This window comes from Streptomyces sp. NPDC050619, assembly GCF_040654815.1.
Taxonomy (GTDB): Bacteria; Actinomycetota; Actinomycetes; order Streptomycetales; family Streptomycetaceae; genus Streptomyces.
The window spans coordinates 168,793-224,401 of record NZ_JBFAIR010000016.1; the positions used below are offsets into that span (position 1 = coordinate 168,793).

At 70.3% G+C, this 55,609-nt stretch carries 54 protein-coding genes and 5 pseudogenes (2 of these 59 running past the window's edge); 26 read left to right on the forward strand and 33 right to left on the reverse strand.

Annotated features, from left to right (window positions below; translation table 11 throughout):
* The 4 genes from pgm to AB0I77_RS26140 form a co-directional block, all read left to right on the forward strand.
* Positions 1 to 1,027 carry the 3' portion of a phosphoglucomutase (alpha-D-glucose-1,6-bisphosphate-dependent) gene (gene pgm, locus AB0I77_RS26125; RefSeq protein ID WP_363285108.1) on the forward strand. Its footprint begins 614 nt before the window's first position, so only the last 1,027 of its 1,641 coding nucleotides appear in the window; its start codon lies off the left edge, out of view; the stop codon is at positions 1,025 to 1,027.
* A gap of 164 nt (positions 1,028 to 1,191) precedes the next feature.
* Positions 1,192 to 2,391 carry a serine hydrolase domain-containing protein gene (locus tag AB0I77_RS26130; RefSeq protein WP_363285109.1) on the forward strand — a complete coding sequence of 400 codons (1,200 nt, stop codon included), beginning with the start codon at positions 1,192 to 1,194 and terminating at the stop codon, positions 2,389 to 2,391.
* 141 nt (positions 2,392 to 2,532) lie between these two features.
* Positions 2,533 to 2,940, forward strand: a complete 408-nt coding sequence (locus tag AB0I77_RS26135; protein ID WP_363285110.1) for a YciI family protein — start codon at positions 2,533 to 2,535, stop codon at positions 2,938 to 2,940.
* A gap of 8 nt (positions 2,941 to 2,948) precedes the next feature.
* Positions 2,949 to 4,091 carry a DUF6596 domain-containing protein gene (locus AB0I77_RS26140; RefSeq protein ID WP_363285185.1) on the forward strand — a complete coding sequence of 381 codons (1,143 nt, stop codon included), beginning with the start codon at positions 2,949 to 2,951 and terminating at the stop codon, positions 4,089 to 4,091.
* Between the two features lie 19 nt (positions 4,092 to 4,110).
* Here the strand turns inward: AB0I77_RS26140 and AB0I77_RS26145 are convergent, their stop codons facing one another.
* From AB0I77_RS26145 to AB0I77_RS26175, 7 genes are all read right to left on the reverse strand, one after another.
* The gene (locus AB0I77_RS26145) at positions 4,111 to 5,343 is read right to left on the reverse strand and encodes a cytochrome P450 (RefSeq protein WP_363285111.1); all 1,233 of its coding nucleotides are present in this window, start codon (positions 5,341 to 5,343) and stop codon (positions 4,111 to 4,113) included.
* A 131-nt stretch (positions 5,344 to 5,474) separates the two neighbouring features.
* Positions 5,475 to 6,875 (reverse strand): condensation domain-containing protein, encoded by a 1,401-nt coding sequence (locus AB0I77_RS26150; RefSeq protein ID WP_363285112.1) that lies wholly within the window; start codon positions 6,873 to 6,875, stop codon positions 5,475 to 5,477.
* 143 nt (positions 6,876 to 7,018) lie between these two features.
* Positions 7,019 to 8,107 (reverse strand): adenosine deaminase, encoded by a 1,089-nt coding sequence (gene add / locus AB0I77_RS26155; protein ID WP_363285114.1) that lies wholly within the window; start codon positions 8,105 to 8,107, stop codon positions 7,019 to 7,021.
* A complete protein-coding gene (locus tag AB0I77_RS26160; protein WP_363285115.1) occupies positions 8,104 to 9,210 on the reverse strand; it encodes an ABC transporter substrate-binding protein in 1,107 nt (368 codons plus the stop codon). Before AB0I77_RS26160 ends, add begins: the two co-directional genes overlap by 4 nt.
* A 103-nt stretch (positions 9,211 to 9,313) precedes the next feature.
* The gene (locus tag AB0I77_RS26165; protein ID WP_363285116.1) at positions 9,314 to 10,213 is read right to left on the reverse strand and encodes an ABC transporter permease subunit; all 900 of its coding nucleotides are present in this window, start codon (positions 10,211 to 10,213) and stop codon (positions 9,314 to 9,316) included.
* Complete coding sequence (locus AB0I77_RS26170) at positions 10,210 to 10,956, reverse strand: ABC transporter permease subunit (protein ID WP_363285117.1); 747 nt, start codon at positions 10,954 to 10,956, stop codon at positions 10,210 to 10,212. Before AB0I77_RS26170 ends, AB0I77_RS26165 begins: the two co-directional genes overlap by 4 nt.
* On the reverse strand, positions 10,953 to 11,771 hold the full coding sequence (locus tag AB0I77_RS26175; RefSeq protein WP_363285118.1) for an ABC transporter ATP-binding protein: 819 nt from the start codon (positions 11,769 to 11,771) through the stop codon (positions 10,953 to 10,955). Before AB0I77_RS26175 ends, AB0I77_RS26170 begins: the two co-directional genes overlap by 4 nt.
* Before the next feature lie 121 nt (positions 11,772 to 11,892).
* Between AB0I77_RS26175 and AB0I77_RS26180 the strand changes: the two genes are divergently transcribed.
* Positions 11,893 to 12,501, forward strand: coding sequence for a TetR/AcrR family transcriptional regulator (locus AB0I77_RS26180; RefSeq protein ID WP_363285119.1), 609 nt, complete (start codon positions 11,893 to 11,895; stop codon positions 12,499 to 12,501).
* Positions 12,502 to 12,581: 80 nt separating this feature from the next.
* On the opposite strand, the gene AB0I77_RS26185 is transcribed toward AB0I77_RS26180, so the two are convergent.
* On the reverse strand, positions 12,582 to 13,442 hold the full coding sequence (locus AB0I77_RS26185) for a TauD/TfdA family dioxygenase (RefSeq protein WP_363285120.1): 861 nt from the start codon (positions 13,440 to 13,442) through the stop codon (positions 12,582 to 12,584).
* Positions 13,443 to 13,724: 282 nt separating this feature from the next.
* Here AB0I77_RS26185 and AB0I77_RS26190 point away from each other — a divergent pair, with 282 nt between their 5' ends.
* The 9 genes from AB0I77_RS26190 to AB0I77_RS26230 all read left to right on the forward strand — a co-directional run bounded on the left by AB0I77_RS26190 (position 13,725) and on the right by AB0I77_RS26230 (position 23,019).
* Complete coding sequence (locus AB0I77_RS26190; RefSeq protein ID WP_363285121.1) at positions 13,725 to 15,026, forward strand: extracellular solute-binding protein; 1,302 nt, start codon at positions 13,725 to 13,727, stop codon at positions 15,024 to 15,026.
* Between the two features lie 7 nt (positions 15,027 to 15,033).
* Positions 15,034 to 15,936, forward strand: coding sequence for a sugar ABC transporter permease (locus AB0I77_RS26195; protein WP_363285122.1), 903 nt, complete (start codon positions 15,034 to 15,036; stop codon positions 15,934 to 15,936).
* Positions 15,933 to 16,814 (forward strand): carbohydrate ABC transporter permease, encoded by an 882-nt coding sequence (locus tag AB0I77_RS26200; protein ID WP_363285124.1) that lies wholly within the window; start codon positions 15,933 to 15,935, stop codon positions 16,812 to 16,814. Before AB0I77_RS26195 ends, AB0I77_RS26200 begins: the two co-directional genes overlap by 4 nt.
* A gap of 5 nt (positions 16,815 to 16,819) precedes the next feature.
* Entirely contained in the window at positions 16,820 to 18,187 is a 1,368-nt protein-coding gene (locus AB0I77_RS26205; RefSeq protein ID WP_363285186.1) for a carboxylesterase family protein, read from the forward strand.
* Positions 18,181 to 19,326 carry an ROK family protein gene (locus AB0I77_RS26210; RefSeq protein WP_363285125.1) on the forward strand — a complete coding sequence of 382 codons (1,146 nt, stop codon included), beginning with the start codon at positions 18,181 to 18,183 and terminating at the stop codon, positions 19,324 to 19,326. Before AB0I77_RS26205 ends, AB0I77_RS26210 begins: the two co-directional genes overlap by 7 nt.
* A gap of 54 nt (positions 19,327 to 19,380) precedes the next feature.
* Complete coding sequence (locus AB0I77_RS26215; protein WP_363285126.1) at positions 19,381 to 20,907, forward strand: GMC oxidoreductase; 1,527 nt, start codon at positions 19,381 to 19,383, stop codon at positions 20,905 to 20,907.
* Between the two features lie 54 nt (positions 20,908 to 20,961).
* Entirely contained in the window at positions 20,962 to 21,573 is a 612-nt protein-coding gene (locus AB0I77_RS26220) for a nucleoside deaminase (RefSeq protein WP_363285127.1), read from the forward strand.
* Positions 21,570 to 22,496 (forward strand): sugar phosphate isomerase/epimerase, encoded by a 927-nt coding sequence (locus AB0I77_RS26225; protein WP_363285128.1) that lies wholly within the window; start codon positions 21,570 to 21,572, stop codon positions 22,494 to 22,496. The genes AB0I77_RS26220 and AB0I77_RS26225 overlap by 4 nt, the downstream gene beginning before the upstream one ends.
* A 70-nt stretch (positions 22,497 to 22,566) precedes the next feature.
* Positions 22,567 to 23,019, forward strand: coding sequence for a YbhB/YbcL family Raf kinase inhibitor-like protein (locus tag AB0I77_RS26230; RefSeq protein WP_363285129.1), 453 nt, complete (start codon positions 22,567 to 22,569; stop codon positions 23,017 to 23,019).
* Positions 23,020 to 23,028: 9 nt separating this feature from the next.
* Here AB0I77_RS26230 and AB0I77_RS26235 read toward each other — a convergent pair whose 3' ends face one another.
* Positions 23,029 to 23,649, reverse strand: a complete 621-nt coding sequence (locus tag AB0I77_RS26235) for a hemerythrin domain-containing protein (protein WP_363285130.1) — start codon at positions 23,647 to 23,649, stop codon at positions 23,029 to 23,031.
* A gap of 44 nt (positions 23,650 to 23,693) precedes the next feature.
* Entirely contained in the window at positions 23,694 to 25,676 is a 1,983-nt protein-coding gene (locus AB0I77_RS26240) for an aconitate hydratase (protein WP_363285131.1), read from the reverse strand.
* Positions 25,677 to 25,871: 195 nt separating this feature from the next.
* On the opposite strand from AB0I77_RS26240, the gene AB0I77_RS26245 reads away from it, so the two are divergent.
* Together AB0I77_RS26245 and AB0I77_RS26250 are read left to right on the forward strand one after the other, a co-directional pair.
* Positions 25,872 to 26,306, forward strand: a complete 435-nt coding sequence (locus AB0I77_RS26245) for a PPC domain-containing DNA-binding protein (RefSeq protein ID WP_363285132.1) — start codon at positions 25,872 to 25,874, stop codon at positions 26,304 to 26,306.
* Positions 26,307 to 26,669: 363 nt separating this feature from the next.
* Positions 26,670 to 27,629, forward strand: a complete 960-nt coding sequence (locus AB0I77_RS26250) for an RNA polymerase sigma-70 factor (protein WP_363285133.1) — start codon at positions 26,670 to 26,672, stop codon at positions 27,627 to 27,629.
* A gap of 62 nt (positions 27,630 to 27,691) precedes the next feature.
* Here the strand turns inward: AB0I77_RS26250 and AB0I77_RS26255 are convergent, their stop codons facing one another.
* The 8 genes and pseudogenes from AB0I77_RS26255 to AB0I77_RS26290 all read right to left on the reverse strand — a co-directional run bounded on the left by AB0I77_RS26255 (position 27,692) and on the right by AB0I77_RS26290 (position 36,022).
* Positions 27,692 to 28,438 (reverse strand): SDR family oxidoreductase, encoded by a 747-nt coding sequence (locus AB0I77_RS26255; protein WP_363285134.1) that lies wholly within the window; start codon positions 28,436 to 28,438, stop codon positions 27,692 to 27,694.
* A 204-nt stretch (positions 28,439 to 28,642) separates the two neighbouring features.
* The gene (locus tag AB0I77_RS26260) at positions 28,643 to 29,071 is read right to left on the reverse strand and encodes a DUF2267 domain-containing protein (RefSeq protein ID WP_363285136.1); all 429 of its coding nucleotides are present in this window, start codon (positions 29,069 to 29,071) and stop codon (positions 28,643 to 28,645) included.
* A 58-nt stretch (positions 29,072 to 29,129) separates the two neighbouring features.
* On the reverse strand, positions 29,130 to 29,333 hold the full coding sequence (locus AB0I77_RS26265) for a cold-shock protein (RefSeq protein ID WP_363285137.1): 204 nt from the start codon (positions 29,331 to 29,333) through the stop codon (positions 29,130 to 29,132).
* A 169-nt stretch (positions 29,334 to 29,502) separates the two neighbouring features.
* Positions 29,503 to 31,896, reverse strand: a complete 2,394-nt coding sequence (locus tag AB0I77_RS26270; RefSeq protein WP_363285138.1) for an excinuclease ABC subunit UvrA — start codon at positions 31,894 to 31,896, stop codon at positions 29,503 to 29,505.
* A gap of 155 nt (positions 31,897 to 32,051) precedes the next feature.
* Positions 32,052 to 32,132, reverse strand: a pseudogene (locus tag AB0I77_RS26275) (VOC family protein); the annotation flags it as partial.
* A 110-nt stretch (positions 32,133 to 32,242) separates the two neighbouring features.
* Positions 32,243 to 32,905, reverse strand: a complete 663-nt coding sequence (locus tag AB0I77_RS26280) for a phosphoribosyltransferase family protein (RefSeq protein WP_363285139.1) — start codon at positions 32,903 to 32,905, stop codon at positions 32,243 to 32,245.
* Positions 32,906 to 33,014: 109 nt separating this feature from the next.
* On the reverse strand, positions 33,015 to 34,343 hold the full coding sequence (locus AB0I77_RS26285; RefSeq protein WP_363285140.1) for a zinc-dependent alcohol dehydrogenase: 1,329 nt from the start codon (positions 34,341 to 34,343) through the stop codon (positions 33,015 to 33,017).
* A gap of 131 nt (positions 34,344 to 34,474) precedes the next feature.
* Positions 34,475 to 36,022, reverse strand: a complete 1,548-nt coding sequence (locus AB0I77_RS26290) for an amidohydrolase family protein (protein WP_363285141.1) — start codon at positions 36,020 to 36,022, stop codon at positions 34,475 to 34,477.
* A 654-nt stretch (positions 36,023 to 36,676) separates the two neighbouring features.
* Here AB0I77_RS26290 and AB0I77_RS26295 point away from each other — a divergent pair.
* The gene (locus tag AB0I77_RS26295; RefSeq protein WP_363285142.1) at positions 36,677 to 37,252 is read left to right on the forward strand and encodes a transposase; all 576 of its coding nucleotides are present in this window, start codon (positions 36,677 to 36,679) and stop codon (positions 37,250 to 37,252) included.
* Here AB0I77_RS26295 and AB0I77_RS26300 read toward each other — a convergent pair.
* Together AB0I77_RS26300 and AB0I77_RS26305 are read right to left on the reverse strand one after the other, a co-directional pair.
* Complete coding sequence (locus AB0I77_RS26300) at positions 37,215 to 37,946, reverse strand: ATP-binding cassette domain-containing protein (protein WP_363285143.1); 732 nt, start codon at positions 37,944 to 37,946, stop codon at positions 37,215 to 37,217. The two genes, AB0I77_RS26295 and AB0I77_RS26300, sit on opposite strands and share 38 nt — an antisense overlap.
* Entirely contained in the window at positions 37,943 to 38,851 is a 909-nt protein-coding gene (locus tag AB0I77_RS26305; protein WP_363285144.1) for an amino acid ABC transporter permease, read from the reverse strand. Before AB0I77_RS26305 ends, AB0I77_RS26300 begins: the two co-directional genes overlap by 4 nt.
* Before the next feature lie 198 nt (positions 38,852 to 39,049).
* Between AB0I77_RS26305 and AB0I77_RS26310 the strand changes: the two genes are divergently transcribed.
* Positions 39,050 to 39,850 carry a hypothetical protein gene (locus AB0I77_RS26310; RefSeq protein ID WP_363285145.1) on the forward strand — a complete coding sequence of 267 codons (801 nt, stop codon included), beginning with the start codon at positions 39,050 to 39,052 and terminating at the stop codon, positions 39,848 to 39,850.
* A gap of 97 nt (positions 39,851 to 39,947) precedes the next feature.
* Here AB0I77_RS26310 and AB0I77_RS26315 read toward each other — a convergent pair whose 3' ends face one another.
* The 3 genes and pseudogenes from AB0I77_RS26315 to AB0I77_RS26325 all read right to left on the reverse strand — a co-directional run bounded on the left by AB0I77_RS26315 (position 39,948) and on the right by AB0I77_RS26325 (position 41,780).
* A complete protein-coding gene (locus AB0I77_RS26315; RefSeq protein WP_363285146.1) occupies positions 39,948 to 40,601 on the reverse strand; it encodes a maleylpyruvate isomerase N-terminal domain-containing protein in 654 nt (217 codons plus the stop codon).
* A 233-nt stretch (positions 40,602 to 40,834) separates the two neighbouring features.
* Positions 40,835 to 41,290: pseudogene (locus tag AB0I77_RS26320) on the reverse strand (NADP-dependent oxidoreductase); the annotation flags it as partial.
* A gap of 79 nt (positions 41,291 to 41,369) precedes the next feature.
* Positions 41,370 to 41,780 (reverse strand): (4Fe-4S)-binding protein, encoded by a 411-nt coding sequence (locus AB0I77_RS26325; RefSeq protein WP_363285147.1) that lies wholly within the window; start codon positions 41,778 to 41,780, stop codon positions 41,370 to 41,372.
* A 248-nt stretch (positions 41,781 to 42,028) separates the two neighbouring features.
* Here AB0I77_RS26325 and AB0I77_RS26330 point away from each other — a divergent pair, with 248 nt between their 5' ends.
* On the forward strand, positions 42,029 to 43,768 hold the full coding sequence (locus tag AB0I77_RS26330) for a pyruvate dehydrogenase (protein WP_363285148.1): 1,740 nt from the start codon (positions 42,029 to 42,031) through the stop codon (positions 43,766 to 43,768).
* A gap of 224 nt (positions 43,769 to 43,992) precedes the next feature.
* Here AB0I77_RS26330 and AB0I77_RS26335 read toward each other — a convergent pair.
* Both AB0I77_RS26335 and AB0I77_RS26340 read right to left on the reverse strand, forming a co-directional pair.
* Positions 43,993 to 44,244 (reverse strand): annotated as a pseudogene (locus AB0I77_RS26335) (FCD domain-containing protein); the annotation flags it as partial.
* Positions 44,245 to 44,270: 26 nt separating this feature from the next.
* The gene (locus tag AB0I77_RS26340) at positions 44,271 to 44,426 is read right to left on the reverse strand and encodes a hypothetical protein (protein WP_363285149.1); all 156 of its coding nucleotides are present in this window, start codon (positions 44,424 to 44,426) and stop codon (positions 44,271 to 44,273) included.
* Positions 44,427 to 44,674: 248 nt separating this feature from the next.
* Here AB0I77_RS26340 and AB0I77_RS26345 point away from each other — a divergent pair, with 248 nt between their 5' ends.
* Together AB0I77_RS26345 and AB0I77_RS26350 are read left to right on the forward strand one after the other, a co-directional pair.
* Positions 44,675 to 45,016: a hypothetical protein gene (locus AB0I77_RS26345; protein ID WP_363285150.1), complete on the forward strand. Its 342-nt coding sequence runs from the start codon at positions 44,675 to 44,677 to the stop codon at positions 45,014 to 45,016.
* A 90-nt stretch (positions 45,017 to 45,106) separates the two neighbouring features.
* Positions 45,107 to 46,516, forward strand: a complete 1,410-nt coding sequence (locus AB0I77_RS26350; RefSeq protein WP_363285151.1) for a glycoside hydrolase family 43 protein — start codon at positions 45,107 to 45,109, stop codon at positions 46,514 to 46,516.
* Here the strand turns inward: AB0I77_RS26350 and AB0I77_RS26355 are convergent.
* Positions 46,510 to 46,710 (reverse strand): annotated as a pseudogene (locus AB0I77_RS26355) (NUDIX hydrolase); the annotation flags it as partial. The gene AB0I77_RS26350 and the pseudogene AB0I77_RS26355 sit on opposite strands and share 7 nt — an antisense overlap.
* A gap of 11 nt (positions 46,711 to 46,721) precedes the next feature.
* Here AB0I77_RS26355 and AB0I77_RS26360 point away from each other — a divergent pair.
* Positions 46,722 to 47,038, forward strand: a pseudogene (locus tag AB0I77_RS26360) (transposase family protein); the annotation flags it as partial.
* A gap of 66 nt (positions 47,039 to 47,104) precedes the next feature.
* Here the strand turns inward: AB0I77_RS26360 and AB0I77_RS26365 are convergent.
* The gene (locus tag AB0I77_RS26365) at positions 47,105 to 47,899 is read right to left on the reverse strand and encodes an SDR family oxidoreductase (protein ID WP_363285152.1); all 795 of its coding nucleotides are present in this window, start codon (positions 47,897 to 47,899) and stop codon (positions 47,105 to 47,107) included.
* Between the two features lie 348 nt (positions 47,900 to 48,247).
* Positions 48,248 to 48,475 (reverse strand): hypothetical protein, encoded by a 228-nt coding sequence (locus AB0I77_RS26370; protein WP_363285153.1) that lies wholly within the window; start codon positions 48,473 to 48,475, stop codon positions 48,248 to 48,250.
* 87 nt (positions 48,476 to 48,562) lie between these two features.
* Here AB0I77_RS26370 and AB0I77_RS26375 point away from each other — a divergent pair, with 87 nt between their 5' ends.
* Positions 48,563 to 48,862, forward strand: coding sequence for a hypothetical protein (locus AB0I77_RS26375; protein WP_363285154.1), 300 nt, complete (start codon positions 48,563 to 48,565; stop codon positions 48,860 to 48,862).
* A 256-nt stretch (positions 48,863 to 49,118) separates the two neighbouring features.
* Entirely contained in the window at positions 49,119 to 49,472 is a 354-nt protein-coding gene (locus AB0I77_RS26380) for a hypothetical protein (RefSeq protein WP_363285155.1), read from the forward strand.
* A 64-nt stretch (positions 49,473 to 49,536) separates the two neighbouring features.
* Here AB0I77_RS26380 and AB0I77_RS26385 read toward each other — a convergent pair whose 3' ends face one another.
* Positions 49,537 to 50,394: an alpha/beta hydrolase gene (locus AB0I77_RS26385; protein WP_363285156.1), complete on the reverse strand. Its 858-nt coding sequence runs from the start codon at positions 50,392 to 50,394 to the stop codon at positions 49,537 to 49,539.
* Between the two features lie 65 nt (positions 50,395 to 50,459).
* Between AB0I77_RS26385 and AB0I77_RS26390 the strand changes: the two genes are divergently transcribed.
* A complete protein-coding gene (locus tag AB0I77_RS26390; protein ID WP_363285157.1) occupies positions 50,460 to 50,882 on the forward strand; it encodes a hypothetical protein in 423 nt (140 codons plus the stop codon).
* Between the two features lie 17 nt (positions 50,883 to 50,899).
* Here AB0I77_RS26390 and AB0I77_RS26395 read toward each other — a convergent pair whose 3' ends face one another.
* Positions 50,900 to 51,376, reverse strand: a complete 477-nt coding sequence (locus AB0I77_RS26395; protein WP_363285158.1) for a MarR family transcriptional regulator — start codon at positions 51,374 to 51,376, stop codon at positions 50,900 to 50,902.
* A 62-nt stretch (positions 51,377 to 51,438) separates the two neighbouring features.
* On the opposite strand from AB0I77_RS26395, the gene pip reads away from it, so the two are divergent.
* A complete protein-coding gene (gene pip / locus AB0I77_RS26400; RefSeq protein ID WP_363285159.1) occupies positions 51,439 to 52,476 on the forward strand; it encodes a prolyl aminopeptidase in 1,038 nt (345 codons plus the stop codon).
* 112 nt (positions 52,477 to 52,588) lie between these two features.
* On the opposite strand, the gene AB0I77_RS26405 is transcribed toward pip, so the two are convergent.
* From AB0I77_RS26405 to AB0I77_RS26415, 3 genes are all read right to left on the reverse strand, one after another.
* Complete coding sequence (locus AB0I77_RS26405; RefSeq protein WP_363285160.1) at positions 52,589 to 53,467, reverse strand: class I SAM-dependent methyltransferase; 879 nt, start codon at positions 53,465 to 53,467, stop codon at positions 52,589 to 52,591.
* A gap of 142 nt (positions 53,468 to 53,609) precedes the next feature.
* Positions 53,610 to 54,203, reverse strand: a complete 594-nt coding sequence (locus AB0I77_RS26410) for an XRE family transcriptional regulator (protein ID WP_363285161.1) — start codon at positions 54,201 to 54,203, stop codon at positions 53,610 to 53,612.
* Positions 54,184 to 55,609 carry the 3' portion of a helix-turn-helix domain-containing protein gene (locus tag AB0I77_RS26415; RefSeq protein ID WP_363285162.1) on the reverse strand. Its footprint extends 290 nt past the window's final position, so the window shows 1,426 of its 1,716 coding nt (coding positions 291-1,716); the start codon falls outside the window, past its right edge; it ends in the stop codon at positions 54,184 to 54,186. Before AB0I77_RS26415 ends, AB0I77_RS26410 begins: the two co-directional genes overlap by 20 nt.

A 55,609-nucleotide genomic window follows, 5' to 3' on the forward strand; every position in this document is an offset into this window, starting at 1 on the left:
CGACTTCCTGGGCACCTACGTCGCCGATCTGCCGAGCGTGCTGGACCTGGACGCGATCCGCACGGCGGGCGTGCGCATCGGCGCCGATCCGCTGGGCGGGGCGTCCGTCGCGTACTGGGGCCGCATCGCCGAGCAGCACGGACTCGATCTCACGGTGGTCAACCCGCGCACCGACCCCACCTGGCGGTTCATGACCCTGGACTGGGACGGCAAGATCCGCATGGACTGCTCCTCGCCCTACGCCATGGCCTCGCTCATCGAGCAGCGTGACCGCTTCCAGATCGCCACGGGCAACGACGCCGACGCCGACCGGCACGGCATCGTCACGCCGGACGCGGGGCTGATGAACCCCAACCACTATCTGGCCACGGCCATTTCCTACCTCTACTCCCACCGCGAGGGATGGCCCGCCGACGCGGGGATCGGCAAGACCCTGGTGTCGTCCGGGATGATCGACCGGGTCGCCGCCGACCTGGGGCGCCGGCTGGTCGAGGTGCCCGTGGGCTTCAAGTGGTTCGTGGACGGGCTCGTCGGCGGATCGCTCGGCTTCGGCGGGGAGGAGTCGGCGGGCGCGTCGTTCCTGCGCCGGGACGGCTCGGTGTGGACCACCGACAAGGACGGCATCATCCTGGCGCTGCTCGCCTCCGAGATCACGGCGGTCACCGGGAAGACGCCGTCGGAGCACTACGCGACACTGACCGCCCGCTTCGGCGAGCCCGCGTACGCGCGCATCGACGCACCGGCCACGCGAGAGGAGAAGGCCCTGCTCGCCAAGCTCTCTCCGGCGCAGGTCAGCGCGGACACGCTGGCCGGCGAGGCGGTCACCGGGGTGCTCACCGAGGCTCCGGGCAATGGTGCGGCGATCGGCGGCATCAAGGTCACCACGGCCAACGCCTGGTTCGCGGCCCGTCCTTCGGGCACCGAGGACGTCTACAAGATCTACGCCGAGTCGTTCCTCGGGACCGACCATCTCGGCCAGGTGCAGGAGGAGGCCAAGTCCGTGGTCGGGTCGGCTCTGGGCGGGTGACGCAACGGCCCGAGCGGCGCTGCGGCGCACGGCCGCAGTCACCGGGCGCGGCTTCGCCACCCTGGTGAAGCCCTGCTGAGCCGTATGCAGCAGCAGGAGGGGCGGGCGGCGGCTGCCGCCGGTGAGGCTGGATCCGCCGTACCGCCCACCCCCCAGGAGCCCCGATGCCTCTGCGTTGTGCGCCGCACCGCCGCACCGTCCTCCGGCCGCCTCTGCGGACGTCGGCCGTCCTCGCCGTCTGCCTGGCGGCGCTGGCCCCGGCCGCCGTGAGCGCGGCGGCCGGGACCGTCCCGGCACCCTCGGACGACCGCGCTCTGCATGATCAGCTCGACCGTTTCGTCCACAGCCCAGGCGGTCCGCCCGGCGCCATCGCCGTGCTGCGCCGGGGCAAGGAGGAACGCGTGGTTCGAGCCGGCGTCGCCGACCTCCGTACGGGACGCCCGCCCCGCCCGGACGACCGTATGCGCATCGCCAGCACGGCCAAGGCCTTCAGCGGAGCGGTGGCCCTGTCGCTGGTCGACCGCCGTGCCCTGGACCTGGACGACACCCTGGCGAGCCGGCTGCCGCGGCTGCCCGCCGCCTGGGGTTCCGTGACGCTCCGGCAGCTGCTGAACCACACCAGCGGACTACCGGACTACACCGAGGACGCCGACTTCCTCGCCGAGCTCGCGGCCGACCCGCGCCACCGCTTCGATTCGCGCCGCCTGCTCGACTACGTGGCCGACCAACAGCTGCGCTTCCCGCCGGGCACGCGCTACCAGTACTCCAACTCGGACAACATCGCCGTGGCCCTGATGGCGGAAGCCGCCACCGGCACCCCGTACGAACAGTTGCTGCGCGAGCTGGTCTACCGGCCGCTCGGCCTGCGCGACACCAGCCTTCCCCAGGGTTACCGGATGCGGGAGCCCTACCTGCACGGGTACGACGTGACCCCGCCCGGGCCCCCGGAGGACGTCAGTGAGGTCCTCAGCGCCTCCGGGGTGTGGGCATCGGGCGGCATCGTCTCCACACCCGCCGACATGACCCGCTTCATCCGCGGCTACGCCCAGGGAGCGCTCTACGGACGGGCCGAGCTGCGGGAGCAGCGGCGGTGGATCGCCGGTGCCTCGCAACCGGCGGGCCCGGGAGGCAACATGGCGGGACTGGCGATCTTCCGCTATGCGACGCGGTGCGGCGTCGTGCTGGGGCACACCGGCAACTTCCCCGGCTACACCCAACTGGTGGCCGCCACCCCGGACGGCCGTCGCTCGCTGACGTTCTCCGTCACCACCCAGATCAACGAGTCCGTGGATCCCGCGCGGGTGCAACGGCTGCGAGCCCTCCAGGAGAACTTCGTGTGCGCGTTGCTGAGGGGCCGGCACTGAGGCCGCGCGACGGCTCGACCGGGCTCATCCACGAAGAGCCAAAAAAAATCTCGGACGGGGATGTCGAGAACCCGCAATCGGCTCCGTCCTCGCTATGAACGCGACCACAATGGATCGCACCAGTACCGAGGAGAACCCACGATGGCCAAGTACCTGCTGCTCAAGCACTACCGCGGCGCCCCGGCTCCGGCCAACGACGTGCCCATGGACAAGTGGACGCCTCAGGAGATCTCGGCCCACATGCAGTACATGCAGGACTTCGCGGACCGGCTCGAGAAGACCGGCGAGTTCGTCGACGGTCAGGCGCTCGCCCCCGAGGGGACGTGGGTCCGGTACGACGGCGAGGGGCGCCCGCCGGTCACCGACGGCCCGTTCGCCGAGACCAAGGACCTCATCGCCGGCTGGATGATCATCGACGTCGACAGCTACGAGCGTGCCGTCGAGCTGGCCGGGGAGCTGTCGGCCGCCCCCGGTGCCGGTGGGAAGCCGATCCACGAGTGGCTCGAGCTGCGCCCGTTCTACGGCGTGTCGCCCACCATCACGGAGTGACCTCATCGCTGAACGAGGCCCTCCTCCGGAGCCTCACGCCGAGCGTGCTCGCCGTCCTCGTCCGCCGCGGAGCCGACTTCGCGGCGGCCGAGGACGCCGTGCAGGACGCGCTCATCGAGGCGGTCCGCGTCTGGCCGGCCGACCCGCCGCGGGATGCGAAGGGCTGGCTGGTCACCGTGGCCTGGCGCAAGTTCCTCGACGCGACCCGCGCGGACACCGCCCGCCGCCGGCGTGAGGACCGCCTCGACGAGGAGCCGGCGCCCGGGCCCGCGCCCACGGTGGACGACACCCTCCAGCTCTACTTCCTGTGCGCCCACCCGTCGCTGACGCCGTCGTCCGCGGTCGCGCTCACGCTGCGCGCCGTGGGCGGGCTGACCACCCGGCAGATCGCCCAGGCCTACCTGGTGCCCGAGGCGACCATGGCGCAGCGGATCAGCCGGGCCAAGCGCACCGTCTCCGGCGTGCGGTTCGACCAGCCCGGCGACGTCGCCACCGTGCTGCGCGTCCTCTACCTGGTCTTCAACGAGGGCTACTCCGGCGACGTCGACCTCGCCGCCGAGGCCATCCGGCTCACCCGGCAGCTCGCGGCCGCGATCGACCACCCCGAGGTGGCGGGGCTGCTCGCCCTCATGCTGCTCCACCACGCCCGGCGCGCCGCCCGGACCGCGCCCGACGGCAGCCTGGTGCCGCTCGCCGAGCAGGACCGCGGCCGGTGGGACACGAAGTCGATCGCCGAGGGCGTCGTCATCCTTCAGGCGGCCCTCGCCCGCGACCGGCTGGGCGAGTTCCAGGCCCAGGCCGCCATCGCGGCACTGCACGCCGACGCGCCCACCGCCGAGGAGACCGACTGGGTGCAGATCGTCGAGTGGTACGACGAACTCGTGGGCCTGACCGACAGCCCGGTCGTCCGGCTCAACCGCGCGGTCGCCGTCGGTGAGGCCGACGGACCGCGCGCCGGCCTGGCGGCCCTCGCGGCGCTGGACGACTCACTGCCCCGCCACACCGCGGTCGCGGCCTACCTCCACGAGCGCGACGGCGACCTGGCGACGGCGGCACGACTGTACGCCGAGGCGGCCCAGAAGGCACCCAACCTCGCCGAGCGCGGCCACTTGACGCGCCAGGCCGCCCGGCTCAACGCCCGCTCGCGCTGACGGGTCGGAGGAGGGGGCGTTACCAGGTCACCGGCAGTTCGTAGACGCCGTAGACGATGCCGTCGTCCTTGAACGGGATGTTCTCCAGCTCGGTGGCCCGGCGCAGGGTGGGGATGCGGCGGAAGACGGTGCTGTAGACGACCTGGAGTTCCAGGCGGGCCAGCGGCTGGCCCAGGCACTGGTGGATGCCGAAGCCGAAGGCCAGGTGGCGGCGGGCGTCCCGGCGGACGTCGAGCCGTTCGGGCTGGGGGAAGACGTCGTCCTGCCAGTTGCCGGTGGCACCCGGGATGATGACGCCCTCGCCGGCCCGGATGAGCTGGCCCCCGACCTCCAGGTCCGCAAGGGCCAGGCGGCGCTGGCCGCTGTGGACGACGGTCAGATAGCGCAGCATCTCGTCCGCGGCGCCCGCGAGGACCTTCGGGTCGTCGGTGTCGCGGACGATGGCGAGCTGGTCAGGGTGTTCCAGGAACGCGAGGAGGCCCAGGGCGAGCATGTTGGCGCTGGTCTCGTGCCCGGCGCCGAGCAGCAGGATGCCCAGCATGGTGGCGTCCAGGCGGGTGAGGTCGCCGGCGTGCATCCGGGCGGCCAGCTCGGAGAGCATGTCGTCGGCCGGGTCGGCGAGCTTCACGTCGAGCTGGTTGTCCAGGTACTGGAAGAGGGCGCCGAAGGAGGACCGTACGTCTTCGGGGGTCACGTCCCGGCGGAGCCCCACCTTGCTGTTGCTCTGGAAGAAGTCGTGGTCCTCGTACGGAACCCCGAGCAGCTCGCAGATCACCAGCGACGGCAGCGGCAGCGTGAGCGCCTCCACCAGGTCGACCGGCTTCGGCCCGGCCAGCATGGCGTCGATCAGCTCGTCGGTCATCCGCTGGACGGCGGGGCGCATGGCCTCGATGCGTTTGATGGCGAACGGGGCGGTGACCATCCGCCGGATGCGCGCGTGGTCGGGATCGTCCATGTTGAGGAAGGACGGCGGGGTCTTGGAGGCGGTCTCCCGGAAGGCCTCGTTCAGGTACGGGAAGCCCTGCCGGGTGGTGTCGACGCTGAGGCGCTGGTCGCCGTACAGGGCCTTCTGATCGGCATAGCGGGTGACGAGCCAGTGCGTGCTGCCGTCCCAGAGCCGGACCTTGGAGACCGGCTTCTCGGCGTGGAGTTTCATCATCTCCGGCGGCGGGTCGAACGGGCACCCGGCCGCCCGGGGCATCGGGAAGTCGGGAACGGCCTCGTCCTGTGCGCCGGCAAGGGCGTTGGTCATGTCACTCCTCGGTGGGGGGAAGGGAGCCGTCGCCATGAAACCCGGTGAACCTGACAACTTCCCGCCAGTTGGCTGACAGACGCGAGCCGCTTACCGGACACCGGTGGTGCCAGGCCCTCATGAGTTTTGACCTACACGCGCACTGCCGCGTCCCGCGCCACAGAAACCATGAGTTCCCGCAGCCCCTCGGCGTACCGCCGCATGTTCTGGTAGGCGACCTCGGTGTCCGGATAGCGGCTGGCGAACTGGAGGCCGTCGTGGAACCTGGTGACCCACGCGCACACCTGGTCGCCGTACGAAACCCGCATCAGCGCGTGCGCTTTCATCTCCGGCCACAGATCCGATCCCGGGATGCCGCGCGTGTCGACGTACGAGACGATCGAATACAGGTCGGGAGACGTGGGCCGGAAGTCGGAGCCCAGCAGGCGCAGCACGCGGGCGAGGGGCATCCGTGACAGCGGCCGGTTCTTCCGAAGCTCGCTGCGGACCATCCGCAGCGCGCTGTCGAAATCCGGCGCCTGCGCCACGGGAATCTCGATCGGCGCGCCGCCCACGTACCAGCCCACCGAGTCCCGCCACTGGGATTTCATCCTGGTGTGGAAGGGCACGACGGTGCGGTACACCTGCTGCCCGCCGATCTCGTGGACGAGCAGCGCGGTGGCCGCGAGGGTGCCGACCAGGGTTCCGCCATGCGGGCGGCAGTACGCCTCGAACGCCGACGCGTCCGCGTCGTCGACGAGCATGTCGCGCATCAGCTTCTGGGTGGGCAGCGGCTTTTCGGGTGCGAGGCCGAGGTCGACGGGGAAGTTCGGCAGCTTCCCGCCGCATTGGGCGACGAACTCGCGCCAGCGGGCGACGATCGCGTGGGTGTCGTCGATCCGGTCGGCGTCCGTCCGCTCGATCGCGCAGAAGTCGACGTAGCTGGCGATCGGTGCCGTCTCGACGGCGCTGCTGGTGAGGGCGGCCTCGTAGAGTTCGTGGATCTCACCGGGGATCCGGTAGAGCGAGTACGCGTCTACGTTGCTGTGGTCGAACACCATGTAGACACTCGCGCCGCTGTCCCGGACGACCGCCGCGTAGATGAAGTTCGGCCAGCTGAGTGCGTCCGCCGCGACATCGAAACGGTCCTGCAGATACCGCGTCAGCGTCGCGGCGTCGGTGAAGTGGCCGACGTCCTCGCGGTGCAACGCGACGGCCTCGGCGTCCAGAGTGAAGCGCCGCATCTCGTCGCCGACCCAGCGGAAGCCGCTGCGCAAGGTCTCGTGCCGAAGGGTCCAGGTCCGCAGCGCCTCTTGGAGGGCCTCGATGTCGACCGGCCCGGGGAGGTCGAACGCCGCGCCGCTCCAGGTGGGTACGAACAAGCCGTCTTCGCGTACCGAACGTGCCGTTCGTACGTGAGACTCCTGGACATAGGCGGGCGGTCGGGAATCCTCCGGCAGACCAGCCGCCGCCGCGACGGTGGTCGGATGCAGCGTCCACTCCACGAGACGTCCGGATCGGATCTCGCAACGCTGGATATCGGTCGTACGCAAGGGGCTCTCCGTTCGCGGCATCGCTCGATGCCCACATCAATCCAACGAGGGATTGATCCGAAAGAGACGCCGTAGCTTCTGCCGCGAGCACGGCCTCGACACCTCGACGCCGGCCCGACCCATGGCCACGTACCCCTCTCCCCTCAGCCAGGTCCTTCCGTCAGCCAGGTCGCAACCCCAGCCACCCCCGCCCGAACCGTCTCCTCCGGAGCTCCCGACGCCTCCAGGGAACTGCGGGCCACCTGGGCCAAGGCGTCGTCGGACAGCCCCAGCACCGTACGGGCCGATGCGTACTCGTCGAGGAGGCCGGACCCGAAGAGCAGCGAGTCGTCGGCGGCGAGAGTGCAGCGGACACCGGCGTCGAGCAACCGCGGGAGAGGGTGGGCCGCGACGGAATCGACCACGCCCAGGCGGAAGTTGGACGTCGGGCAGACATCGAGCGTGACGCCCTCGGCGGCGAGACGCGTCACGAGAGCGGCGTCCTCGACCGCCCGTACGCCGTGCTGGACGCGCTGTGCGCCCAGCGCGTCCAGGGCGCCCCGCACACTCTCGGGACCGGCGAGTTCGCCGGCGTGCGGCGCCGCGATCAGCCCCGCCGCGCGGGCGAGCGCGAACGCCTCGGCGAACGGCTCGGGCGGATGCAGCGACTCGTCCGCGGCGAGCCCGAAGCCGACCACACCGCCCTGCGCCCGCGTGGCCGCGAGCCGCGCCAGGTCCACCGCCTCGCGCGGATCCTGGTGGCGCAGGGCGGTGACGAGGAGCCCGCAGCCGATGCCGGCCCGCTCCGCCGCGCCGAGCGCCTCGTCGAGCAGCAGATCGAGGACGTACGCCGAGCCGCGGCCGAAGAGCTGTCCGTACCGCACCGGGTTGACGGCCGGCTCCAGCCACACCGCTCCGTCCGCGGCGGCGTCCTCCACGACCTCGCGCACGACGCGTCGCAGGTCGTCCTCGCTCCGGATCAGCGACACCGCGTCGTCGTAGCGCAACCCGAACTCGCTGAAGCTGTCGTACGCCTCCATGTCCGGCACGGGCACGCCGGGCCGCCGCGCGAGACCGGCGAGGGTGGCGGGCCGCATGGAGCCCTCCAGGTGAAGGTGGAGATGCGCCTTCGGCAGCCGGAGGAGATCGCGCGGGGGTACGGGGTGCCCGGACGCGTCCGCCGCGCCGGCGGGGGCGCGGGCGGGCAGTGGCTCCGCCGCCCCCGCACCGGCAGTGATCGCCTCGGACGTCACACTGTCGCCTTCTTGCCGAACACCGCGTCCAGTACGGACTGGTCGACGATCTTCGCCGCGTCCGGCAGCTCCTTGACGCCGGCCGCCCGCAGCCCGTCGTACATGGCGCCGCCCAGCAGACTCGCGTCGATGCGCAGCAGACCCTTGCTCTTGGTCAACTCGCTCTGGGTGAAGGGGATCTGGAGCTCGTTCTCCCGGATCTGCTGTTTGAGGTCGAGGCCGAGGTCCATGCCGTAGTCGGTGACGGAGAGCTTGGCCGCCTCCTGAGGGTCCTTCGCGTTGTCCTGCCAGCCGCGAACGGTGGCCCGCATGAACCGTTCGAGGACGTCCGCCTTCCCGGTCAGCATGCTGCGCTTGCCGAACACGATCGAGGAGTACGAGGGCAGCCCGAGGTCGCTGTAGGTGACGACGTCGTAGTCCTTGCCCTTCTTCATCCCGTACTTGGTTTCCAGGGTGATCGGCTGGTTGGTGAGGAAGCAGGTGTATGCCTTGCCCTGCTTCTGTACGAGCGGGCTCACGTCGTACCCGACAGGCGTGAAGTCGTACGACTTCTTGAGCCCGGCGCTGGTGAGGATCGCGTCGATCAGGGGCTGGGTGCCCTGCTGGCCGAGGACCTTGGCGCCCAGCAGGTCCTTCGGCTCCTTCACCGGGTCGGACGCGAGGGAGAGCAGCCCGCCGGGGCTGGTCTGGAAGACGGCGCCGAGCAGGGAGAAGTCGTTGCCCTTGGGGATCGCCTGGAGCAGCGTCTGCATGTTGGCGTGCACCCCCAGGTCGGCGGAGCCCGCGGAGACGGACTGCGTGGGGTCGGGGGTGTTGGGGCCGCCCGCCTGGAACTGCACGGTGAGGTTCTCGTCGGCGTAGTAACCCTTGTGGTCGGCGAGCCAGAACCCCGCGAACTCGACGTTCTTGATCCAGCCGAGGGCGACCTTCACCGTCGTGGACTTGCTCTCGCCCGAACCGGACGAGGAAGCGGCGTCGGAGTCGCCGCCGCAGGCGCTGAGCAGGCCGCCGGCACCGAGGGCGAGCCCCGAGGCCCCCGCCGCACGCAGGAGGTTTCGACGGGAGAGCTGGGGCAGACGGGCGGGATCGGTGCGTGGTGCCACGGTGGTTCCTTCCACAGGTTCGCGACTTCGACGAGTGACACGGGGGACGAGTGACACGGGGAGGGGAGAGCGGGTACGGGCGTCGGCGGATGATGACGGTTGATCAGGTGAAGCGCGCCGTGCCGAGGCGTTCGGCGGCCCGGGCGCCGATGAAGCACAGGACGGACACCACGGTGGCGACCAGCGCCGTGCCCCAGGCCCGGGCCGGGTCCATGAAGGTCACGGACTGGGCGAAGAGCCGGCCGAGGCCGTGCGTGCCGAGCAGGTACTCGGCGAGCATCGCGGACAGGACCGCGGTGGACGCGGTGAGCCTGAGACCGACCAGGACGGCCGGTACGGCGTACGGCAGCAGGAGCAGCCGCAGCCGGGTGAGACGGGTGGCGGCGAGGACGGCGAAGACGTCCCGGGTGGCGGCGGGCGCGGCGCGCAGCCCCGAGCCGGCCATCACGAAGACCGGGAAGAAGGAGACGACGGTGGTGATGGTGAGCACCGCCGTGACACCGAACCCGACGACCCGGGCGATCACCGGGATCATCGCGACGACGGGGACCGAGCGCATGATCAGCGCCATGGGTGTCATCAGCCCCGACAGCAGGGGAGAGGCCCACACCAGGAGCGCCCCCGTGACCCCGAGGACCATGCCCAGCGCGAGGCCCACGGCGGCGTTGAGCAGCGTCCAGCCGAGGTCGGGCAGGTAGGCGCCCGGGTGGCCGAGGACGTCGCCGAAGACCGCGGCCGGGGTGGGCGCGACGATCTGGTTGAGCTGCTGCGTGCGCACCCACACGGCCCAGGCGACGACGAGGGCCAGCACCGTCCAGTAGCGGGACAGGAGCCGGGTCAAGGTGCGCAGGACGGCGCGCGCGGGCTGGTTCCCGCCGGCCTCGGCGCCAGGTGACGTCTTTTCACGTGTGTCGATCAGGTTTTTCCCCGTGCCGGTCGGGGGACGACGGCCCGCGCGTCCGCTCCCGTCGATCGCGCCCTCGCTCCTGCTCGTGCGGATCATGCGAACCTCCGGGCGGCCGCCAGACGCAGGCCGGCCAGGGCGGCGTACGCGGTGAGGGAGATGACGGCGGCGGACAGGGCAGCCGCCCACATCAGATCGGTCTGGAAGTTCTGCATCGCGCTGACCAGCAGGACACCCAGACCGCGCGGCGCGCCGAACCACTCGCCGACGACCGCGCCGAGCACCGCGGCCGGCGCGGCGAGCGCGAGCCCGTCGAGCAACAGCGGGACTGCGGCCGGGAGTTGAAGGCGCAGGAGGGTCACCCGCCGGGAAGACCCCAGCGCGTGGAAGACATCGCGGTGGGCGGCACTCGCCGCGCCCAGTCCGGAGGTGGCGGCCACGAACACCGCGAAGCCGGCGGCGAGCGCGGCGATGACCGCGGGCGTGCCTTCCCGGCCGACCGTGGTGATCAGCAGCGGGCCGAGCGCGATGAGCGGCACGGCGTGCACGACGGCCGCCAGCCGGTCGAGCCCCGGCTGCAACGGCGGCAGCAAGGCGCCGACCAGGGCGACGACGAGTGCCACGAGCGCGCCCGCGACGAAGCCGGTGCCCGCGGCGGTCGCGGTCGCGGCGAGTGCGCGGCCCAGCAGATCACGGGTGATCGGGTCGTCCAGCGCCGCGACCACCTCGGTCAGCGGCGGCCAGCTCTCACCGAGCAGGCCGAGCCGTCCGACCGCCTCCATGACCACGAGCAGCAGCAGCGTTCCGGCGACGGTGAGCACAGCGGAGCGGGCGCGGTTCACTCGGCCCCCTCGTCGAGCAGCGCGGTCAGCCGGTCGACGATGTCGTGGAACTCCGCGTCCCGCGTCAGCACCTTGTCGCGCGGACGCGGCAGGGTGATGTCCTCGACATGGCGTACGGTCCCGGGCCGGCCGGTGAGGACGACGACCCGGTCGGCGAGCAGCACGGCCTCGTCGACGTCGTGCGTCACCAGCAGCGTGGTGATGCGCTGGTCGGCCCAGATGCGGGCGAGCTCGAAGTTCATGCGACGCCGGGTCACCGCGTCCAGCGCCCCGAACGGCTCGTCGAGCAACAGGACTTCGGGCTTCAGCACCAGGGCCCGCGCGATGGCGACGCGCTGGCGCATACCGCCGGAGAGCTGCCGCGGCCGGGCATCGGCGAACCCGTCGAGACCGACGAGCCCCAGCAGTCCGTCGACCCGCTCGGCATCCACCGGCCGGCCCGCCACCCGGAAGGGCAGCGCGACATTGTCGTACGCACTCGCCCAGGGCAGCAGCGCGTGCTCCTGGAAGGCGATGCCCAGACGGTGGCCGCGGACCAGTTCGGCGGGGGCACCGCCGTTGACGCGCACCTCGCCGGACGTGGGGGTGTCCAGGCCCGCGATCATGCGCAGCACGGTGGACTTTCCGCAGCCCGACGGTCCCAGGAGTGCGACGAACTCGCCGTGGCCGACGGTGAGGTCCAGGGATTCGAGCGCGGTCACGGTACGTGACCGGCGGAGCCTGAACTCCTTGGTCACTCCCCGCAGCTCGAGCGCGGCGGGGGTGGACCGGGGCGGTGCTTCGGGAGGGGGCTCACTGACATCCGTGGTGGCCATGCAGACCCTCCTCGCTCATGAACCATTCGGTTCACCGACCGTAGGGCTGAGCCGTTTCCCCCGCGTTGCGGGAGCTGAGCAGCGCCGTTACGCCCTTGGCCCAGCGGATACAGTGCGGACCATGCCCCAGCCCCCGGAGGAGAACGAGCGCGAGCGGCTGCTGCGCCTGAGCGCCGACCACATCCTGGCGCACGGTATCGCCGGCCTGTCCCTGCGCGGCATCGGCCAGGCCGTCGGCAGCAACAACCGCATGCTGCTGTACTACTTCGGGTCGAAGGAGGAGCTGATCGCGGCGTCGCTCACCGAGGCGGGCAGCCGCTTTCCGCTCCTGGAACGGGCCTTCAGGCTGCTCGACGACCGCGACCAGCCCTTGCGCACCCGTCTGGAGACGGCCTGGGAGCTGATCTCCGCGGACGAGAACCTCCCCCTCCACCGCGTCTTCTTCGAAGCGCTGGGCCTGGCCGGCTATCAGCGCGGACGCTTCGACGCCTTCCTCGACTCCGTCGCCACGAACTGGCGAGGCCTCGTCGCGACCGCGCTGGGCGCCGAGGGCGTACCGGCGGACGCGGCGGACGACCTGGCGCGCGAGCTGGTCTCGCTCTGGCGCGGACTCCAGCTGGACCTGCTCAGCGCCGGGGACCGCGCGGCGACGCTGCGCGTGAACGCGGCGGCGGCCGTCTCCTTCGCGGCCAGGACCGAGGCCGCCGCGAGCAGCCGTTCACCCGGCTGACGGCGAGCGGGGCGTGTCCGCCGGCCCGTGGTCCGCCCGTATCCGCCGGCCCGTGGTCCCCCCGGGGCACGCGTCCGGTGTCACGCGCTCATACGGATCTTCGGCGTCTTGAGTACCTTCGGCATCTTCGGCACCACGATGTCGAGCGGGCCGTCCGGGATCGCGACCGCGTCCGTGGACCAGCCCCAGATCGAGCAGAGGCGGCGCGCGGGATCGCTGTGCCCGTCCCGGCCGTGCAGGACGCGGTAGTTGTCGAGGCAGATCATCTCGCCCGCCTCCACCCGGAACATCGGCCCGGTGTCGCGCGCCGTGACGACGGCCTCCTCCCACTTGCGCACGAAGGCCAGGTGCTCGTCCTCCAGAGGGCCCTCGACCGGAGCGAGATACGGGTGGTAGCGGCCCTGGAAGCGTCCGGACGGCACGGTCCGGGCGATCGGCGCGTACGTGTCCTGCGGGTAGTTGGGCTCGGAGTGGTCGATGTCGGTGGTGCGGCAGAACTCGGCCACGGCGGCCCACTCCGGGTCCGCGGCGAGCAGATCGAGCAGCCGGGAGGTGTCCACGAGGAAGGAGTCGCCGCCCCGGTCGGCCGGCCGCTCGCACCACAGGAAGAGGTGGTCGGGCGCGTAGTCGCCGAACGCGAAGCCGTCGTTGTGGGCGACCATGCGCTCCTCGGTCGGCGCGAAGCTGCGCTTGCGGCCACGGGAGTCGGCCGGCTGCTCGGCCACCTTCGCCGCCTCCTGCTCGCCGTGCGCCTTGGTGGCCTCGAACTGCGTACCTATGCGGACCGCCTTGTCGCCCATGACCTCACGGCCGTACGCGACGGCGGACCGCTCGTCGGCGAGTCCCGTCACGACGACCGCACCCTCGGCGGCGAGCACCTCGCGGGCCTCTTCGGCGCTGGACACCCGGCGTGGAATGAAGCTTGCGGAGCTGACGTCCATCGTTGACTCCTCGCGTTGAACCGATCGGTTCATACCAAGGTAGGGGAGCCGTGTTTCGACCGGGTGTCTCTTGCGGAACGGGCGCGGAATTCGCCGATCCGGCCGGGCGAACGGCGAGGTACGGCTGCCGCAAAGCAGGACGAATCGATTTCGCTACAAGTTCCGAAATTATTCGTGATGGGTCGGCCATGTGGCCGAAATGCATCCCTCATAACTTCGCCATCGGGTCCGCCGGACCGAAAACGCTACTTCCCCCGAAAACCCAGAACCCAGGAGCCCAAGGTGCCCAACCTCTCCAGACGCGGTGCCCTCAAGCTGACCGCCGGCGTGGCCGTCCTCGGCACCCTCGGCCTGACGGGCTGTGGGCGCGAGGGGGACACCGCCGCCGCGAAAGCCTCCGCCAAGCCCGTCGACGACTCCCCGGCCACCGGCACCCTGAACGTCTGGGCCGCCCAGGGCGACGCCGACGTGCTCGAAAAGGTCATCAAGCCCTTCAAGGCCGCGAACCCCGACGCCACCGTCAAGTTCACCCTGATCCCGAACGCCGAGTACTACACCAAGCTCCAGTCGGCGATCGCGGCGGGCAAGGGCCCCGATGTCGCCCAGTTCTTCCCCGAGTCGCAGGCGCAGTTCCTCGATCCGTCGATCCTCCAGGCCGTTCCGGACGGCCTCGTGAACCCGGACAGCTTCTTCAAGAGCCTGTGGGACGCGGGTGTGGCCGAGGACGTGGCCTACACGGTGCCCTGGTACGCCTACACCTACGCCCTCGTCTACCGCGCCGACCTCGCCAAGAAGGCGGGCGTCGAGGCGCCGGCCACCTGGGACGACATGGTGCCGTTCTTCAAGGCGCTCCAGCGCGCCGGCGCCAAGCACGCTCTCGGGGCCGACAACGGCTGGGACATCTTCAACGGCCAGGACATCGCGATGTACGCCTGGCAGGCCGGCGGCTCACTGCTCTCCTCCGGCGGGAAATGGACACTCGACACACCGGCGATGGTCGACGCGCTCAAGTACAACGCGTCGTTCTTCACCTCGGGCATCGCCGACACCGCCACCCCGACGTTCCTCGACGCCCAGCCGTACTTCGTCAGCGGCAAGACCGCCACGATGATCACCGGCCCATGGGTCGTCGGCCAGCTCGACACCGCCGCGAAGAAGGACGGCTGGACGGCGTCCCACGTCGCCACCGCACCGCTGCCGGCCGGGAAGTCGGGCAGTGTCTCCTTCTCCGCCGGCGGCAGCTGGGGCGTGCTCGCGGGCAGCGGCAGCACGGACGCGTCGTGGAAGCTCGTCCGGTACCTGTCGAAGCCGAGCACCCAGGTCGCGCAGTACCAGGCATACAGCTCACTTCCGGCGGTCATCTCCGCCTGGGACGCCCCCGCCATCAAGGACCAGCCGCTGCTCGACGCCTTCCTCACGCAGCTGAAGAACACCCGGACGTTCCCGCGGGTCAGCACCTGGCAGCAGGTCGCGACCCGGATGGGCAAGGAGATGGAGGCCGTGGCCAAGGGCACGGCGACCGCTGAGAAGGCCGCCGCGAACATCCAGTCGTACGCCGAGAGCCTCGGCACGGGTGCGAAGTGAGCCGCCCATGACCACCACGTCTGTTGTGGGCACCCGGCGGCGCGCCCGTCGCACGGCGGTCGCCTGGCTGTTCCTCGCCCCGTTCATGCTCGTGTTCCTGCTCTACACGGCGGTCCCCACCGTCGCCGCGCTCGGGTTCAGCCTCACCGACCTGCGGGGCCCGGATCTGCGGCATCCGCTCGCGGTCGACTTCACCGGCCTGGACAACTTCGTCCGGCTGCTGAAGGACGAGACCTTCCTGCGCGACATCCTGAACACCGCCCTGTTCGTGGCCGTCGGTGTGCCGCTGACCATGGGGATCGGCTTTTCGCTGGCCCTCGCACTGAACTCGGGCATCCGGCGCCTGCGCGGCACGTTCCGCACCCTCTTCTTCGCGCCGGTCGTCACGAACGTCGTCGCGGTCGCCTTCATCTGGCAGTACGCCTTCAACCCGAACGGCACCGTCAACAAGGTGCTCGGCGCCGTCGGCCTCGCCGGACCGAACTGGCTGGACGACCCGAACCTGGCCATGCCCGTGGTCATCCTGCTCGGAGTCTGGCGCAACTTCGGCATCGCGATGGTGCTGTTCCTCGCCGGCCTCCAGGCGATCCCGCAGGACGTGTACGAGGCCGCCTCCCTCGACGGGGCGGGACGGTGGCGGCAGTTGAGGCACATCACCCTGCCGCTGCTGCTGCCGACCACCCTGCTGGTGTCGGTGCTGCTGACCGTCTTCTACCTCCAGGTCTTCGAAGAGCCCTACCTGCTCACGGACGGCGGCCCGCTGGGCTCCACCGAATCCATGGCGCTGTACACCTACCACCAGTTCGGGGCCGGCGAGTTCGGCATGTCCTCGGCCGCGTCCTTCGTGACCCTCGTACTGGTGGCCCTGGTGAGTCTTGTCCAGTTCCGACTGCTGAGGCCCCGCGCATGACCGCACTCACCGCGTTGCGACACGCCGACACGGCCACCGACCGGGTCGCCCCGCGCCGCCGGTCCGTCGCCCGGCCGCTCCTGTACGGCGCACTGGTGCTGTGCGCGCTGCTCACGCTGCTGCCCTTCTTCTGGGTGATCAGCGGCTCGCTGCGCAGCCTGGACGAGATGCGCTCCGACCCCGGCGCCTGGCTGCCGCACCACGTCACCCTCGACAACTTCGTACGGCTGTTCAGGACCGCGGGTTTCGGCCGGTTCGCGATCAACAGCATCGTCGTCGCGGTCATCGTGGTCGCCGGCAACATCGTCGCGGCGTCGGCCGCAGGCTACGCGCTCGCGAAACTCGACTTCGCCGGCAAGCGGATCGCGTTCGGCGCGGTCATGGCGGCGATGATGGTGCCGTTCACAGCGGTGTTCGTCACGCAGTTCGTGATCACCGTCGACCTGGGGCTCGCGGACACCCTCACCGGGATCGCCCTGCCCGGCGTGGCGATGCCGATGTCCGTGTTCATCGTGCGGCAGTACGCCATGTCGATCCCCGACGAACTGCTGGAGGCGGCCCGGATCGACGGCGCGGGCGAGTTCCGGATCTTCTTCCGGATCTTCCTCCCGCTGGCCGGCCCCGCCGTCGCGACGATCACGATCATGTCGTTCCTCACCTCGTGGAACAACTTCATCTGGCCGCTCATCGTCGCCCAGAGCATGTCGACCTACACGCTGCCGGTGGGCCTCGCCGCCACCAGCCAGGCAGCCGCCCACGTCACGGACTACGGCCTCATGCTCGCCGGGGCGATCGTCGTGATGCTGCCGGTGCTGCTGCTCTTCCTGTTCCTCCAGCGCTACTTCGTGCAGGGCATCTCCGGAACGGGAATGCGGTGAGCGAGATGAACTCCCTCGACGCGCCAGGAGAGCCCGACGCCGTGCGCGCTCCGGCAGGCACGATCGTCGGCCGGCGCCACGCCCGGACACGGCGCTTCCTCGGCATCCCCTTCGCCGAACCACCCACCGGCGCACGGCGGTTCGCCGCGCCTGTCCCACGCGGCCGGTTCACGCAGCCGTACGACGCGTCCCGGCACGGCCCCACCGCGCAGCGCGTGCCGCTGTTCGCCACGACCACCGTGCCCGAGCCGTCGGTGCCGGGCGACGACGTGCTGAACCTCGGCATCGTCGCTCCGGCCGCGGACGAGGACCGCGCGCCGTGCCCGGTCCTCGTGTGGATCCACGGCGGCGGTTTCCTCGCGGGCAGCCCGGCCAGTCCCTGGTACGACGGGCGTGCCTTCGCCCGTGACGGGGTCGTCTGCGTCACCGTCGGCTACCGGCTCGGCGTCGACGGATTCGCCGTACTGGACGGCGTACCCACCAATCTCGGGCTGCGCGACCTGCTGCTCGCCCTCGACTGGGTGCGGGAGAACATCTCCGCTTTCGGCGGTGACCCGGACCGGGTCACGGTCGCCGGCCAGTCGGCCGGGGGAGCGGCGGTGCTCGCGCTGCTCTCGTCGCCCGCCGGATACGGCCGCTTCCAGCGGGCGGTCAGCCTGTCCGGCGGCTTCTTCGAAGCGGGCGCGGTAAGCGACTTTCTCGGGCGACTCGGGGACAGGCTCGGTGTTCCCGCGACGCGAGCCGGATTCGGTGGCCGCAGCGTGGCGGACGTCCAGCGGGCTGTCCTCGACCTGCGGGATGAAAGAGGCGACGACACGCTCGTGTTGGGCCCGTTCGTCGGAGACGACATCCTGCCGGTGCCGGTCGCCCAGGGACTCGCCGTGCGCGGGCACGACGTGCCTGTGCTGCTCGGCGCGACGGGGGACGAGTTCGACCGCGGTGCCATGGACGGCGCCGCCCGCGCGGCGGGATCACGCCTCACCGACACCCTGTTCCGCGCCGCCTGCCCGCGCACCGCGGAAGCCCGTCGCGCCGCCCGCGCCGGCACCTGGCTGTACTCCTTCGAATGGCCCTCGCCCGTGCTGGGCGGTGCCGCGCACTGTGTGGACATCCCGTACTTCTTCGATGTACTCGACGCACCAGGCGTCACCGAGGCGCTCGGACCGAACCCGCCGGCGGAACTGGCCACGCTGATGCACGCCGACCTGGTCAGGTTCGTCCGTGGCCGGGAGCCGGCCTGGGCGAGGGCGACCGGCGGGCTCGGCGATCCGGTGCGCGAGTACGGCCGACCCAGCGCGCCGCTCGTGGCCGACACCACGGGCGTGTTCGATCCCGTGGTACGACAGGTGTCCCGGGCGGCGAGGACATGCTGATGCCCGGGATGAACCAGAGCGGCGTCCGACGGGTCAACACCTCCGTCATCCTGCGCGCCCTGGCGGTGTCGGCCGAGCCGACGACGCTGACCGCGCTCGCCGAGCGGACCGGCCTCTCCCGCCGCACCATCGAGCTCATCCTGGACTCGCTCGTCGAGGCCGGCTGGGTGACCGAGCTGGACCGCATGCCGATCAGCGGGAGTGCCGGGCGCCCCGCCCGACGGTACGAGCTGAGAGCTGAACACGCCCTCCTAGCAGCCGTGTGCATCACCACCTCGGACGCCTCCGCGGTCGTCGCCGACGTCCGTGGTCGCATCCTCGGACGGGCACACGGGCCGCTGCGCGCCTACCAGGACCCGCAGGCCACCCTCGACGACGCGGCGGCGCTGGTCCTCCAGGCGCTGGACGACGCGGGCGGATCGGTGGACCGGCTGCGCGCCGGTGCGGTCGCGGGCGGCGGCGCGATCGACGACGACGGAGTGGTACGGCGCCTGGTCCACACCACCCGCTGGGAAGGCGTGCACCTGCCTGACGAACTCGCGCGGCGCATCCGGATGCCCTGGTTCGCGGACAACGACACCAACCTCGGTGCGCTCGCGGAGCGTTGGCGGGGGGTGGCCGGCGAACACGACAACGTCGTATGGGCGATACTCGGCAACCGCACCGGTCTGGGCATCCTCATACGGGGTGCCGTGCACCGGGGTCTCGACGGCGCCGCGGGCGAGATCGTCGAGGCGCGGTCGATACCGACCGGCTCGGTCGAGCACCACCCCGTGGCGTGGCTGTCCTCGCCGGAACCGGCCCAACGGACCGTGGCCCTCGCCCGTTTCGACGCGGCTCGCGCGGGCGACGCGACCGCGCTCGGCGAGGTCGACGAGTTCGTGGAGAACATCGCGTCGATCCTCACGATCCTGTCGTGGACGGTCGCACCCTCACTCATCGTGCTCGGCGGCGGTCTGGAGGACGCGGCCGATGTGCTGCTGCCCCGGGTACGCAAGGTGATGCGCGACGCCCGCACCCCCGCGATCGAGCTGCGCGCCACCGCCCTGGGCGGCGACGCCCCACTCATCGGCGCGGTCAAGCTGGCCCTCGACCGCATGGACACCGAGCTGTTCGGCCCGCTGGTCCCGAGCGCGTGACCGCACCCCCACGCTTTCCCCCCGCACCCGTGGCCCAACACATGGAGTCTCACCTTGACCGACACCCCCCGCACCGGCGTCCTCATCGTCGGCAGCGGCATCATGGGATCCGTCGTGGCCCGACTGCTGCGCGAGACGGATCCGGCGCTGGACATCACGATGGTGGACGGCGGCAGCGCGATCGGCGAGGCCCCCGGCCTGCACCTGCACGACCTCGGCGACCCGGTTCTCTGGTCGCGTTACAACGAACAGGTCGCCACCGGAATCCAGGGCATGTACACGGGCGCCGAGGTGGTGCGCGAGGCCGCGGACAGCCTCACCGACCTGACCCCCGGCATGTTCCACGCCCTCGCCTTCGGCGAGGACACCGAGGCGATGCCCCAGGCCGCGCTCGCCTGGAACGCAGGCGGCATGGGCGTGCACTGGACCGCCGCGACACCGTGGCCCGCCGGGGACGAGGTGTTCGACTTCGGCGACCCGGACCGCTGGGCGGCAGACCTCGACACCGCGCGCCGCGTGCTCGCCGTCACGCCGTCCGCGATCGGCCCGACCGAGGTCGGCCATGCGGTGCTCGACGTCCTGCGCCGGCGCTACGACGGCGTCGGGCCGGACGACCGGCGACCGCAGCCCATGCCCATGGCCGTCACCCCGACGGCTTCGGGCCCCATGCCGCGCACGGCGCCAGGGACGATCTTTCCCACCATCGCCACGGGCGGGGACCCGGCCTTCACCCTGGTGACCGGCACGCTCGCGACGTCCCTCGTCGTCTCGGACGGACGGGTCGCCGGCGCCCGGCTGCGCCGCATCGCCGACGGCGCCGAGTCGGAACTCCTCGCGGACGCCGTGGTGGTGTGCGCCGACGCGCTGCGCACCCCGCAGCTGCTGTTCGCCTCGGGCATCCGGCCCCACGCATTGGGCCGTCACCTCAACGAGCACGCGTTCATCACCGCCCGGGTACTGCTCGACCTCGACCGGTTCGGCATCGATCGCGACGCCCTGCCCCTGCCGCGCGCCGGTGAGTTCAGCACGGACTCGCTCTGGCTGCCGCAGAACGGGCCAGGCCAGCCGTTCCACGGCCAGATCATGAGCCGCACGTACGTCGACGAGGCAGGCAGGCCCCTCGCCCACTCCGTGGGCCTCTCGCTGTACGCCCCCGTCGAGTCGCGCCCCGAAAACCGGCTCGTGTTCTCGGAGTCGGACACGGACCTCGCCGGAATGCCGCGCATCGGCGTCGAGTTCGGCTACTCCGACGCCGACCGCGCGCTGATCGGGCGAGCACTCGACGACGTCCGCTCCATCGCCAAGGAGTTCGGCCCGTTCGATCCCGCGACCGAACGGGCGCTGCTCCCGCCCGGCTCGTCGCTGCACCTGACCGGCACCGTCCGGGCCGGCCTCGCCGACGACGGCACCAGCGTGTGCGACCCGGACGGCCGCGTGTGGGGCTACGACAACCTGTACCTCGCGGGCAACGGCGTGATCCCCACCGCGATGGCCGCCAACGTCACCCTGACCGGCGCGGTGACCGCCATACGGGCCGCCCGGGCCGTCACCGAACAGAACGCCGCACTCGCCGCACACTGAGCTACTGAGTTGCTGACCTGCTGCTCTATTGAGCTACTGAGAGGAAGCCCGACCGTGATCGACATCGCGAAGGAGTACCGCGTGGCACTGCCCGCGTGGATCGACGACGAACTGGCCGACGTGCCCGCCGTCGTCCCCGGCCGCGACGACCGGATGCGCCTCGTGCACCGCCTCGCCGACCGCAACTGGCGCGAGGGCAACGGCGGTCCGTTCGCGGCCCTCGTCGCCGAGCGGGACACCGGCCGGATCGTCTCGGTCGGCGTGAACGTCGTCCTCGCGTCCGGCGTCTCCAGCGCACACGCCGAGGTCGTCGCCCTCGGCCTCGCCCAGACGGCGACCGGCGGCTGGGACCTCGGCGCAGACGGGATGCCCGCACACGAGCTCGTCGTGAACTGGCGCCCGTGCGTCCAGTGTTACGGCGCGACGATGTGGTCCGGGGTACGCGGCCTCGTGGTCGCCGGAGAGGGCCCGGAACTGGAGGAGATCACCACGTTCGACGAGGGCCCGCTCGGCGCGGACTGGGCCGAACAGTTCGAGGCCCGCGGCATCGAGGTCGTAGGGGATGTGCTCCGGGACGAGGCGCTCGCCGTGTTCCGCGCCTACCGGAAGGCTGTCGACACCGCCGACGGCATCGTCGTCTACAACGCCCGGGCAGGTGCCGCATGACACCGCGGTTCGCCACGGACGTCGTCACCTTCTACCACCCGGGTTTCTGGGGCCTCGACTCCCCGGACGCCGTGCGCGACTGGGCCCTCGCCCACCCCGAGCGCTTCTGGGAGCGGGTGATGGACGCACTGGCCGAAGCCCAGGTCACCGGCATCGAGCTGACCTTCGCACCCGGCGACATCGACTCGGCCCTGCGTGCCTTCGGCGACGCATCGTCGTTCCGCCGCGCCCTCGCGGCCCGGGGCCTGTGCGTCGTGAGCGCCTTCATCGCCGACAGCGACAGCCCCGACTGGCGGCAGGCCGGGAACCTGTCCGCGATCGTCGCCGACGCCGAGCGCCGAGCGGCCTTCCTCGCCGAGGCGGGGGCGGACGTACTCGTCGCGGGACTGCCCATGCGTACGACGTTCGGGACGCGCCCGCCCTTCTTCGTCGACGCCGCCTACATGACCCGGATGGCCGACATCGCCCACGTGGTCGGCGAGGCCGTGGCACAGCACGGTGTGAAGCTCGCCTTCCACACGGAGTCCAACAGCACCCTGTGGTACGAGCGCGACATCGACCTGTTCATGGCGCTGACCGATCCGCGCTACGTGTGGTTGTGCCCCGACTCCTGCCACATCGCCCTCGGCGGAGGAGACCCCGTCGCCGTCGCGCGCCGCCACTCCCAGCGCATCGCACTGGCGCACTGGAAGGACGCGATCAAGCCGATCGATGTGGAACTCACCATCGACGAGACGGTCTTCGCCCAGCAGCAGCCCTACATGACCGAGCTGGGCACGGGCATCGTGGACTGGACGGGATGGGCCGACGCCATGTCCCGCACTCCCGGCGCCGGCACCGTGCTCGTCGAGCTGGACGAGGCTGCCGATCCGGTGGCCGCACTCCGGGCGGGGACGGCCGTCGCGAAGAAGGCTCAGGCGTGATCGACCGCGCGCCGGCGGGACGCCTCTTCGCGTCTGCATGTCAGGCCCGGTCCGGGGTACCCGGGGGCGCATGGCTGGCATCGACATGCGCAGCAGCGCATTCAACGATCATGCGTACATCGCGCGCCGGTACGCGTACGAGGGAGAGAACGTCTCGCCTCCGCTGACGTGGAGCGGCGCGCCGGACGACGCGGCCGAGCTGGTGCTGCTGTGCGAAGACCCCGACGCTCCGTCGGGCACCTTCGCGCACTGGGTCGTGGTCGGCATCGATCCCCGCAGCGAGGGAGTCGAAGCGGGGCAGTGCCCGCCCGGCGGCACGGAACTCGTCAACGGCTACGGCGAACGCGGCTGGGGCGGACCCCATCCTCCGCCGGGAGACGAGGCGCACCGCTACTTCTTCCGGCTGTACGCCCTCTCGGAGCCATGCGTCCTCCCCGACGCGCCCAGCGCCGACCAGGTGCACGAGGCGGTCGAGAAACGGGAACTGGCCGACGGCACCCTCGTGGGGATGTACCAGCGCTGACCGTGCCGCTCACATGTCCGGCAGGTCGGCGTCGCCGGTGAGGAACCGGTCGAGCCGCTCGGCCTGCTGGTACGCCGTCGTACGGGCGTCTTTCGTGCGGGTGTCCTTGGGGGCGAGCGCGGCCTGTGCCCGGTCGATCACGTCGGGGCGCTCAGAGCGCTCCACTTCGTCCCGCAGGGTGGTGGCCTCGGCCTCGACCTGACGGGCCGCGTCTCCGAGACCGGCCAGCACCTCGGGTGGAGCGGCCGCGCGCAGCCGTGGGAAGAGGACCGCTTCCGTGTGTTCGCCGTGGCGGCGGATCGTCGCGATCAGCCGCCGGACAAGGGGGTCGAATTCGCCGCTGTCGGTGGCGGTGAACTCCAGGTCCTTCATGGTCTCTTCGGCGCGGAGGAGATCGGTGACCTGCTGCTGAACGAGCCGGTCGGCGTCGTCGGGCACATAGCGGCGCAGGAAGTGATGCAGGTGGCGCTCCGACTCCGCCGTATGACACGCCAGTGTGACGGCCGCCTGTTTGAGGCTGCTGCGGCGCCGAGGGTCGCCGGCGGGCACGTTCAGGACCTCCGTGAGGGTCTGCTCCAGCTCACGGTGCTGTTCGGCCAGTGTGGCGACGATGTCCGCGCGGTCTGCCATGTCTGTGCTCCCCTCACATGCGTGCCTATGGATCGTGTGCGTGCCTATGGCGTGGTCCGGGCGAGGGCGGGGATCGTGCCGCCGGAGAGGACCGCGCGGCGTTGCCGGTCCGAGAGGCGGTGGTGCAGACGGTAGGTCTCCTCCCGGGTGGTGTTGCGGGCGGTGAGCTCCGACGGTGCGCCGGGCGCCAGCGCTTCGCGCAGTCCGTCGAGGCGCAGCCGGTCGCCCCGCTGGATACGGGCCTGGTCGTCGGGGTCGTCGAACTCCAGCGGGAGGACGCCGAAGTTGGCGAGGTTCTGCCAGTGGATACGGGCGTAGGACTGGGCGAGTACGGCGCGTAGCCCCAGGTGGCGCAGGGTGATCGCGGCATGTTCGCGGGAGGAGCCCTGGCCCCAGTTCTCCCCGGCGACGATCAGGTGTCCGCCGCGGTCCCGGAGTTCGGCGGCGCGACGGGGATAGTCGGGATCGAGACGGACCAGGGAGAACTCGGCGAGTTTGGGAATGTTCGAGCGGTACGGCAGGGCCCTGGCACCGGCCGGGGAGATCTCGTCCGTGGAGACGTGGTCGCCCGCCGTGAGCAGCACCGGCGCGTCGATCGTGTCGGGCAGCGGGTCGAAGTCGGGCAGCGCGGAGATGTTGGGCCCGCGCTCCGGGCGGATACGGGCGGCGTCGTCCGGAGCGGGCGGCGGCTCCAGCATCGCGGCGTTGACCGTCGCCCGCTCCGGCAGCTCCAGGGCCGGATACCTTACGTCGTGCTCGGCGGCCCAGGCGCGCGGGTCGGTGATGGCGCCGGTGAGTGCCGAGGCGGTTGCCGTCTCCGGTGAGCACAGCCACACCGCGTCGTCCTCGGTGCCGGAGCGGCCGGGGAAGTTGCGCGGGAACGTGCGCAGCGAGTTGCGCCCCGCGGCCGGGGCCTGGCCCATGCCGATGCAGCCCAGACAGCCGGACTGGTGCAGCCGGGCACCGGCGGTCAGCAGGTCGAACGTCGCGCCCATGCGCGTGAGGTCCTGGAGGATCTCCCGCGAGGTGGGGTTGACGTCGAAACTCACGCCCGCGGCGGTCTGCCGGCCGCGGACCATGGCGGCGGCGACGGCGAAGTCACGCAGGCCGGGGTTGGCCGAGGAACCGATCACGGCCTGCCCGATCGGTTCGCCCGCCACCTCGCGTACAGGGACGACGTTGCCCGGGGAGGTGGGTTCGGCGATCAGCGGCTCGAGGGCGGAGAGGTCGATCTCCTCCTCCAGGTCGTAGCGGGCACCGGGCTCGGCGGTGATCTCGCGGAAGTCGTCTTCGCGTCCCTCGGCGCGCAGGAAGTCGCGCACCGCGTCGTCGGCGGGGAACAGGCTGGTGGTGGCGCCGAGTTCGGCGCCCATGTTGGCGATGACGTGCCGGTCCATCGCGGTGAGGCCGGCCAGTCCGGGGCCGTGGTACTCGAGGATGCGGCCCACCCCGCCCTTGACTCCGTGGCGGCGCAGCAGTTCCAGGATGACGTCCTTGGCGCTGACCCAGTCGGGCAGCGTGCCGGTCAGCCGGACGCCCCAGATCCGCGGCATGGTCAGATACAGCGGCTGTCCGGCCATGGCCAGCGCGACCTCCAGGCCGCCGACGCCGATGGCCAGCATGCCGAGGGAGCCGGCGGCACACGTGTGCGAGTCCGAGCCGGCCAGGCTCTTGCCGGGGACGCCGAAGCGCTGCATGTGGGTGGGGTGCGAGACGCCGTTGCCCGGCTTGGAGTACCAGACGCCGTAGCGGCGGGCGGCCGAGCGCAGAAAGAGGTGATCCTCGGCGTTGCGCTCGTCCGCCTGAAGGATGTTGTGGTCGACGTACTGCACGCTCAGGTCGGTACGCACCCGGTCCAGGGCGAGCGCCTCCAGCTCCTGCATCACCAGGGTGCCGGTGGCGTCCTGGGTGAGGGTCTGATCGATCCCCAGACCGATCTCCCCGCCCGGGGCCATGCGCCCGTCGACCAGGTGCTCCTCGATCAGCCGGTGCGCCACCGTGCCGTCCGAACTCCGCGTGCCGGCCATCCTTTCACCGCCCTCCCGTGTCGATCACGATCGCCGGATTCCTCCGACGGTTCTCGCGTACCCCTCTGCAGGCTCGCTGCACGGAACGTCTGCCGGACGGGGGCGGCGACCGGAGGGGTGGGCGGGGCGGTGGGCGCGGCCCGCGCCCGGGTGGCACGGCGGTTGACGCGATCGGGCACGGGTACCCGGCCACGCATGAAGTGGCGGCAGGTACAGGACTCTCCGGCAGCGGTGTACGTGGTGGTCCTCGACCCGGGCGAGGAGGCCGCCGCCGAGATCACCGCCTTCGCCCGCGATCAGTCGCTGGGGGCCTCGCAGGTGACCGCTGTCGGTGCCTTCTCGCAGGCCACCGTGGGGTGGTTCGATCGCGAGGCCAAGGACTACCGGCGGATACCGGTCGATGAGCAGTGTGAGGTGCTGTCGTTGCTGGGGGACATCGTCATCGGGCAGGACGGGCCGACCCCGCATCTGCATGCCGTGCTGGGACTCGTGGACGGCACGACCCGCGGCGGCCACCTGCTGGAAGGGCGGGTCTGGCCGACGCTCGAAGTCATCGTGCGCGACAGCCCGGCGGCGTTGGAGAAGATCGACCGCCCCGATCTCGGTCTGGCGCTCATCAACCTGCCCTGACGCCGGCGGGTGCGCCGGCCGCGGCGACTCGAGGTCGCAGCGGAGCGCCACAACGCTGTGCGGGCAGCTCAAGACGCATCATCGCTGCCACGTACGTCTGCCACTCGATCCCCGGGTGGGTTGCGGGATACACGGTGCGTGGACCGCTATGAAAATCGGCCGTCCTGCACCGTGAGGTCTCCAAGGTCTCCGCCGCGTGTCACGATGCTGCGGTCCGTGCCCCGACCAGACCCGTCCACGGCGGCCGGCAGGTCGCCCGCAGCCTGCTGACACTCCTGGCCCGACGCCCACACCGCACTCGTGGAGCGCGCACGAAACACCTCTTTGCCCTGCACGGTGAACTGTCACAGAACGGAGATGGGCATGGTCCATGAAGCAATCGTGCGTCCCGAGGCGTCCCCCAAGGACAGCACCCTGGACCAGGCCGTTGCTGTCTTCATGGCGCTCCGGCCACGCCTCTTCGGCATCGCGTACCGGGTGCTCTCAAGCGCGGTCGAGGCCGAGGACGTGGTCCAGGAAGTATGGCTGCGCTGGCAGAAGACGGACCGTTCGGCAGTGGTCAGCCCCGTGGCGTTTCTGTCGAGTGCGACCACTCGGCTCGCCATCAACGTGGCCCAGTCCGCCCGGGTGCGGCGCGAGACCTACATCGGCCCGTGGCTGCCCGAGCCCGTCGACACGAGCTCCGACCCGGAGGTGGGCGCGCAGCGGGCGGAGGCCCTCGAAATGGCCTTACTCCTCGTGCTGGAGAGACTGAATCCCACCGAGCGGGCCGCCTACGTCCTGCGAGAGGCCTTCGACTACCCCTATGCCGAGATCGCTGAGATTCTTCGGCTCAGCCCCGTCAACGTGCGGAAGATCGTGAGCCGGGCCCGTAAGCACCTGGCGGCCGAGCAGGGGGAGACCGTGGACACGGCGGAGCACCGACGGCTCCTCGAGGCCTTCGTCTCAGCGGCGCAAACGGGAGACATCGCATCGCTGGAGGCTCTGCTCACCCCGGACGCCGTCAGTCTGTCCGACGGCAACGGTCTGCGTGGCGCTGCTCGTATCCCCGTTCTTGGCCGCTCACGTGTGGCGAACCTGTCGACTGCCGCCCCGCGGTTCTGGCCCGAGGCGGACGTCCGACCGGTCCACGCCAACGGACGGGCCGGCGTGATGATCTACCGGGACGGGCAACCCACGACCTTCATGACCGTAGCGGCCTCCCACGAAGGCATTCACAAGGTGATGTGGTTGTTCGACCCGTACAAGATCACCGCGTTCCTCGAGTCGCGGTCCCGCTCCGCATGGGCACCCGAGACCGAGACCGAGGGCGAAGTGCGGTAACCCGTGGACCGGCCGGAGACGGGGTGGCCCCCGCGGGCAGGGGCCACCCTCATCCCGAAGGCCTACTGCTGCTGCGCGAGCCAGTCGGCGAACCGGGTCTCGCCGATGCGCGCGTCCGGACCCGGCAGGAGTGTCGTCTCCCGCAACTCGGCACCCCAGTACGTGACGTTCGGGTCCGCGACCACCGCGCGGGGGTCGTTCTTGGCGGCGAGTCCCTGGCGGATGAACTCGTCGAGCTGGAACGCTTCGGGGCCCGCGACCTCCACCACACCGTTGACCGGGGCGCCGACCGCGGCGCGGCCGACCGCCGCGGCGACGTCGTCAGAGACGATGGGCTGGATCTTCGCGGCGGGCAGACGCACGGTGTCGCCGTCGGTGGCCCCGTCGGCGAGCCCCTTCGCGAACTCGAAGAACTGGGTGGCGTGGACGATGGAGTAGGGGATGTCGGCCGCCTTGATCAGCTCTTCCTGCGCCTGCTTCGCACGGAAGTAGCCGCTCCCCTGGAGCCGATCGGTGCCGACCACGGAGAGCGCGACATGGTGGGTCACACCGGCCTCAGCCTCCGCCTTCAGAAGGTTGGTGGTCGAAGTGCGGAAGAACTCCATGACGGCCTTGTCCTCGAACGAGGGGGAGTTCGAGACGTCGACCACGACGGAGGCACCCTTCAGAACGTCGGCCAGGCCCTCACCCGTCAGTGTGTCGACGCCGGTGCTGGGCGCGGCCGGTACTGCCTCGTGGCCGTACTCGTTGAGCTTGGCAACCACCTTCGAGCCGATGAGTCCGGTTCCGCCGATGACTACGACCTTCATGATGTGGATCCTCTCGGATTTTCACTCATGTGCAGCGAGCGCTGTGAGAAGAGCTGCTCGGCTGCACCGTCCAATTCCTTCTTCAACGGGAAGGACAGGACGGTGGCCGCATTTGTGACACGGAACCCGCATGGAGTCTGAAGTTCCCTCGACAAGGCGGGCAGATGTCGACTCGGCCCTGGACCGCTGGGGCCGGTGTCCGCGTTACGCCGTGGGCCCCTCGGCGCGTGCCACGGGCAGCAGCCCGCGGATGTCCGCGGGGAGGGCGTCGGCCAGTTTCCCCATCACTTCGGGGGAGACAGCGGCGTCCAGAACCTCCAGGACCGCGGCACAGTACTGGAGCGCGGCATCTTCCGTAGTGCCGGCTCGCCCCGCGACCCGGCCGGCGAAAACCGTCAGGTCGAACGGTTCACCCGTGCTGCTCGGCCGCCCGTCCCGGGCGGCCGAAGCGGTCGTCTCCCTGACGTACGCCGCCAGACCTTCCGGGAGCTGCGCGGCCATGTGCTCGGCCAGGCCGGCCGGCAGCCTTTCTGCCAGTGTCCGCAGTACCGACTGCGTCGCGCGCTCGGTGGACCCACGATCCGGGAGGTGCGCGAGTGCCTGCACCTTGCCGATCAATTCGTCGTGCCGCATGGCCGCGGTTCCTTTCCGTGCCCTGCTGGTCAGGCCGTTTTGCCGCCGGTTTTCGCCGTCAGGCCGGAGAGACGTTCTCGGCCTGAGGTCCCTTGGGTCCTTGCGTCACGTCGAACTGGACCTTCTGGCCCTCGTTGAGTTCGCGGTATCCGGTGCTGGCGATGGCCGAATAGTGGACGAACACGTCGGGGCCGCCGCCGTCCTGGGCGATGAAGCCGAAGCCCTTCTCCGCGTTGAACCACTTCACAGTGCCGGTAGCCATTTTGATCTCCTTCAGGGGCGCGGTGCGTGTCCGCCGCTGCGCCGTTTTGCTTTGATCGTCACCGGTTTCCCAGGGCTGTGGGAGGCAAACGCGACCATCCGATATGCCTGCACATTTCGGTAGGGGGACGACACCGAAGGCGTCGTCCCCTCGCCGAGACCGGCCTCGCTCAGCTGCCGACGTAAGCCGCCAGGTGCTCGCCGGTGAGAGTGGAGCGGGCGGCGACGAGGTCGGCGGGGGAGCCCTCGAAGACGATCTTTCCGCCGTCGTGGCCCGCTCCGGGGCCGAGGTCGATGATCCAGTCGGCGTGCGCCATGACCGCCTGGTGGTGCTCGACGACGATGACCGACTTGCCGGAGTCGACGAGCCGGTCGAGGAGGCCGAGCAGTTGCTCGACGTCGGCGAGGTGGAGGCCCGTGGTCGGCTCGTCGAGGATGTAGACGCCGCCCTTCTCGGCCATGTGGGTGGCCAGCTTGAGCCGCTGCCGCTCGCCGCCGGACAGCGTGGTGAGCGGCTGGCCGAGGCTGAGGTAGCCGAGCCCGACGTCGGCGAGCCGGTCGAGGATGGCGTGCGCGGCCGGGGTGCGCGCCTCGCCGGCGCCGAAGAACTCCTCGGCCTCGGTCACCGACATCGCGAGCACCTCGCTGATGTCGCGGCCACCGAGGTGGTAGTCCAGGACCGCCGGCTGGAACCGCTTCCCCTCGCAGTCCTCGCAGGGGGTGGCGACGCCCGCCATCATCGCCAGGTCGGTGTAGATGACACCGGCGCCGTTGCAGGTGGGACAGGCGCCCTCGGAGTTGGCGCTGAACAGCGCCGGCTTGACGCCGTTGACCTTCGCGAACGCCTTGCGGATCGGGTCGAGCAGTCCGGTGTACGTCGCCGGGTTGCTGCGCCTGGATCCCTTGATGGCGCCCTGGTCGACCGACACCACGCCAGCGTCGGCCGGAATCGACCCGTGCACGAGGGAGCTCTTGCCGGAGCCGGCCACGCCGGTGACCACACAGAGCACCCCGAGCGGGATGTCGACATCGACGCCTTGCAGGTTGTGCGTCGCCGCGCCGCGGATCTCCAGCGTGCCGGTGGGCTTGCGCACCGTCTCCTTGAGGGTGGCCCGGTCGTCGAAATGGCGGCCGGTGACGGTGCCGCCGGCCCGCAGCTCCTCGACGGTCCCCTCGAAGCAGACGGTGCCGCCCGCCGTACCGGCGCCGGGGCCGAGGTCGACGACGTGGTCGGCGATCACGATCGTCTCCGGCTTGTGCTCCACGACGAGCACCGTGTTGCCCTTGTCCCGCAGCCGCAGCAGCAGTTCGTTCATCCGCTGGATGTCATGGGGGTGCAGGCCGATGGTGGGCTCGTCGAAGACGTAGGTCGTGTCGGTGAGCGAGGAACCGAGGTGACGGATCATTTTCACGCGCTGCGCCTCACCGCCCGACAGCGTGCCCGACGGCCGTTCGAGCGAGAGGTAGCCGAGGCCGATCTCCACGAACGAGTCGAGAGTCTGCCGCAGCGCGGTGAGCAGCGGCGCCACCGACGGCTCGTCGAGGCCGCGGACCCATTCGGCCAGGTCACGGATCTCCATCGCGCACGCGTCGGCGATGGAGATCTTCTCGATCTTCGACGACCGTGCCCCCTCACTGAGCCGGGTGCCGTCGCACTCGGGGCAGGTGGTGAAGGTGACCGCCCGCTCCACGAACGCCCGGATGTGCGGCTGCATCGCCTCCTTGTCCTTGGACAGGAACGACTTCTGGATCTTGGGGATCAGCCCCTCGTAGGTGAGGTTGACGCCGCTGACCTTGACCTTGACCGGCTCCCCGTAGAGGAAGTCCCGCAGCTCCTTCTTGGTGTACTCGCGGATCGGCTTGTCCGGGTCGACGAAGCCGGACTGGGCATAGACCTGTACGGTCCACTGACTGTCCGACTTCCAGCCGGGGATGGTGAACGCGCCCTCGGCGAGCGACTTGGAGTCGTCATAGAGCTGGGTGAGGTCGATGTCGGAGACCGTGCCCCGGCCTTCGCAACGCGTGCACATGCCGCCGGTGCGGTGGAAGGTCGCCTTCTGCGCCTTGGTCTTGTTGCCGCGCTCGACGGTGATCGCGCCGCTCGCCCGGACCGAGGCGGTGTTGAAGGAGTACGCGCTGGGCGGGCCGATGTGCGGCTGCCCGAGCCGGCTGAAGAGGATGCGCAGCATCGCGTTGGCGTCGGTGGCGGTGCCCACCGTGGAGCGGGGGTCGGCACCCAGCCGCTGCTGGTCGACGATGATCGCGGTCGTCAGCCCTTCGAGTACGTCGACCTCGGGGCGGGCCAGCGTCGGCATGAAGCCCTGTACGAAGGCGCTGTAGGTCTCGTTGATCAGCCGCTGCGACTCCGCGGCGATCGTGTCGAACACCAGCGAGGTCTTGCCCGAGCCGGAGACACCGGTGAACACCGTCAGCCGGCGCTTCGGGATCTCGATGCTGACGTCCTTGAGGTTGTTCACGCGCGCGCCGTGCACGCGGATCAGATCGTGGCGGTCGGCAACGTGCGGTGCGGGCGACTGCGTGTCCGATCTCGGGGCCATGCTCATCGTGTCTCCATCCGTTACGCGGGGCCGCCCTCGCGGTCTCCGTCGGCAGCTCCTGGCTCGATCCAACCAAGCTTCGAGCGGTATGTCTGGTTCCCCTTCGTCGGCCGTCGGCGCGGCCGCGGCATGGGCGGGTACGCGGCCGTCGCCGAAGGGCTGCCAAGGGTGTCGCGGTAGCAGGCCAGGGAGGCGTCCGGGGCGTCGCGCGGGAGGAGGCTCGCGTGAAGGGTGACGTCCATGGCCGTCACGCTAGACGCGGCTCGGGGGCCGGCGCTTCTCGATTCCTGATCGATCCGGTCGCGTGCGAGATCGCGCCACGTAGCGCACCGTGCCCGGCCAAGGCGCCCGGTCAGCTCTTGGAGGGCGAGGCACTTCGCTCGTGCAGGACCTGGATGACCTCGTCGTCGCTGACCTGGTCGAAGTCGTCGTACCACTGGCCGACTGCGTGGAAGCCCGAAGGCTGGAGAAGGCAGACGACGTCATCGGCTTCCGAGCGCATCAGCGCGGCGGTCTCGGGAGCACAGACGGGGGCGGCGAGGATGAGCCGCGCGGGCCCCCGGCGGCGCAGGTGACGCAGGGCGGCGCGCGCGGTGGCGCCGGTGGCGAGCCCGTCGTCGACGAGAATCACGGCCCGGTCCGTGACCTGGGGCGCGGACCGGTCACCCCGGTACAGCAGTTCGCGACGGTGCAGTTCGGTCCGCTCGTGGGCCACGTCCGGGGCGAGTCGGTCCTCGCTCAGGCCGAGCATCTCCAGCGCACGCCGGTCGAACAGGGGCGGATCGTCACCCACGATCGCGCCGACGCCGGTCTCCGGGTGACGGGGGACGCCGATCTTCCGTGCGACCAGCACGTCCAGCGGGGTCCCGAGGGCGTGGGCAACCTCGGCAGCCACCGGGACGCCACCTCGGGGCAGCGCCAGTACGACGGGGTTGACGAGATCACCGTCGGCCGCCCACTCCATCAGCCGGACGGCGAGTTCCTGCCCGGCGTGCCGACGGTCGTGGAATCGCATGACCTGGTACCTGCCTTCCGCGTACGACCCGCGGCCATGAACGGCGACCGACCCGCGTCCAGGAACGGCGGCCCGCTCGGGATCTGGTGTCCGGCGGCCTCGGCGATGGTCATCGCTGCCGCACCCGGACGTTCGTCGCTTCTCCTGCCGACGGTCCCGGCGATCCGGCGGTGGTGGCCGTGCCGGTGCCCGCTCTCTCGCCGAGGCCAGGGGCGATGGCGCCCTCGTCCGCCACTCCGAGGACCACCTTGGTCCAGCCCGCTTCCCGCCGGTCGAAGCGGCGGTAGGCCTCGATCGCGTCCTGCGCGTCACCCCAGCGGGTGACCAGCGGCGTGGGGTCCAGACGCCCCGAGGCGACCAGAGAGGTGAGTTCGGGCAGGTAGCGGCGGTGGTTGCAGTTGCCGGACTTCAGGGTGAGGTTCTTCATGAACGCCTCACCGAACGGATAGTGCTGCACCTGCGGCGGGTAGACGCCGACGGTGCCGATCGTGCCGGCCTTCGCCGCCATCTGCACCGACCACCGGGCCGCCAACGACGGAGCATCGCCGGGCACCCAGGTGGCCCCGTCCGGGTTCTGCTCGGGTGCGGCCTCGTCCCGCTCGTGGTCGAACTGCTCCGCCTGCTCGCGCACGGCCTCGGCGGCCGGTCCGCCGGACGGCCGCTGCGCGTCCACGCCCACGGCCTCGATCACGCGGTCGACACCGATGCCGCCGGTCAGCTCCCGCACCGCCTCGACCGGATCCTCGGCGTTGAAGTCGACGGTCTCGGCATGCTGGCTGCGGGCCACGTCCAGCCGGTCGGCCACGCCGTCGACCACGATGATCCGTCCGGCGCCCTGGAGACGGGTGCAGGCGACGGCGGCCTGTCCGACGGGACCCGCTCCCACCACGGCCACGGTGTCGCCGTCGCCGATCTCGGCCAGCCGGGCGCCGAACCAGGCGGTGGGGTAGACGTCCGACAGCAGGATCGCCTGCGCGTCGTCCACGGTGTCCGGCAGCGGCACCAGCCCGACGTGCGCGAAGGGGATCCGGGCGTACTCGGCCTGGAGCCCGTCCAGGCCGCCCGCCGCTTCCGGCCCGCCGAAGAACGTGGTCCCCGCCCGCGGACCCTGGGGGTTGGCGTTGTCGCACTGTGCGTAGTAGCCCGCCCGGCAGTAGCTGCACATCCCGCAGGCCACCGTGGACGGCACCACCACGCGGTCACCGGGCCGGAAGTTGCGCACACCCGAGCCCGCGTCCTCCACCACGCCGACGGCCTCATGGCCGAGGATGCGGCCCTCCCGCAGGCCGGGCATGGTGCCGCGGACGAAGTGCAGGTCGGTGCCGCAGATGGCGGACGTAGTGACGCGCACGATGGCGTCGTGCGGATCCTTGATCGTCGGTTTCGGCACGTCCTCCAGACGTATGTCACCCAGTCCGTGCCACACGACAGCCTTCACGCGGACGCTCCCTCTCGCCGACTCGGGGCACCTGTCCCTGTCCGGGGTTTCCTGCCGAGCGGTGCCCAAACCGCGACCGTCCTTCAGCGGGCGGCAGGTGTTCCCTCTTGGGCCTCGCGGAACGGCGTACGTCAGAACGACGGGCGGTGGGTCCAGGTGCCGGCGAGCATCGTGGCGTGGACCGGCATGTTCCGCAGGGTGTGGGTGTCCGCGGTGAGCGGGTCGGCTTCCGTCACCACCAGGTCCGCCCGGTCGCCGACCCGGATCAGCCGTCGGCCCTGGGCCGAGCCGGAGAGGGCGGCGGCCACCGGGATGCGCTGTTCGGGGTGCCACGGCGGGCGCTCGTCGTCGGTGCGGGTGACGGCGGACGCGATGGTCAGCCAGGGGTCGAGGGGCGCTACGGGAGCGTCGGAGCCCAGGGCCAGGTCGGCACCGGCCGCGAGCAGGTCGGCGAAGGCGTAGGCCCGGTGGGTGCGGCCACTCCAGTGCCGGTCGGCCACGTCACGGTCGTCCACGGCATGGGTGGGCTGGATGCTGACGGTGACGCCCAGTTCGGCGAAGCGCGGGATGTCCTTGGCCGCGAGCAGTTGGCCGTGCTCGATACGGCCTGGGCAGCGCACCGTCTCGAAGGCGTCCAGCGCCATCTCGTTGGCGCGGTCCCCGATCGCGTGCACGGCGGGCACGATCCCGTGCGAGGAGGCACGGCGCAGCAGCGCGACCAGTTCCTGCGGGGTCACCTCCTCCAGCCCGTGGGAGCCCGGCGCCCCGGGATCCGAGCCCGGGTACGCCTCGTGACACAGCGCGGTACGGGTGTTGAGCGAGCCGTCGGTGAGCAGCTTGAACGGCCCGACCTCCAGCAGCCCGCCCGGGACGCCGAGGAGCTGGCCGGTGCGCAGCCCGCGGCCGATCGCCGCTTCCAGGTGCGGGAGCCAGATGCCCGCAGCCACCCGCAGCGGCACGTCGGCGGTGTTCATCCTGCGGGTCCAGTCCGCGATGTTGTCGGCGTACTCGAAGTCGACGATGCCGGTGATTCCCCGCGCGGCGGCGGCCACGCAGGCCTCCCGCACCCATCGGTCCGTCACCTCCGCCGGTACGGCGGTGAGTTCGACGATGGCCCGCATGCACTCCTGCTCGCGCAGCAGTCCCGTCGGATGCTCGCCGCGGCCCACCAGGGCGAGCGCGGCCGAGTTCAGCCAGGCCGCGTGCAGATCCATGCTGATCAGCAGCGCGGGGCGGTCCGGGACGACGGCGTCCAGCAGGTCCTTGTGCGGTGCGTCCGGCCACAGTCCGTCGCGGAAGCCGTAGCCGATCACCGGCTCGCCGGGCGGCAGGACGGTTGCCCGCCCGCCGGCCGCGTCGGCCGCGGCCCGTGCCGAGCCGGCGCCGGACAGATCGAGTCGGCGACGCACCCCCGCCCACTGGACCATGTGCACGTGGGAGTCCCACAGCCCCGGCAGCAGGGTCCGGCCGTCGAGGTCGAGGCGCTGCCCGTCGGCGCGTGGTGACGTGCCCGCCGGGAAGACGGCCGTGACGAGACCGTGCTCGATCCGGACGTCGCTCAGCGGTCCGCCCGCGCCGAGGTGGACCCGGCGCAGGGTGACCGGCGGCGCGGCGGCCGATCCGGCGCCGGACGCTGTGGTGGTCGTGACGGTCGTGGTGGTGGTCCTCGTGGTGGTCACGGCTTCCTCCGGATGTCGCGCGGGGCACGGGCGACTTCAGTGTGGACGGCCGTCGGCCTGCTCGACAGTCCGCCCACCATGACCAGCTCGCTTCGGAAGACATCGGGAGCCTTCGTGAGACACCGCCCTGGCCTCGATCCAAGACCCACCAGGTCCCCTGCGCAGCGCTGGCCGTCGAACGGCGCGAGTACGCTGCTCCCGTGGGGATCACCCTCGATCTCAGGAGCGCCCGGGCGGCCGATGTCCATGTCCGTTCCCACCATGGGGGGGCAGGTCACCTCGGGCGAGCCGGTCATGGTCGGGGGTGCCTTCGACCAGGTGCCGGACGCCCGGTTCCACGCAACTGTTCCGGTCCGTGGCCCGGCCGCTCGGCGCTGAGGGCGAGCTGTTCCGAGGGCTGCGAGTGCTGGCCCTGGACGGGATACTGCTGGCCGTGCCCGACTCCGCGGGCAACAACGACGCCTTCGGCAAGTCCGGATCCCAGCGCAGTCCCATGGGCTATCCGCAGGCCAGAGTGGTCGCGGTGGCCGAGTGTTCCTCTCACGCCGTCCTGGACGCCGCGATCGGCGGGTTCAAGGATTCCGAGCGCATCGTCTCCGACGCCCTGGACGCCCATGTCGGGACGGGCACGCTGTTACTGGCCGACCGGGGACTGTGGGGTCTGGCCCGCTGCCACCGGCTCCGGGACGGGGAACGCACCTGCTGTGGCGCATCGAGCGACGCAAAGCCCGCCGGGTCCAGGACGTCCTGCCCGACGGCAGCTACCTCGCCCGGATCGAGGCGAACAAGCACAGCAAGGCGGCCGGAACCGTCAAGGCGCCGCCGGCGCTGGTCCGGGTGATCGAGTACCGCGTTGACGGGCAGGCCGACATCGTCCGGCTCATCACCAGCCTGACCGACCACGAGAGGTACCCCGCCGAAGAACTCGCCGTCCTCTACGCCCGGCGCTGGGAGATCGAGCTCGTCTTCGATGAGATCAAGACCCACCAACGCGGGCGGCCGGTCCTCAGGTCGCAGACACCGGACGGCGTGCGGCAGGAGATCTACGCGCACTTGATCGTGCACCATGCCACCCGGGATCTGCTGGAGGAGGCCGCCCGCCTGCACCACAGCATCGCTGAGCGGACCTCGTTCACCCGGGCTCTGCACGTCGTCCGCCGCTCGGTGATCTCACCGAGCGGCTTTTCCCCCCTCAGCCCGCAAGCGGGACCGACGCCTGGGACTCTCTGAAATCGGTCGCAGTCTGCTGCCCCGCCGAAGATCCCGTGACTGCCCTCGCAAGATCCGTTCCTGCGTCACCGGCTACACCAGCAAAGCCTCTGACGAACCCTCCAGCAGCCGTCGCCCACCGGTCGCCGTGACCTTGAACAACCGGTGGCACGACCACTAGAGCAACGGCATTGGCCCTAAGGGCCTGGGGGACCCCCAGCTGCTGGCCGCCCGACAACTCCTCCGGGTAGCTGTCGAGTCGGTCGGCGAGCCCCACGCGGGCCATGAGCCGCTCGGCGCGGGCGTCCGCCTCCGCCTTCGACACCTTCTGTACCAGGCGAGGGGCGTGCACGATGTTCTCGCGGGCGGTCAGGTGCGGGAAGAGATTGAAGCTCTGGAACACCATGCCCATGACCGCCCGCTGCGCGGCGAGTTCCCGGCTTCCGAGCTCGACCAGGACGTCGCCGTCCTGCCGGTAGCCGATGATGTCGCCGTCGACCAGGACCAACCCGCCGTCGGGGACTTCGAGATGGTTGACGCAGCGCAGCAGAGTGCTCTTGCCGGATCCGGACGGCCCGATGAGACAGACCGTCTCTCCGCGCCGCACCTCCAGCGATATCCCGTGCAGAACTTCCGTTTCTCCGAAGGACTTGCGGATCTCGTGCAGCGAGACGATGGCCTTCGACTCCGTCTGTGACTCCGTTGCCGCGATCACAGCGAATTCTCGATTCTCCTGGGAGGCAGGCTCTTTCGCGACCGGGCCAGGGTATGCCGCGAAAGCCTCCGCTCCAAGCGCTGCTGACCGATGGTCAGAACTCCTGTGATGGCCATGTACCAGATGGCCGCCACAATGAGCAGCGGCACCGTCTGGAAGTTCTTCGCGTAGATGAGCTGAACCGAATACAGCAGGTCCGCGAGGGAGATGACGCTGACCAGCGAGGTGGCCTTGAGGAGCGAGATCAGCTCATTGCCCATGGGCGGCACGATGATGCGCAGCGCCTGCGGCAGGCTGACCCGGAAGAACGTCTGAGCGGGTGTCAGCCCGAGCGCGGCGGCGGCCTGCCGCTGACCGTCCGGTACGGAGAGCAGCCCGGACCGGATCAACTCCGCGATGTACGCGGTCTCGTGCAGGGTGAGGCCGACGATGGCCGCGGTCAGCGGACCCACGAGCGAGTTGGAGTCGAAGGTGGCGAACCGCGGCCCCCACGGAATGCCGATCGACAGGGTGGGGAAGAGGGCCGCCAGGTTGTACCAGAACAGGAGCTGCACCAGCATGGGAATGCTGCGGAACACCCAGATGAAACCCGCGGCCGCGGCGGACATCAGGCGCGCCTGCCCCATGCGCATGAGAGCCACCACGGTGCCGAGGACGAGCGAGAGCAGCATCGTCACCGCCGTCATGCCGAGACTGACGCCGATGCCTTGGAGAATGCGTATCTCGAAGAAATAGCGGGACACCGTTCCCCATTCGAAACGGGGATTGGTGAGGACCGTCGTCGCCATCATCGCGGCGAACAGCACAACGGCGGCATTGGCCACCCATATCGCCGGTCGACGGCGCTTTATGCGTTTGAGCGTCAGCGCGTCGGGCGGCGCGCCGAGATTCAGGACTCTGCTCATATGGCCCTCGGATGGGTGGCGGAACGGTACGGCCGATGAACGAACCCTAAATTCCCCGGTGACAGCCCCGGCCACGGTTGACACACTTGTGTCAACCGTTAACGCCGACGGGCATCGGGCAACCCAAGCACCAGAACCCCAAAAGGTATGGCAAAAGGGTCTGGGAGCGGCGCGGGACCTCATGCCATCGTGCCTGCCATGACGACTGATCACCTCACGCACAACCGCCCCCCACGCCCCGTACGACACGCGGCGAGCAAGGTGCCGGAGGTGACCCTCTACTTCTGGATCATCAAGGTGCTGACGACCGGAATGGGCGAGACGGCCTCCGACTTCCTGGCCCACTGGCTCGGCCCGATCCCCGCCGTCGGCCTCGGCGGCATCGCCCTGTTGGCCGCCCTGGCAGTGCAGTTCGCCGCCCGCCGGTACGTGCCCTGGATCTACTGGACGGCGATCGTCATGGTCAGCGTGTTCGGCACGATGGCCGCCGATGTCCTGCACGTCGGCCTCGGTGTGCCGTATACGGTCTCGACCCCGTTCTTCATGGCCGTGCTGGCCGCCGTCTTCGTCCTCTGGCACCGCGGCGAAGGCACCCTGTCCATCCACAGCATCCACACCCGCCGCCGCGAGGCCTTCTACTGGGCCGCAGTCCTGGCCACCTTCGCCCTCGGCACCGCCGCCGGCGATCTCACGGCCACCATCGGCCTCGGCTACCTGGGCTCCGTCGCTTTGTACGCCGCCGCGATCGCCGTCCCGGCCGTCGCCCACCGCTGGGGCAACGTCAGCGCGGTGGCCGCCTTCTGGGCCGCGTACGTCACCACCCGCCCGCTCGGCGCCTCCCTGGCCGACTGGATGGCCGTCAGCCACAGCCGAGGTGGACTGAACCTGGGCCTCGGGCCGGTCACCCTGTCCTGGACGGTGGCGATCCTCGGGTTCGTCGGCTACCTGGCCGTCTCTCGCAAGGATCGTCAGGATCTTCAGACCCCCGGCATGGCGTGATGCCGCGGCGCTTCAGCGTCAGGAAACCGACGGGTCCGGAGTCGAAGAGGCCCGAGTCGGGAAGCCGGGTGACGAGTTCCCGCGCAGAAGATCCCGTTCAGCCGAGAACGAGCGGGAGTTTCGCGGCCAGTTCGCCCAGTTCGGCCGTCTCCGCCTCGCCTGGGGCACGCCGTCCGGTGCCGATCAGCAGCGCGTCCTTGTCGGAGAACGACGGGGGAAACGCCGCACCGGCGATCTTCTCCAGCAGCTCGCGTGACCGGGCGAGCCCTGCGGTGGGCGGTTCCGCCGCGTGTGGGAGGTACGCGATCAGGTCGAGGTGGTGCAACGTCCACTCCAGGACGTACGCGGAAAGGTAGTCGCCCGCGGTGAGCACTTCGTCGCGGGTGCCGACCCGGACCGCGGGATCCGCCAGCTCGGCGGCACGACCGGCGGCGGAACCGACGTCGTCCAAGTGGAACTTGAGCAGCCACGGCTCTTCGTACGCGGCGGCCAGGCGGACGGTCAGCGCGTCGAGTGGGTCGTCGCCGGTCGCGGGTTCGACGATGTCCCAGTAGGTCACCGCGTCCCGGGTCGGTTCCGTTTCGGCGGGAGTGACGAGGGTGATCAGGACGTCCTGAGCATCGATGATCAGGTGGCACACCAGGTCCCGCACGAGCCACCCGGTGCAGCCGGAGGGCCGCGCGAAGTCCTCGTCCGCGAGTTCGGCGACCGCCGTGCGCAAGGCTGCCCAAGAGCGTGAGAAGAGATCCACGACCGCAAGCTAACAGCCCCCGGCCCCCGCTGCGCTGTCCCTGCCCGACACCAAACAGCCGCTGGCGTGGTCGAGATGAGCTGTTTGCCGTCACATGCGCTGTCGACCAGGAAAGTACCTGCCACTCCTTGCGGCCCGTCATGGAGCCGATCGACGCCTGGGCCGCGCGGGATCTCGCCGTGGCCGGAGGCGTCGAGTACGGCGTCGACTCCCTCGGGGGCGACCGCCCGAACCCGGTCGGCGAGGCCCTCGCCGTAGACGACGGGGACCACCCCGAGCGAGCGCAGCCGTTCGTGGTTGTCCTGGCTCGCGGTGCCGATCACGCGCGCGCCACGGGCCACGGCGAGCTGGGCGGCGAACGTGCCCACGCCACCGGAGGCGGCATGGATCAGCAGGGTCTCGCCCTGGGTGACCTTGAGGCGTTCGAGGACCGTCCACGCGGTTCCGCCCGAACCGGCGAGAGTTCCGGCGACGTCCCAGGGGACGGTGGCCGGCTTGCCGACCAGTGCGGCGGCGTCGGCGACTGCTCTCTGGGCGTAGGCCGGGGTGCGTGAGGTCCCGAGCACCTCGTCGCCGACGGCGAAGGCGGTCACTCCCTCCCCGACCTGGTCCACCACACCCGCTATGTCGGAGCCGAGTCCAGCGGAGGCGGAGAACTGCACTGCAAGGGACATGGTGTTCGGCTTCATATTCTTGCCGGGGGAAACGGTTCGGATAAACGGTTCGGGGACACGGGTGGTGGGCGCTGCGCGGTGGCCACCGTCGGTATCACTGGCCGCAGGGGCCGGAGTGGTCGCAGTACGGCTGTAGTCGACTGCTCCCGCAGCCGCACAGCACGGCCCTGGTCTCGTCCTGCGTCCCCTCCCGCGTGTCCAGCGACAGTTCGCCGCGCACGATCAGCTGTCCGGCAGAGGTCCGGGTGATGTGGGTGGGCCTGTCCGGAGTCTCTCTCCCGCCGTCTGCCAGTTCGTACCGCAGCGCCCCCGAGGGGCAGCGGCGCACCATTTCGGCCAGCTGATCGGCCGGGGCGGCGGCGGGCTGAATCCACGGACGTCTGCTCGCGTCGAAGACCTCGGGCAGGCCGTTGACGCACTCGGTGGCGTGCAGACAGCGCCTCGCCTCGAAGGTCACGGTGATCCCCGGTGCCTGGTAGGCCTTCTGGCGGGGCGCGCCGCTCATACCGGTCTCCTTCGCTGGGTCTTCGGCCGAGCGGCCGAGCCACGGCAACTGGCGGCAGCCGCCGTCCAGCGCTCGGCTGCGAGTCGCAGTCTGCGATCACCTGGCTTGTTGATGCATCCACAAAGTAATCGCCTGATGTTGATGTGTCAACATTGTGGAAAGAGCGGCGGGCGGACCGCTCAGCGTCAAGGCCGCCACGATCTAATAGCGATCAGTACTGTCGAGAATCCCGTTCAAGGAGATCCCTGGTGCGTAATCCGACCGTGGCACAGCAGTTGATCGATGTTCTGCGACAAGCGGGGGTGGAACGCATCTACGGCGTCGTCGGCGACAGCCTCAATCCCGTCGTGGACGCGATCCGGCGTACCGACGGCATTGAGTGGGTCCATGTGCGCAACGAGGAGGCGGCGGCGTTGGCTGCCGCGGCCGAGGCGCAGCTGACCGGGCGGCTCGCGGTGTGCGCGGGCAGCTGCGGCCCGGGCAACACCCACCTGATCCAGGGGCTGTACGACGCGAACCGCTCCGGGGCCCCGGTGCTCGCGATCGCCTCCCACATCCCCTCGAAGCAGATCGGCACCGGCTTCTTCCAGGAGACGCACCCGGAGCGGCTGTTCACCGAGTGCAGCCAGTACTGCGAAATGGTGAGCCAGCCGTCGCAGATGCCGCGGATGGTGCGGATCGCCGTACAGCGCGCGCTGTCCGACAACGGGGTCTCGGTGCTCGTCATGCCCGGCGACCTGTCCCACGCGCCCGCCACCAATCCCACCGGGTCGAGCAGCTTCGTCACCGCCCGAGGCCGCGTCGTACCGCCGGCCGAGCAGGTGCGCGACCTCGCGGCGAGGCTCAACGCCGCCGAGAAGGTGATGTTCTTCTGCGGTGCCGGCGTACGGGACGCGCACGCCGAGGTGATGGAGCTCGCGGGCCGGGTGCACGCGCCCATCGGGCACACGCTGCGCGGCAAGGAGTGGATCCAGTACGACAACCCGTACGACGTCGGCATGAGCGGACTGCTCGGCTACGGCGCCTGCTACGACGCCATGCACGAGGCCGACCTCGTGGTCCTGCTCGGCACCGACTTCCCGTACGACGACTTCCTGCCGCAGGCCCGCACCGTACAGATCGACCACGACGCGGGGCGGATCGGACGGCGGACCGCGCTGGAGCTGGGCGTGCACGGTGACGTGGGGGAGACGCTGCGCGCGGTGCTGCCGCTGGTCGAGGCGAAGCGCAACCGTTCGTACCTGGACCGGACGCTGCGCCACCATGCCAAGTCCCTGGAGAACGTGGTCTCCGCCTACACCCGCAACGTCGAGCACCACGTGCCGATCCACCCCGAGTACCCGGCCGCCGTTCTCGACGAACTCGCCGACGACGACGCGGTCTTCACCGTCGACACCGGAATGTGCAACGTGTGGGCGGCCCGCTACATCACGCCCAACGGCCGCCGCCGCGTGATCGGTTCCTTCCTGCACGGCACCATGGCCAACGCCCTCCCGCACGCGATCGGTGCCCAGTTCGCCCACCCCGGCCGTCAGGTGATCTCGATGTCGGGCGACGGCGGACTCGGCATGCTCATGGGTGAGCTGCTCACCGTCAAACTGCACAACCTGCCGGTGAAGACCATCGTCTTCAACAACTCCTCCCTCGGCATGGTCAAGCTGGAGATGATGGTCGACGGCCTGCCCGACTACCAGACCGACCACGAGCAGGTGGACTACGCCGCCATCGCCGCGGGGGTCGGAATCCACTCGATCCGCATCGAGAAGCCCGGGCAGATCCGCGAGGGCCTGCGGGAGGCGCTGGCGTACGACGGGCCGTGCCTGGTGGACCTGGTCACCGACCCCAACGCACTGTCGATCCCGCCGCACATCTCCGGCGAACAGGTGAAGGGGTTCGCCTTCTCGGCGGGGAGGACGGTGCTCAACGGTGGTGTGGGGAAGATGCTCGACCTTGCCAGGGCCAATCTGCGCAACGTTCCGCGGCCCTGAACCCGGCCCATGCGTGCCGTCCTGGCGTGAGAGCCCGTCCAGGCGGACGCCCGCGACCTGAACAAGGGATGATGCGTCAACTTCAGCCACCGGGAGGCTCGGCGAGAGCCAGGGCACAGCGTTTCCGGAGTGCCGCCAACCTGGGGGACCTCCAGGTTGGCGAACGGCGCCGCTACTGCACCTGATCGCCCACATGCGCCTTGATTCTCGGACGTCAGCCAGAGCTGGCCGAGAACCCGCCGCGACACCGGGTTGAGGGCGGGCGCGAGCATGCTCTCGTGGAATCGGTGGTGCGCATCCAGCCACCGCTCGACATCCTCGCCGCCCAGTGCGCGCAGCTCGTCGTGCAGGCGGGCGGCCAGCCGGACGTCGTCCGGAGTACGGTCCGCCGCGGCCTGGACCATCAAGGGCGGCTCGATGAGTCGGCGCATCGCGTACGTGTTCTCCAGCTCGGACAAGGTCAGCTGGGTCACCATGGTGCCCTTGCGCGGCACGGTGACGATCAGGGACAGCTGCCCGAAGGAATCTCCCTGGTGAGGATCAGCCGACGGATCTCGCCCCGGTCGGATACTCCGGAAGCACCTAGCTCCAGGTCGCCGCAGAGGTAGACCCGCCCCTCGTCGGCGCGCGGAGAGGCGGACTTCGGGATCTTCACCATGCGAGACGTGATCGAGCGGCGGCTGATCGGTGTCGCGCAACCCGATCTGGGTCGCTGCGGCGCCCTCGCTGCTCGCGCTGGAGTACAGGTTCATCGACAACCCATGTCGACGGGTGGGTGGGCCCGGGCCTCGGCCTGCGACTGGACATGGAAAAGATCGAGCGTGTAGTAGAACCACGTGGCCCAGCGGCCCTTCTCGGGGGGACTGCGGCGCCATCGAACCTGCCCTCCACGTCGATCGTGACGTAGTGGCCGGTCACCGGGGAGAGTCGGGGAGTGCTCATCGGGAGTCCTTATCGACGGTCAACTCCTCGATCCGGGCCCCGGTGCATGCGGTGCTCGGCGAGTCGTTCGTGGCCAGCCGTGCCCCGCGGGAGTGGCGCGACGTCTGGCTGGGCGTCGACCACCGCGATGGCCACACCGTGCGGGTCGGCGCCGAGGTTTCCACCGTCGACGAGTGCCTGGAAGCTGTGCTGACCGGCCGGGGTATCGCCTTCACACAGGCGTCATGCTGGAGCGCTTCGGGCTACCCGGTCAAGCGCCGGGACAGACCTCCCGCCGGAATCGGTCAGGAACGTCAGAACCGTTGACGCGCACTCGCCTCACCTCTACCTTCTGATCGATTTGCCGAACCTAGTTCGAAATATCGGTCAGCAGTAGTCGTGTCCCTTGGAGAGCAGATGAGCGCAAGCCCCAGCCCCAGCCCCAGCACCGGCTCCCACCCCTCGCGCCGACTGTTCCTCGGTATGGCCGCGACCGTACCCCTGGCCGTGACCGGAACGCTGTCCGTCGGCGCACTGCCCGCCTACGCCGCGGACTCGGCCTATGTCATGGGCTACTTCACCGAGTCCACGACCATGTTGGAGGCCAACTACGGCCTGCACCTGGCGGTCAGCACCGACGGCCTGCGCTGGATGCCGCTGAACCAGAACAATCCCGTGGTCACCCCCACCGCGGGCGCGGGCGGTCTGCGCGACCCGTTCATCATGCGCAAGCAGGACGGCACCTTCGTCGTACTCGCCACCGATCTCAAGGGCACGGACTGGAACTACAACAGCCAGTACATCCACGTCTGGGACTCCGCGGACCTGCGCACCTTCACGGGCTACCGCCGGCTGAAGCTGCACGACATGGTCACCCACAGCTGGGCACCCGAGGCGTTCTGGGACGCCGGCCGCGGCCAGTACGGAATCATCTACTCGTCCGTCAACTCCAGCGGCCACAACGTGATCATGGTGAACTACACCACCGACTTCCGGACGGTGACGTCCCCACAGGTCTTCTTCGACCCCGGCTACGACATCATCGACGGCGACCTCGCCGTGGGCGTGAACGGCGTCAACTACCTGTACTACAAGAAGGACCAGACCCTCGTCGGCGCGCGGTCCACCACCCTCGCCCCGGGCAGCTTCACGCCCTTCAGTACGCCGGCCTCCCACGGCGGCACCGAGGCACCGACCCTGGTGAAGTCGCTGACCTCCAGCACCTGGTACTTGTGGGGCGACACCTACACGCCCAACGGGGTCTTCTACGCCTGGCAGAGCAACGACCTCGCCGCCGGCACCTGGACCGCACTGGACCAGCGCGCCTACACCCAGCCGCTCAACTCCAAGCACTGCACCATCGAGGCGATCAGCACCACCGAGTACAACAACCTCGTGTCGAAGTGGGGCAGTCCTGCCTGGAACCGGCTGAAGTCCTACAACTTCCCGGCCCGCTACGTCCGCCACGCCAACTCCGTCGGCCGGATCGACGCCTACCCCTTCGACCCGTACCCCGACTCGCAGTGGAAGCTCGTACCCGGCCTGGCCGACAGCGCCGGCGTGTCCTTCCAGTCGGTCAATTACCCCACCCGCTACCTGCGGCACTACAGCTACAACCTGCGGCTGGACGAGAACGACGGCACCTCGACGTTCGCCGCGGACGCCACGTTCTACAAGACGGCGGGCCTGGCCGACGCCTCTTGGTCCTCCTTCCGCTCGTACAACTTCCCGACCCGCTACATCCGGCACGCCGACTACGTCCTGCGCATCGACCCGATCTCCACCACCACCGAGAAGGCCGACGCCACCTTCTCCATCGGCTACTGAGGCCCGAGCTCCGTCAGGCCTCGGGCGGTGGCGAAGGGCGTGTAGTCGGCGGGTGGGTGATCGATGGGGAGGGCGGGGCGCCACGCGGTGAGGCACTGGGCGCTGGGGGTGAACAGCCCATCGGGGAGCTGGTCGAGCGGGTACCACCGCCAGTCCCCGACGCTCGCGTCCTCCTGGTCGGCGGGTTCGGTGCGGGACGACGAGGCAGGTCATCATCGATGCCGACACCCGCCTGGTCGTGGCCACCGCTCGCCCGGCCCCGGGCAACAAAGCCGACGCCCACGTGTGGCGCAACTCCGGCCTACCGGACGAGCGCCAGGGCGTCACCGTGCTCGGCGACGGCGCCTACATCAACACCGGCCTCGTCGTCCCGCACCGTAAACGACCCGGCCGCGCCCTGCTGGCAGGCGAAGAGGCTGAAGAACTACAGGATCCTCCGCGACTGTCGGGCAGCACGGCGACGGCCTCCATCACGCGGTCCAAGCCGTCGCCCACATGCACAACCTCGCCCCGGCCTCGTGATCAGAACAGCCGTAGTCAGGCTTTGACCTGCGAAATCACGGCCTTCTGCAACACGCTTGAGGCGGCCTACGCGGTTGTGGCGATGCCGCCGTCGACGGGGATCACGGCGCCCGTGAGGTATGCGCCTGCCCGGCTGGCGAGGAACACGGCGACACCCGCCATGTCGTCGTCGCGGCCGATCCGGCGTAGTGGGGCCGACGCCGCGATCGCCTCGCCGAACTCATCGAGGGTTGCAGCCATCATCGTCGACGGGAACGGTCCCGGCGCCACGGCGTTCACGGTGACGTGCTGCGGTCCAAGTTCCTTGGCGAGCACTCTGGTGAGTTGATGCAGCGCGGCCTTGCTGCTGGAGTACGAGTAGTTGGGCCGCTGGGGGATGTGGATGGCGGCGATGCTGCCGATGTTGATGATCCGCGCGGGATCGTCGGCGGTGCCCGCCCTGCGAAGTGCGGGCAGCAGAGCCTGGACCAGCCAGAACGGCGACTTCAGGTTGAGGTCGACGACCGTGTCCCAGGCTGCGTCCGGGAACGTCGCCAGCGGCTCGTCCCACATGGCGCCCGCGTTGTTGACGAGGATGTCGAGACGCTCCGAGTCGGCGGTGACGAGGTCGGACAGTCGCCGACACTCGTCGTGGCGGGACAGGTCGGCGGGGATGGCCCGCACCTCACCGAATGTGGACAGCTGTTCCTGCGCCTGAGCGCACGCTTCTGCGTCGCGTGAGCTGATGACCACGCGGACGCCCGCCTGGAGAAGGCCACGCGCGATCATCATCCCGATGCCTCTCGTGCCACCGGTGACGAGCGCGCGCTTTCCACACAGATCGAAAAGTTCTGCATGCGTTGTGAATTGGTTGTCTACCACTTGCCGCCTTTCTCGTTGGCCGCTGTCGGTGTTTTAATCGCGACTTTGCCGGGGCCCTGGTGGCTGACCGTAGAAGAAACTCATGCCTATGCAGCCGAGCCCTTCCGGGACACCGGCGAGACCCTGGTGATACCGGCATGCCCTCAACGCTATGGCCTTGGCGTGCACTCCAAGCAAGCGGAACAGGTAAGAAATCGGCAGGGTGCTCCCGCGGGGCGGCGCGGGCATGGCCTCAACTGCCTGGGTACCGCTGTGCGGCATGAGCCCCTGCCCCACGAGCAAGAGGAATTCCCGTGTCCGTCAGTAGCACCCGGCCGTAGATGCCATTGACCATGCCGAACAACGCGGTCATCGAGAACGCCGAAACCGCCAATCCACACCCCGGTCCACATTGGCCGGAGCGGCCTCCACCGAGTACCCACGTCCGCGCAACTCCTTGACCGCCCGGTACCCGAGCTCCCAGACACCGCGGCTGACGAGGGTCAGGCAGTACGAGCCGACCAGGGCACCGGCCAGCGCCGTTCCCAGTACGGGCCATGCCTCCCGCCTGCGACGGTGCAGCCGCGTGGTGTCCATCTCGCTGCGCGAACTGTTGGCTCGTGTGCCTGTCTGTGACGTCAACGTGCACACTGACGGTTTCCCGTTCGACCGAAGGACTGAGCCGTGCCCGACCGACCTGAGATTGTCTGCATCTGCGGCTCTACCCGGTTCGTGGACGAGATGCGTGCGGCGAACCGTGATCTGACCTTCGCAGGTGTCATCGTCGTCGCGCCAGGCGAAGCAGACGAGTTGATCACGAACGAGCAGAAGACCGCGCTGGACGCCCTCCACCTGCGCAAGATCGACCTGGCTGACCGGGTTCTGGTCGTCAACCCCGGCGGGTATATCGGCGAGTCCACGAGCAGGGAGATCGCATATGCCCACGCCACCGGCAAGCCGATCTCGTTCACCGAACCCGTCTGACCAGTAGACGCTTCGCCGTCCTCGGCGCCAACATCTGCTTCACCATGATCATGGCCGCAGGCTCCATCGCCGGCGCGGTGCTGGGCGGCCTGCTTCTGGGTCGGTGCGGTGATCGACAATGCTCCCGCCAACCTCCTCATCGGATCGACCCCGGAGGAACAGCGTCCCGGCTACATGGGCGTCGTGCGTGACGGCTTCTGCGCGCGCGGGGTCGACGAGTTCCTGACCCCCCGTCCCGGACGGCACGGCGGGCGAGTTGCTGGTCCGCAGCCACCAACGGTTCGCTTTCTCCACCGGCTACCTGGGGGATCCCGAGGACCTGCCGCCCGCGTCCTGGCGCCGTACGGGCGACCGGGTGGTCCGTGAACCCGACGGCTGGTTTCGCTTCGTCGACCGCGTCAAGGACGTCATTCGGCGGCGCGGTGAGAACGTCTCCTCGCAGGAGGTGGAGACCGCCCTCCGCGCACACCCCGCGGTCGCGGACGCCGCGGCCGTCCCGGTCCCCTCGGAGCTGGCCGAGGACTGGTCATGGTCGCGGTGCTGCCCAGCCCCGGCCGTGCCTTGGATCCCCGGGACCTGGTACGCCACTACGAGCGCGAGCGTGGCCTGAGGCCGCCGACGACCCGCCGTGGAGACAGGAGCTCGACAGGCGCCAGGGCATACGACAACGAGGTTCAGCCGGTGTGCCGGACCGGCTCTGCTCCCGTCCCGATCAGGAAGTCGGTGAGCGCTTCGGCGAGTTGTTCGGGCTGGTCCTCGGGGACGAGGGTGGACGAGTCGGCGATCTCGATCAGCCGGCCCTGCGGGTACAGCTCCGCCAGCCGGGGGCCGTGCTCACGCGGCATCAACCGGTCTTCGGCCGCCCAGACGACCAGGACAGGGCGGTCGAAGTCACCCAGTCGCTCGCTCCAGGCCAGCAAGGTCTCACGCCTGGGCGCCGAGGTGGCGAACTTGGCGAAGTCCCTGCGAATGGCCCTGCTCCGGGTCGCGGGAGCGAACCAGTCGTCCATGATCTCGTCCGGAATCCCGCGCAGGCTCATCCCGCCGTATCCGTTGCGGTTGTTCCGGAACGACGGGATGCGCATCAGCCGAGTCAGAAGCCAGACGCCGCCGGGAACCCTGCACACGGCGGCCAGCGCCTTGGCCGGTCCCGGGGGAAAGTTGTCGAACGCCTCGCAGGCCACCAGCACCAGCCGCGCGACCCTCCGGCCCTGCTCCTCCGACACCAGGAACTGGCCACCGCCCCAGTCGTTGAGGACGAGAGTCACGTCGTCCAGGCCCAGCCGTTCGATGAACTCACCCAGTAGGCGTGCGACACCACGGTGGGACAGGTCGGCGTCCGCCTTCATCGGCCGGCGATGACCGCCGAGGGGCAGCGTGGGCAGGACGCAGCGGTACCCGTCCAGCAGCGGTACCACCTTGCGCCACTGCGTCTCATTCATCGGCAGGCCATGGCCGAACACGAGCACCGGCCCTCCACCGCCGGTGTCCTGATAGTCGATCGGCCCGGACGACAGCTCGATCCCTGGCATCGCACCCCCATGTGACAGCCACTTGATGGATCGTTCCACCGCACTGTAGTGAAGGCCGACGGGCAATGTTCCGCCACAACGGCTACTCGGGCACCGGCCTGAAGCGGATCGCGGCGGAAGCGCAGGCGCCTTTCGGCTCGATCTGCCACTTCTTCCCCGGCGGCAAGCAGCAGCGGGCCGAGGAGACGATCCGCACGTCCGGAGCCGCGTACGGCCGGATGGTGCCGGCACTGCTGGACAGCGTTCCGGACCCGGCCGAGTCCGTCGCGCACGCCTTCGAGGCGGCCACGGACGACCTTGCCGCGACCGACTTCGCCGAGTGGGTCAGCGCCGGTGAACAGTGGTTCGGCCGCTGGGTGTCCGACCAGAACACGGCCCGGTCACTCGCCTACCCGGTGATCATGATCGTGGAGGGGGCGTTCGTACTCTCCCCGCCCGCCGCGATCCGGAGCCGCTGCGGGTGGCCGGCCGCTCGATGGCCGAGTTGAGGACTACTCCCGCAGGCTTAGCGTCGATACGCTGCCGCGATCCGCTCCCGGAACGGGCGGCGGCGTACCGCCTCCGCCACCTCCGTCAGCAGTTCCGCCAGCGGCATCGAGAGCTCCGCGTCCAGCTCCGCCATCGCCGCCACTGTCGCGTCCCACTCCGCCTCGATTTGCGGCAGCAGGGCATGGGCCTTCGGTGTGAGCTCGACCAGCCGGCGCCGCGCGTCTCGCGGATCGGGAGCGTGGGTGACCAGCCCCGCGCGGGCCATCTGGGCCGCCGTCTGGCTTGCGGCCGAGTGCGTGACACCCACCGCTGCGGCCAAGTCGCGGACCGGGAGGGGGCCTTCGGTCATAAGAGCCCGTACGACGGGGGAGAAGCGGGGACGGTACTCGGCGAGACCCTGCTCCTGGTAGATCTTGGCCACGTCGCCGTCGAGCAGCTCGAGGACGTGACGGAGCAGGGTGCCTACGGCGACCGGGTCTGGGTGATTCCTCACGGTGCTAATGTAACAGTGCTGTCAGATTGTCAGAGGATCGGATCCCGGGAGGCACCTCTCACATGGCCGAGCTCTATCCCTCCATCGAGCCGTACGAGCACGGCATGCTCGACGTCGGCGACGGCAACCGCGTGTACTGGGAGACCTGTGGGAATCCCGCGGGCAAGCCGGCCCTCGTCCTGCACGGCGGGCCGGGGTCCGGCGCGGGGCCGTTCTGGCGCCGGCTGTTCGACCCCGCGGCGTACCGCGTCGTGCTCTTCGACCAGCGCGGCTGCGGCCGGAGCACGCCCGACGCAGCCGATCAGCGGACCTCGCTCGACGCCAACACCACGCCGCATCTGATCGCCGACATCGAGCTGCTGCGGCGACACCTCAGCATCGAGAAATGGCTGGTCCTCGGCGGCTCCTGGGGCGTGACGCTCGCGCTGGCATACGCCGAGCAGCACCCCGGACACGTATCCGAGCTGGTGCTCTTCAGTGTCACCAACACCACCCGCCGCGAGGTGGAGTGGATCACCCGGGACATGGGGCGGATCTTCCCCGAGGAATGGGCCCGGTTCCGCGACGCCGTACCGGAGGGGGAGCGCGACGGCAGCCTGGTGGACGCGTACGCCCGGATGCTCGCCGACCCCGATCCGGCCGTACGGGAGCGGGCGGCGCGGGAGTGGTGCCGGTGGGAGGACGTGCACGTGTCCACCCACCAGGGGTACAAGCCCGATCCCCGGTACGAGGACCCGCGCTTCCGGCTGCGCTTCGCCCGCCTCGTCACGCACTACTGGCGGCACGCCGGCTTCCTGGAGGACGAGGCGCTGCTGCGCGACGCCGGGAAGCTCACCGGCGTCCCCGGCGTGATGGTCCACGGGCGAATGGACATCAGCGGGCCCCCGGACATCGCGTGGCGGCTGGCTCAGGTGTGGCCGGACGCGGAACTCGTGCTGATCGGCGACGAAGGGCACGGGCTGTCGGGGGACGCCACGAAGAAAGCCGTATTGGCGGCCACGGACCGGTTCCGGCCGATCCAGGAGGAGCTGGCCGACCGTGGCCCGAGCCATCGACTCGGGCCGAGGCCGGGCAATCGTCAGGATTCACGGACCAGTTGAAGGGTCGTTCTGGCTGCGTGAACCTCGCAACTCGATCGGGTTTGCGGCACGAAGTCACCGTCCACCGTCCGAACCCATCGTGCTCAACGCATCAAGGCTCCTGGCATGTCGGTCAGGCGCGCCGTGCGGCCCACACCGTGCGCTCGGTGCGTACCGTCAGGTCGCCGCGGCGCAGGATGCTGTGGGGGCTGTCGGTGTCGAGCAGGTGATCGAGGGCGGTGAGGTCCTCGGCTGTCAGCGTCCGGGCGACGCCGCTGCGCATGCGGCGCAGGCTGGCGAGTGCGTAGCGGCCGACCGTGCCGGTGTGGGGTGGGCCGATGTTCACGGTGATGGTGCGCTCGGCCTCGACGGTGAAGCCGGTGGCGGTGAGCATGGATCCCCAGTCGGCGCCGCGGTGCGGCACGTGTTCGGCGTGGTGCCCATCGAGTGCGGCGTGGCAGCGCTCCTCGAGACCGGGACGGTCTTCGGGGGCGTCTTCGGGCAGGAACCTGGGAAAGCCGGCCAGTTCGACGACGGCGAACAGTCCGCCCGGCGCGAGCGTGTCGCGGACTCGGCGCAGGACGCGATCGGGATCGGCCATGTGGTGCATGGAGGCTGATGCCCAGACCAGTTCGGGTGTGCCGAGGTCGGGCCAGGTCGCGTCGAGGTCGGCCTGGACGGTGTGCACCCGGTCGGCCAGGCCTTCTGTCCTGGCCTTCTCGAGCAGGCGGTGCAGGTGGCTGGTCGAGGTGTCGACGGCGGTCACCTTGGCATGGGGGAAGCGCTGGAGCAGTGCGAAGGTGCCGGCCCCGGTCCCGCAGCCCAGATCCACGATGTGCCGGGGGCCGGCTCCGAGCGGCAGCCATGCGGTGATGGAGTCGATGTACTCGGCGAGCACTTCGGCGTCCAGATCGAGGATCTCCGCCTGGCCGTCCGCGTCGTGATCCGCCGAGTGCTGGTGGGCCGCGTGCGTTTCGTGGTCGTGCGATGCGCGCGGGGAGGTGTCAGTCATGGCGATGACGCTAAGAGCATCGTGGGCGTGTGGCGCGGCCGCTTCCCGAAAGAGCAAGACGATGGCCGCTTGGCCTGCCTGTGGCGCAAGAAGCACCTGGATTGCGGCCGCGGCTTGAAGGTGCGGCTGAAGGGAGGTGTCTTCATGGAGACGGGCGGCTCGCGTCATCGGTGCCCTCGCCCCGCTGGTGGCCGCGGCGGGCGTCACGGTCGAAGATGCCCAGGACCTCGCACGGCCCGCCCTCGGTGCCGATGGCGTGCGGGAGCATCGTCGGGAACTCGGCGGCCTGGTTGGTCTCCACGCGAAAGCGCCGGTTGCCCAGCAGCAGGACGGCGGTACCGGAGAGGACGACGAGCCATTCCCGGCCGGGGTGGGCGCGCATCCGCGAGGGGCTGTCGGGCGGCGGGTCCGTCCTGCGCTGACGCACGACGGTCACGCCCGGGTCCGCACGGATGGGCCACAGCATCCGCTGGTGGGCCGCGTCGATCGTCGGGCTGGAGATGACGTCGTCGGTGGCGGTCTCGACCAGCTGGTCGAGCGAGGTGTCCAGGGCGCGGGCGAGGGTGACGAGTTGATCCAGCGCGAGGCGGCGCCGGCCGTTCTCGATGCGGCTGAGTGTGGACGGGCTGAGCCGGGCGCGGGTGGCCAGCTCGTCGAGGGACCAGCCCTGTGCCACGCGCAGTGCGCGGATCCGTTTGCGTACGAGGCTGTCCAGCTCACCGTTGTCTTGCGTCATGGGCAAAATCGTATGCTCCATACGCAAAGCGAGTTCTGTCGTCTGTGTGCGAAAGGGCCGGCGTCTCGCGCAGCCGCAGCCGCAGCCGCAGCCTCAGCTGCAACTGGGCCAGCAGCATCTGATCGGCGTCATGGAAGTCCAGACCTGACACCTCCCTGATCCGGCGCAGCCGGTATCGCACGGTGTTGACGTGCACCCGCAGCGGTGCGGCGGCGTCCTCGGCCAGGCATCCCGCAGCCAGGTAGGCGGCGAGGGTCTCGGTGAGGACACCGTCGGGGCCGTCGTGCTCGGCGAGGCGGCGCAGTGGGCCGGTGGCCGGCGGCAGGCCGAGGGACTGGGCGACGTCGCCGAGGCGATCGAGCAGCACCTGGAGCGCCGTCTCGTCGAGGGTGGCCACGGCGGGCGCCGAGTCCCCGCCACCGCGCAAGGCGCGCAGTACGGCGTCGGCCTGGGCCCGGACGGCGGGCACGCGGCCTGGCTCGGCGGCGGGCCCGGCGACCGCGGCCAGATAATCCCCGCCGGGCCCTCCCGGCGACCGGACGACGAAGTCCGCGGCCAACGAGCGGGCCGCGGCCGGCACCTCGTCCCTGGACAGCCGCGGCCAGGCCGTCAGCACGTACACCGCACGGTCACCGCGCACGGTCACCGCCGAGGGGCGCACTGCGCTCAGATAGAGCGTCAGGGCGTCCTCGAGCCGGCGAAGACCGGCGGCTGCGACGGCGGCCTCCGCGGGGGCGGTGTCCGAGCCGGCGTCCGACGCGGCGCCCCGCGGGCGCAAGCCCACGGCGATCAGGCACAGCGCCCCGGTGTGCAGTTGCAACTCACGGGCCGCGTCCTCCCCGGCGGGGCCCCCGCCGAGCAATGCCGCGGCCAGTTCGCGGCGCCGCTGCCGGGCCCAGGCGGAGCGGTCGGAGCGGGTGTTGGCCAGGTGCAGGGCGACGACCGGGGCGAACAGCTCGAGCCACCGGGTGTGTTCCTCCGGCAGCGGGGCGGTGACGACCGCCCAGACGTAGCCGAGGACTTCGGAGTTGGCACGTACGGCGATCGCCACCCGGGGCAGAAGGCCGGGTTCGTACGATTCGATGTACACCGGCGCGGTGGAGGAGTGCAGCCGGTCGAAGGCGCCCTGCTCCGCGAGCTTGTGCAGCCGGCTCGGATGCACCGCGCGGCCGAGGATCGTCTCCACCCTCGATTCGTCCGTGTCGTCCTGTCCTGCCGACCAGGCCAGCACCGCCGAGACCGCGTCCTCGATGGTGACCGGGGCCTGGATCATCGCGCTGATCGTATTGGCCAGTGCGAACAGGTCGCTGGTGGCGCCTTCGGGCTCCCACTGCGCCCGGGAGTGGTCCAGCAGGCGCTGCCGCAGGGTCGTCGCGACGTGCATCCAGGAGGCGTCCGGGTTGACC

Excerpts from the sequence above, each read along its gene's own strand:
- AB0I77_RS26130 (WP_363285109.1), top strand. The coding sequence starts at position 1,192 with ATGCCTCTGCGTTGTGCGCCGCACCGCCGCACCGTCCTCCGGCCGCCT.
- AB0I77_RS26135 (WP_363285110.1), top strand. The coding sequence starts at position 2,533 with ATGGCCAAGTACCTGCTGCTCAAGCACTACCGCGGCGCCCCGGCTCCG.
- AB0I77_RS26145 (WP_363285111.1), bottom strand. The coding sequence starts at position 5,343 with ATGACCAACGCCCTTGCCGGCGCACAGGACGAGGCCGTTCCCGACTTC.
- AB0I77_RS26165 (WP_363285116.1), bottom strand. The coding sequence starts at position 10,213 with ATGATCCGCACGAGCAGGAGCGAGGGCGCGATCGACGGGAGCGGACGC.
- AB0I77_RS26175 (WP_363285118.1), bottom strand. The coding sequence starts at position 11,771 with ATGGCCACCACGGATGTCAGTGAGCCCCCTCCCGAAGCACCGCCCCGG.
- AB0I77_RS26180 (WP_363285119.1), top strand. The coding sequence starts at position 11,893 with ATGCCCCAGCCCCCGGAGGAGAACGAGCGCGAGCGGCTGCTGCGCCTG.
- AB0I77_RS26185 (WP_363285120.1), bottom strand. The coding sequence starts at position 13,442 with ATGGACGTCAGCTCCGCAAGCTTCATTCCACGCCGGGTGTCCAGCGCC.
- AB0I77_RS26195 (WP_363285122.1), top strand. The coding sequence starts at position 15,034 with ATGACCACCACGTCTGTTGTGGGCACCCGGCGGCGCGCCCGTCGCACG.
- AB0I77_RS26200 (WP_363285124.1), top strand. The coding sequence starts at position 15,933 with ATGACCGCACTCACCGCGTTGCGACACGCCGACACGGCCACCGACCGG.
- AB0I77_RS26205 (WP_363285186.1), top strand. The coding sequence starts at position 16,820 with ATGAACTCCCTCGACGCGCCAGGAGAGCCCGACGCCGTGCGCGCTCCG.
- AB0I77_RS26210 (WP_363285125.1), top strand. The coding sequence starts at position 18,181 with ATGCTGATGCCCGGGATGAACCAGAGCGGCGTCCGACGGGTCAACACC.
- AB0I77_RS26225 (WP_363285128.1), top strand. The coding sequence starts at position 21,570 with ATGACACCGCGGTTCGCCACGGACGTCGTCACCTTCTACCACCCGGGT.
- AB0I77_RS26230 (WP_363285129.1), top strand. The coding sequence starts at position 22,567 with ATGGCTGGCATCGACATGCGCAGCAGCGCATTCAACGATCATGCGTAC.
- AB0I77_RS26235 (WP_363285130.1), bottom strand. The coding sequence starts at position 23,649 with ATGGCAGACCGCGCGGACATCGTCGCCACACTGGCCGAACAGCACCGT.
- AB0I77_RS26240 (WP_363285131.1), bottom strand. The coding sequence starts at position 25,676 with ATGGCCGGCACGCGGAGTTCGGACGGCACGGTGGCGCACCGGCTGATC.
- AB0I77_RS26245 (WP_363285132.1), top strand. The coding sequence starts at position 25,872 with ATGAAGTGGCGGCAGGTACAGGACTCTCCGGCAGCGGTGTACGTGGTG.
- AB0I77_RS26250 (WP_363285133.1), top strand. The coding sequence starts at position 26,670 with ATGGTCCATGAAGCAATCGTGCGTCCCGAGGCGTCCCCCAAGGACAGC.
- AB0I77_RS26255 (WP_363285134.1), bottom strand. The coding sequence starts at position 28,438 with ATGAAGGTCGTAGTCATCGGCGGAACCGGACTCATCGGCTCGAAGGTG.
- AB0I77_RS26260 (WP_363285136.1), bottom strand. The coding sequence starts at position 29,071 with ATGCGGCACGACGAATTGATCGGCAAGGTGCAGGCACTCGCGCACCTC.
- AB0I77_RS26265 (WP_363285137.1), bottom strand. The coding sequence starts at position 29,333 with ATGGCTACCGGCACTGTGAAGTGGTTCAACGCGGAGAAGGGCTTCGGC.
- AB0I77_RS26270 (WP_363285138.1), bottom strand. The coding sequence starts at position 31,896 with ATGAGCATGGCCCCGAGATCGGACACGCAGTCGCCCGCACCGCACGTT.
- AB0I77_RS26280 (WP_363285139.1), bottom strand. The coding sequence starts at position 32,905 with ATGCGATTCCACGACCGTCGGCACGCCGGGCAGGAACTCGCCGTCCGG.
- AB0I77_RS26305 (WP_363285144.1), bottom strand. The coding sequence starts at position 38,851 with ATGAGCAGAGTCCTGAATCTCGGCGCGCCGCCCGACGCGCTGACGCTC.
- AB0I77_RS26310 (WP_363285145.1), top strand. The coding sequence starts at position 39,050 with ATGACGACTGATCACCTCACGCACAACCGCCCCCCACGCCCCGTACGA.
- AB0I77_RS26325 (WP_363285147.1), bottom strand. The coding sequence starts at position 41,780 with ATGAGCGGCGCGCCCCGCCAGAAGGCCTACCAGGCACCGGGGATCACC.
- AB0I77_RS26340 (WP_363285149.1), bottom strand. The coding sequence starts at position 44,426 with ATGGTGAAGATCCCGAAGTCCGCCTCTCCGCGCGCCGACGAGGGGCGG.
- AB0I77_RS26350 (WP_363285151.1), top strand. The coding sequence starts at position 45,107 with ATGAGCGCAAGCCCCAGCCCCAGCCCCAGCACCGGCTCCCACCCCTCG.
- AB0I77_RS26370 (WP_363285153.1), bottom strand. The coding sequence starts at position 48,475 with ATGGACACCACGCGGCTGCACCGTCGCAGGCGGGAGGCATGGCCCGTA.
- AB0I77_RS26385 (WP_363285156.1), bottom strand. The coding sequence starts at position 50,394 with ATGCCAGGGATCGAGCTGTCGTCCGGGCCGATCGACTATCAGGACACC.
- AB0I77_RS26390 (WP_363285157.1), top strand. The coding sequence starts at position 50,460 with ATGTTCCGCCACAACGGCTACTCGGGCACCGGCCTGAAGCGGATCGCG.
- pip (WP_363285159.1), top strand. The coding sequence starts at position 51,439 with ATGGCCGAGCTCTATCCCTCCATCGAGCCGTACGAGCACGGCATGCTC.
- AB0I77_RS26405 (WP_363285160.1), bottom strand. The coding sequence starts at position 53,467 with ATGACTGACACCTCCCCGCGCGCATCGCACGACCACGAAACGCACGCG.
- AB0I77_RS26410 (WP_363285161.1), bottom strand. The coding sequence starts at position 54,203 with ATGACGCAAGACAACGGTGAGCTGGACAGCCTCGTACGCAAACGGATC.